This is a genomic window from Breznakibacter xylanolyticus (genome assembly GCF_003254275.1).
GTDB classification, from domain to species: Bacteria; Bacteroidota; Bacteroidia; order Bacteroidales; family Marinilabiliaceae; genus Breznakibacter; species Breznakibacter xylanolyticus.
In genome coordinates, this window is sequence record NZ_QKZK01000006.1 from 57672 (window position 1) to 115342 (window position 57671).

Consider the following 57671-nt stretch of genomic DNA (forward strand, 5'->3'; position numbering starts at 1 on the left):
TATGCCGAAGCCATCATGGGCAACAACACATCAACGAGCGATGCCAATGCACTGAAATATTACAACGAAGTGCGTAAACGTGCCGGCATGGAAACCAAAAGTACAATCACCTATGACGACTTGCGTTACGAACGCCGCATAGAGCTGGCCATGGAAGGACAATACTGGTACGACCTGGTGCGCCGCGGTTACTATCGTCAGCAAGAAGTGCTCAACTACATGAACGACACCCAGGAACGCTCCGTGGGTTATAAATGGGAAAGCAACCAATACGTAATAGGGAATAAAAACACGGCACAGCAAGTCGCTACCGCCACGGCAGCCTCCTTATTGCTTCCTTATCCGGAATCGGAAATGGTTCAAAACCCGTTGTTGAAGCAAACACCCGTTGCTTACAAATTTACGGAAGCACCCATCAATCTATTTGAATAATTACAAACCGTCGAAATCATGAAAATGAAAAAATATATATGGCTATGGCTGGTGATGGTACTGGCAGCGGTCAACTTTACAGCCTGCGAAAAGGACTCCGATGACTCAGGCAGCACCCCCATCACCGTCATAGGGATTTATCTTGAAGATGCAGATTCGGACGTCAAAGATCGTCCGGTCACCTTTGTCCGAAAAGGACAAGTGTTGCGCATTGAAGGAACCGGATTGGCCGGAATGCTAAAAGTCTATGTCAACGGACACTCGACCTATTTCAATCCGGTGTTTGTGACAGACAATTCCATGCTGATTCAAATTGACAAGAAAACACCCATCATGGATGCGGATGCATCGGTTCGGAATAAAATCAAGTTGGTAAAAAGCGGCACAGAATTAACCTATGATTTTCAAGTTCGAGATGCAGCACCATCTGTTTCAAGCATTTCACACACGATGCCTCAGGTGGGCGAACCCGTCATCATTTACGGATCAGGTCTGACCGAAATCACCAAGGTGGTATTTCCCGGCAACATCGAAGTCACCGAAGGCATCGTATCAGACCCGGACGGTGAATATGTGTTGGTCACCATGCCCGAAGGTGTTTCAGAAGAAGGTGGAGCCATCTTTATTGAAGGCTCCAACGGCGGTGCTTACACGCCGGCATATTTCAACTTTAAGAAAGGGGTTCTGCTCAACTTTGATGGTTTGGGAACACATGGTTCATGGGGATCAGCTACAAGCATGATCAAAGCCGATGATCTAGAATCGGCGGTAATTGGCATCGGCAACACATCACAAGGGAAGTATTGCGCTCATCGCCCGGCTCGCATCGCAGAATTCGGTCAAAACAAAAATCGACTGAGTGAAGTGTGGACAGCCGGCAACGATGTGGATGACTGGCGCGGTCAATTAACCCCTTATATCCCGGCAACCACCCCCGTCAGCGAAGTGGCCTTTCAGTTCGACATATATGTGCCCAAAGCATGGTCAAACACAGGGTTCCTGAAAATTTGCCTTTACAATAGTTTCAATGGCGGCGAATGGAGCGGCAATACCTACAATTATGTGCCCTGGATTGTTGAAAAAACAGTAACGCCATACCAAACTGAAGGTTGGGTAACCGTTACCATTCCCTTCAACAAGTTTTACAGCTTCTCGGCCACTGACAAGACATTTACCTTTGAAAATGTATTGGCAGCGCGTGAAGCCGCATCATGGAGAAACTTCGGTTTTTATTTTGAAAACTCCGACTTTAAGCTATCCAACATCACGGGCAGCACCACCGATGAAGGAATTGAATTCGCCTCATCGGTGACATCCATCGATGTATATACCGATAACTGGCGTGTGGTGTCATTAAATACGCCAACCTATTCGGATTTTCCTGAGACGGCCGAGTGATCAAAACAAGAAAAACAACATCCATCGCCAGATCAATTTTTCATAATTGATGCCAACGGATGGATGTTGTTATCACAAAAAAATAAAAACGTATGAAACTCAACAGAATATTACCCGCCCTGGCAATGGGCAGCTTGCTGGTCGCATCGTGCGACGAGAGCAAAATGGAGTGGGAAACCCGCGACCCGGCGTCTCAAATCACCACCGCCGAAATTCCACTGGCGATGGCCGAGAAGATATCGCGTTACAAGGCGTTGAACGAATATGCCGAGATGAAACTGGGCATCGGCATTGACCTGACGCTTTACATGGAAGATGAAGTATACGCCAACATCGTAAACGAGAACTTCGACGAAATTACCATCGGCTATCACATGAAGCACGGCCCGATGGTGACCAGCAAGGGCGACATCAACTTCAATTCAGTGGATGAAATGATCGCCAAGCTAAAAGAAAATGGGCTTGGCGTGTACGGACATACACTGGTGTGGCACCAGAATCAGAATGCGAGCTACCTGAACGGACTGATTGCCCCAACGATTATTCCCGGGCCTGCCGGCAGCAGTGCCATTGACATCAGTGGTTTGGAAGATGGGACATTTACCGGATGGGAGAGATCAAACCCCGGAGCAGGGATTACGATCGTTGATGGAGCAGGTCTAACGAGCACTTCAAAAGCAATAAAATTGATTTCGAGCGCAACTTCTTCTGCTGCTTATAATTTGCAAATCAAAACCCCATCCACAGCAGTTGTCAAAGAACACAATTACGAGTTGTCCTTTTGGATTAAATCGGAACAACCAGGCAAAGGGCGTATTTCATTTGCCGGGCTTGAAAACAATTATCCTTATAAAGATTGGTATGCGACCGGAGGTTCATGGACCGAAGCATTTGAAACCACATCGACCTGGCAACAAGTCAAAATCAGCTTAAAACCGGAAGATTTTAAAGAAGCAAATATCACCATGAACTTTGACTTGGGTTACCTGCCAGATGTCACCTATTACATCGACGTTCCAACCATTTCACTCGTCGACAAAGACGGTGCACCTATCGTCATCAACCTGATTGGTAACGGAAACTTCGAAGGAGGTAACCTCGACGGATGGGGAGGTTGGGGCAATGAATCAACGCGTGCCATCTCGGCCGAAGGAGAAGGCTACGGCAACAAAGGCTACTCAATGGTACTCACCAACCCAACTGCGGCCAATAACTACAGTGCGCAACAAGTTTACACACTGAGCGAAGCACTGACATTGGATCAAGAATACACATGTACATTTTGGGTGAAAGCAACCACCGCAGCAAAACTACAAGTACAAATACAAAACGCAGATTACAACGGAGATTACTACGGCGGTATTGACGTTGGTACTACATGGATTCAAATTGAGAAAACCATCAAACCTTCAAAAGACGATCGCACCAAGTTCATTTTCGATTTTGGAGAAACAGCTTGCACATTTTACATTGATGACATCGTATTGGCTAAAAAAGAATCAGCGGCAGCATCACCAAAGCTCAAAGCCGCCACAGCCAACACGATCATCGAGAAAACCGCCGAAGAGAAAACCCAACTCATTGGAGCCGCCATGGAGAGCTGGATCAAGGGGATGATGGAACACTACAAGGGCGACGTGAAAGCCTGGGACGTGGTGAACGAGCCCATTGGTGACAATGCAGTATTGCGCGACGGCAACGTGAGCGAACCTGCCAGCGATGAGTTCTATTGGGTGAAATATCTGGGTAAAGACTACGCGGTTACTGCGTTCAAACTGGCTCGTCAGTATGGGAATGCCGAAGATGTGTTGTTTATCAACGATTACAACCTTGAGCATAACATCGACAAGTGCAAAGCCCTGATTGAATATGTGACATACATTGAAGAAAAAGGCGCCAAAGTAGATGGCATTGGCACACAGATGCACATCAACATCAACACCAACAAGGAAAACATCAAAGAGATGTTTACCCTGCTGGCCGCTACCGGAAAACAGGTGCGCATTACCGAGCTGGATGTGCAGGTGCAAACCGATGCCCCATCGGCCGACCATTACCAAAAACAGGCCGAGATGTACCAGTTTGTGGTAGATCAGTACAAAGCGCTTGTTCCGGCAGCACAACAGTTTGGCATCACCGTGTGGGGTGTGAGCGACAACGAGAAAGAACATGAACACTGGATTCCCGATGATGCGCCCAACTTGTGGGATGCCAAGTACGAACGCAAAATGGCCTACAAGTATTTTGCCGACGGCCTGGCCGGAAAAGATGTGAGTGCCGACTTTAGTGGAGAATTAGAGTATGACGAATAAGGCATTTTTCGTCATTTGTTGACACTTATATAAGACCTGACAAGCCGATAATGGGTTTGTCGGGTCTGTGTGTTTAACAAATCAGAATCCCCGAGGGTATTAAAAGACCCTCGGGGTTTATAAAACCGACCTGACACAACAAACCCCAAACATAACAGATTATGAACAGGAACCTTTTCACCACGTTGATGTTAGCCCTGATGCTGACATTCGGATGCCAAACATCGCACCCCCCGCGATACCTCGACCCCACGCTCACGTTTGAGGAACGGGCCAAAGCGCTGGTTGCCGCGATGACCCTCGAAGAAAAAGTGAGTCAGATGGTTTACGAGTCACCGGCCATCGACCGCCTGGGCATTCCCGAATACAACTGGTGGAATGAATGCCTGCACGGCGTGGGACGCGCCGGCATTTCAACCGTGTTTCCTCAAGCCATTGGCATGGCCGCCATGTGGGACACGGCACAAATGCACGCCATTGCCACAGCCATTTCAGATGAAGCGCGAGCCAAACACCACGCCTTTATGGCACAGGGCAAACGAGGCATTTACCAAGGGCTGACGTTTTGGACGCCCAACATCAACATATTCCGCGACCCACGCTGGGGACGAGGCATGGAGACCTACGGCGAAGATCCCTATTTATCTGGCGAGCTGGCCGTTCCATTTATCCGAGGTCTGCAGGGTGACGACAGCACCCACCTCAAGCTCATTGCCACGGTGAAACATTTTGTGGTGCACAGTGGCCCCGAGTCGTCGCGGCACAGCTTTAATGCACAGGTCAACGACCGTGACTTTTACGAGACCTACACGCCCCATTTCCGCAAAACCATTCGCGAGAGCGGCGTTTATTCAGTGATGTGCGCTTACAACCGTTTTCGCGATCAGCCGTGCTGTGGCAGCACTTTTCTGGACAGTTTACTGCGTGTGCGATGGGGTTTTAACGGTTACATCGTATCGGACTGCTGGGCCATCCGTGACTTTTACGACAAAGGCGCGCACGAATTGGTTCCCACACCCGAAGAAGCAGCGGCCATGGCCGTACGCGCCGGAACCGATCTGAATTGTGGCGACACCTATCCGGCATTGGTCAAGGCAGTGAAACAAGGCCTGATCAGCGAATCCGAAATCGACATTAGCGTGACCCGATTGATGCTGGCCCGGATGAAACTGGGCATGTTTGATGACCCGGCAACCGTTAAATGGTCCAAAATTCCCTATCAAGTGGTGGACAGTCGCGAACACCAACAACTGGCCCTCGAAGCCGCTCAAAAGTCAATGGTGCTGTTGCGCAATGAGCACAACACCCTCCCCCTATCAAAAAGCATAAAAAACATAGCCGTCATAGGCCCCAATGCCGACAACACCGACGTGTTGTTGGGCAACTACCATGGCTACCCGTCAAACCCCGTGACGCCCTATGCGGGCATTCGCGCCAAACTTCCTACAGCCGAAGTGACCTACGCACAGGGATGCCGCCATGCCGACGAACTGCCCACCATGCGCATGATTCCCGAAAAAGTGCTATACACCGATGCCACGAAGCAAGAACGGGGTCTCACCGCCCAATACTTTGCCAACGACTCACTCCACGGCCAACCTGTGCACACCCAAACTGACAAAACCATCAACTTTGTCTGGTGGGACAAAGCCCCCTTCAGCGACATGAGTCCATTGTCGTATTCGGTGAAATGGACCGGGGTGATTGTCCCCGAATTTTCGGGACGTTATGCCATAGGCGGAGAAGGTTTCCCTGAGTTTACGGTCACCCTGGCCGACTCGCTGATATGCCAATTTAAGGACATCCATCACCCCAAACTGCAATACACCTATTATCAACTGGAAGCCGGCAAGGTCTATCCGGTGACTGTCACCTACCGTCAACACAAATCGGAATACGCCACCGTGAAGCTCATGTGGGATCAGCCCGGCCAGCCATTGATTGACGAAGCGATCACTGCCGCGAAAGAAGCCGATGTTGTGATCCTTTGCATGGGCCTAAGTCCTTTGCTCGAAGGTGAAGAGATGAAAGTGGCAGTCCCGGGTTTCAGTGGCGGCGACCGGATTGACATTGGACTTCCTCCGGCACAAATTCACCTCATCAATGAGCTTCGCACACTTAACAAACCCACGGTGATGGTGTTGCTTAACGGCAGCGCCATATCACTTCCCAAGGAAGCGGATAACATACCGGCCATCGTAGAGGCCTGGTATCCCGGCCAGGCAGGCGGCACCGCCCTGGCGGACATTCTGTTTGGTGACTGCAATCCCTCGGGTCGTCTACCTGTGACTTTTTACGAAGGCGTGGACCAACTGCCCGACATCAATGACTACAGCATGGAGAACCGTACCTATCGTTACTTCAAGGGCAAGCCGCTCTTTGCCTTTGGCCACGGACTCAGTTACACCACGTTTGCATATTCGAACCTGCAAATCCCATCATCCATAACAGCCGGAGATACCATGACCGTGACCGTGGATGTGACCAACAAAGGTCTGATGGATGGAGACGAAGTGGTGCAGCTCTATCTGTCGCACCCGCGTGTGGCCCGCGCTCCCATTCGCAGCCTGCGAGCATTTGCAAGAGTCACCATCCCCACAGGAGAAACCCGACAGGTAACCTTTAGACTAACGCCGGAACAGATGGCCATTGTCAACCATCAAAACCAACAGGAGGTGATGGCCGGCCAGATGAAACTGTCAGTAGGAGGCGGTCAACCATCACCGGCAGCACTGGCCAGGCAGATGGCGGTAGAAAAAAACATTGAGGTTACCGGAAGCTTTGTATGCAGGGAATAAAAAACGGACTATAAGAACAAGACGAATTAAAGCTCTGTGGTTCTCAGAGTTTCCTCCCATAATTCTCTGTGAAATAATAACACTGAGTAGGATTAAACGCTGAGGCGCGAAGGCGCTGAGTTGGTATGATTAATAGATTGCGTTTAAATATGAAAGCAGATAACTCAGCATTTAATCATCGTCCTCTACTTAACGAACTAAGAACTAACACTGAGTTGCAGTGAGATAAGATGAGAACCAGTGAGGAGAAGAAGCCTCACTGCCACTCGGTGAAAGAGTTATATAGTAGTCAGAATAAACGCAAAGGCGCGAAGGCACTGAGTTGGGTTGATTATGTAGATTGCGTTTAAATATGAAAGCAGATAACTCGGCATTTAATCATCGTCCTCTACTTAACGAACTAAGAACTAACACTGAGTTGCAGTGAGATAAGATGAGAACCAGTGAGGAGAAGAAGCCTCACTGCCACTCGGTAAAAAAAGTTATATAGTAGAGCCACGAAGATTTTTGCCTCATGCCACACGAAAGACATCAAAACAAAAACAAATATATCCCATGAGAAAATTCATGCTAATTGCCATCCTGGTCGCGACACTGGCGCCCCGGATAAATGCCGAGAACGGCTACCGATTATGGCTTCGCTACGAGCCGCTTGAAACCACACAACAAAACGCACTGAAGGAACGCATCCGTCAAGTGGTTATTCCCGAACAAAGCTCGGTGATGCAATCGGCAGCAGCAGAACTCACCAAGGCTCTGCCGGCCATGCTGCAAACCCCTATTCAACGTGCCCAATCGCTCAATGCTCCGGGCATCGTGGTCATCACAGCAACACACCCGTATGCAAAGCAACTGGGATTGCGACAAGATATGTCAACACTGGGCGAAGAAGGTTATTTGCTGCGCACGGTGAAACATCAAAATAAAATGATGGTGGTCGTGGCCGGGAAAAACGATGCCGGCGCCCTTTATGGCACCTATGCACTGTTGCGGCTGCTACAAACAGGCAACGACCTGACAAACCTCAACGTTCGTGAAGCGCCGTCCTTTGCACATCGCCTGCTGAACCACTGGGACAACCTCAACGGCACCGTCGAACGAGGCTACGCCGGGCATTCCATCTGGTGGAACGTCAATCTGAACGCCGACAGCATCATTGCCCGTCACGAGGACTACGCCCGCGCCAATGCATCCATCGGCATCAACGGCACAGTGCTCAACAACGTGAATGCCACGCCTCAGATGCTCACATCCGAGTATCTCGAAAAGGTGGCCGTGATAGCCGGACGTTTGCGCCCCTATCACATCAAAGTGTATCTCTCCATCAACTTTTCATCGCCCAAAGAGCTGGGTGGCATTGAAAACAGCGACCCACTCAACCCGCAGGTGGCACAATGGTGGAAAGAGAAAGCCACAGAGATCTACCGCCTGATTCCCGATTTTGGGGGATTTTTGGTCAAAGCCAACTCCGAAGGCTTGCCCGGCCCCCAAGACTATGGTCGCACCCACGCCGACGGCGCCAACATGCTGGCCGATGCCCTCAAGCCGCATGGTGGCTTGGTGATGTGGCGTGCTTTTGTGTACAATCCCACCCCCGAAGACCGGGCCAAGCAGGCCTACAGCGAATTCAAACCCCTTGACGGGCAGTTTCGCGACAATGTGATTGTTCAGGTTAAAAACGGCCCGATCGATTTTCAGCCACGCGAACCTTTCAGTCCCATGTTTGGCGCCATGGAAAAGACGCCGCTGATGATGGAATTTCAAATCACCCAGGAGTACCTGGGACACTCCAATCACCTGGTGTATCTCGCTCCCATGTATAAAGAAGTCCTGGATGCCGACACTTACTGCAAAGGCACCGGCAGCACCGTTGCCAAGACACTGGATGGCAGCATCTACCCCCACCAACACACGGCCATTGCCGGGGTGTCGAACATAGGCCGCGATGCCAACTGGTGCGGTCACGACATTGCCCAATCGAACTGGTATGCCTATGGGCGCCTGGCCTGGAACCACCAACTGACCTCCGAACAGATTGCCGACGAATGGGTGCGCATGACCTTCTCAAACCAGGCAGAAGTGGTGACGCCCATCTCTTCCATGATGATGGCCTCACACCAAACCTGTGTTGACTATTCGATGCCCTTGGGACTGCACCACATCATGGGGTGGGATCACCACTACGGCCCCGAACCATGGACAGAATTTCCGGGAGCCCGCGCCGACTGGTTGCCCCAATACTATCACCAGGCATCGGCCAGTGGCTTGGGCTTTGACCGCACCGACAAGGGTAGCAATGCGACGGCTCAATATGCCGAACCCCTACGTTCGCAACTCAACGATGCCACCACCTGCCCGGAAGGATACTTGCTGTGGTTTCACCACTTGCCGTGGGACTACCCCATGAAATCGGGTCGTACGCTGTGGCACGAACTCATTGAACGATACCATGTAGGCACCAACAACGTGCGCGGTTTTCAACGCACGTGGGACAGCATGGAAGGAATGGTGGATGCCGAGCGTTTTAAAGCCGTGCAATATAAGCTTAAAATTCAGGCACGAGATGCCATTTGGTGGCGCGATGCCTGTCTGCTCTATTTCCAAACCTTCTCAAAGCGACCCATCCCGCTCGAATACGAACGCCCCATTCACGATTTGAATGAGTTAAAACAGATTAAGCTTGACATGGGACACCATAATTGAGGAGAGTAGTAGAGGAAGAGAGTGGCAAAGTGAAGTAGTGCATGAGTGCAAAAGTGCCAAAGGAAATAGCAACGCACACATTGACATAACTTTACAAAAGTATCAAGATTCATCACAGGTGGATGAGGGAACAAGAAAACAAAATCCCTTCTTCCTCCATTTGTGAACAACGGGGCATATTAATAAAAGATGAGACATTCAAAACGACGAACGGCCATCATGCTCGTGCTAGGGATGATGATGCCAATGATGGCGCAAATACGGCTCCCAAAGTTGGTGAGCGACGGAATGGTGCTGCAACGCGACGCAGAGGTAAAAATCTGGGGATGGGCAACGGTTGGTGAAGCCATTGAAGTAGAACTGAACGGACAAAAGGCCACAACCACCACACTCGCATCGGGCAAGTGGCAGGTATTGTTGAAAAACCTTGAGGCGGGCGGCCCTTACACCATGACCATTCGGGGGAACGATTCCGTGACCATCAACGATGTGTTGGTCGGTGACGTATGGCTCTGTTCAGGACAATCGAACATGGAGATGCCCATGCGGCGACTCACGCCGCTTTACGGGGATGAGATGGCTCAATGCAACGAACCACACATTCGTGAGTTTAAAGTGCCGCAACGATACAATTTTAATAAAGCCGAGGAAGACTACCCATCGGGACAATGGGTGGCCGCATCCGCAGCCACCATTGGCAACATCTCGGCCGTGCCCTACTTTTTTGCCAAGGCAGTGCAGGCACGCTACGGCGTCCCGATAGGGCTCATCAATGCCAGTCTGGGAGGTTCACCTGCCGAGGCGTGGATCGGCGAACCGGCACTGAAACAGTTTCCTGCTTACGATGCCGAGTTGCAAAAATTCAAGGATCCAAAACTCATCCAACAAATAGAATCCGCCGACAACGCCCGCATTGGGCAGTGGTACCAAACCTTACAGATGCATGATGCCGGACGCAAAGATCCACAAGAGCAATGGCATGAAGACAATTACGATCATTCGCAATGGGATACCACTCACGTACCGGGCTACTGGGACTTTCAGTCACCGCTCACGGGTGCGGTGGGTGCCGTGTGGTTTCGCACAACCATAGCATTGTCGGGCGCAGCAGCCGGTCAACCGGCCAAATTGGAGATGGGGCGTATTGTGGATGCCGACTCGGTGTTTGTCAATGGCGTGTTCGTGGGCACCACCAGCTACCAATACCCGCCACGTTGGTACACCATCCCGGCCAACGTGTTGAAAGCCGGCAACAACACCATTGCCGTGAAGGTGATTGTGAACAGTGGCACGGGCGGTTTTGTGCCCGACAAAAAATACGAGTTGCGCGTGGGCAACGAAACCGTGAACCTATGCGGCACGTGGCACTATCGATTAGGCGCCAAAATGGAATCCTTGGGCAGTCAGACCTTTGTGCGCTGGAAACCGGCGGGACTGTTCAACGCCATGATATCACCCGCCATCGGTTATGGACTAAAGGGAGCAATCTGGTATCAGGGCGAATCGAACACCGACAGATCGGGCGAATACGCGCAATTATTGAAGACACTCATCAACGACTGGCGAGAACAATGGCAACAAGGCGACTTCCCGTTTATGGTGGCACAACTGCCCAACTTCATGGAACCGCGCCCCGAGCCCTCGGAAAGCAACTGGGCAGCGTTGCGCGAAGCCCAACAAGCAGCCCTCGCGCTTCCCAACACGGGCATGGCCGTGACCATCGACCTGGGAGAATGGAACGACATCCACCCGCTGGACAAAAAATCGGTGGCTGACCGTCTGGCTTTGAGTGCCTTTCATGTGGCCTATGGCGACAAAACCATAGAGCGTTCAGGTCCTATGATGAGTTCGGTGAAGATAAAAGGCTCCAAAATCATCCTCACCTTTGCCCATTGCGGCAGCGGCCTGATGGTGAAAGGGGGCGGCGACCTGCAGGAGTTTGCCATTGCCGGTGCCGATGGCCGTTTTAAATGGGCCAAAGCCATTGTCAAAGGCAACCGAGTGGAAGTGTGGCATCCCGACATTAAAAAACCGGTGGCAGTGGGCTACGCCTGGGCCGACAATCCGCATCGAGCCAATCTATACACCAAAGAGGGAATGCCGGCAGCACCGTTTAGGAGCCCCACCCGGCCGTCCCAAAAAAGTGGTGAATAAGAGTTTATTGAGACAACCAAACCTTCAAGGTTTCAAAACCTTGAAGGTTTATAGAAACCACAAACACACAAAACCATATAAAAAAATGAAACGCATCAAAATCCTGATTGCCATCGGAGTATTCACGATGGCTGGTAAAGCACAATCGTTGCCCACCGGTTATGAAATAGCCACCTGGTACGGTTTCTCGAAGGCAGCGGTGAGCTACACATTCGATGACAACACTCCCAAACAATTTACGGTAGCGTTGCCGCTGTTCGAACAGTTTGGTTACCGTACCACGCTATACCCGGTCACCAACTGGGTCACCGACTGGGAGCAGCTTAAAAAGGCCTCGGCCATGGGACACGAAATCGGTTGTCACAGCCAATCGCACCCCAACCTTGGCAGCATCGATACAGCGGCACAAGAACGCGAACTGAGCGGGTCCAAAGCCACCATCGAGTCGCAGATCGGGAGCGGAAAATGCACCACCATTGCCTATCCCTATTGCATCACCGGGCAAATGGACATCACCCAACGTCACTTTGTAGCCGGTCGTATTTGCAGTGGCCAAATCAACGCCCCAACACATGCCGAAGACTACCTTATCAGTTCCATCAGCCTGGGAGACCAGGGGCTCAACACACCAGAGGCACTCAACCAAAAGTGCGACGAAGCAGCGACGATGAATGGCTGGTGCGTGTTTCTACTGCATGGTATTGATGACGACGGCGGCTATTCGCCCATCACCTCTCCCACCCTTACGTCTCACCTTACCCGCATTCGTGAGCAGGGACACTTTTGGGTGGCTCCATTCGGGCAAGTATTTCAATACCTGAAACAACGACAAAATGCCATCATCACCGAAACATCCTCCAACAAGCAACGCATAGAGCTGACATTGACGGACGGACTTGACAATACATTGTTCAACCAGCCGCTGACCATCACCAAGGCAATTCCAAACAACTGGAAAAAGGCATCGGTAACCCAGAACGGTCAAAATGTGACATACAAAACACATGTCAACAATGGGCAACGGTATGTGGTATTTGATGCGGTGCCGGATGCGGGGGGGATTGTGATAAAAAAATAATAACGTATATCATTGAATCATGCCATGCCTTAGAGCCATGGCATGCCATGGCTCTACATAAAAAACCACCATGAAAAAAATCCTATTATTATTTCTGACTGCCACCGGGTTAACGGCACAAACGTCGGTCAATATGGCGCGTTTTGACCATTTTACGTATCAGGGTCATGACCCTGTTTACCACGAGAAACAGTTGACCGAAGGTCAATATTTCAACCCCATCCTACAGGGCTATTACCCCGATCCGAGCGTGTGCCGAAAAGGCAACGACTACTATTTGGTGAACAGCACCTTTTCGCACTATCCGGGTGTACCCATTTTTCACAGCACCGATCTGGTGAACTGGCAACAAATTGGTCATGTGCTGAACCGTCCTTCACAGCTCAACCTCGATGGTCTGCCCATGTCGTACGGCATCTTTGCCCCGGCCATTGAATACAACCCATTCAACGACACGTTTTACATGATTACCACACTGGTGGGACGTGGCGACAACTTTGTGGTGAAGGCCAAAGACCCCCGCGGCCCCTGGAGCGATCCCATTTGGCTGCCCGAAGTGCCAGGCATCGACCCGTCGCTCTTTTTTGACGACAACGGCAAAGCATACATCGTCAACAACCGCGAGCCGGCTTACCCTGCGCTTTACAGCGGTCACCGAGCCGTGTGGATTCACGAGTACGATGTGGCCACCGACCGCACCGTGGGCACGCCCAAAGTGCTCATCGACGGAGGCATAGACATCAGCACCCAGCCGCAATGGATTGAAGGTCCACACTTGTATAAAATAAAAGGCCGCTATTATCTGATGGCCGCCGAGGGAGGCACCGACATCAACCACTGCGAGGTGATATTACGAGCCGACAACCCGTGGGGGCCATTCGAAGTATGGGATCATAACCCCATCCTGACACAACGCGATCTGTCGTGGGGACGTGACTTTCCCGTGACCAACGCCGGGCATGCCGACCTGCTTGAAGACCACGAAGGCAACTGGTGGAGCGTGTTCCTGGCCTGTCGCCCATACCGTGACAACCTGTTTAACATTGGCCGCGAGACCTTTTTACTGCCGGTAACATGGGAAGATGGCTGGCCGGTGATTCTCAAACATGGACTCGAAATCCCGCAGGTGGGGGAGAAACAAGGCGTTCGCCAGGGAGCCACACCGGAGGTAATGCCCAACGGCAATTTCACGATCACCGACAACTTTGACGCAGCGAAACTTGCCATGACGTGGCTGATGATTCGCACGCCTCACACACCTTGGCACAAATTACAAAACGGCCAACTGGAGATTGCGTGCCACAACGTGAGCATCAACGAAAAGGGGAATCCGGCTTTTGTAGCACGTCGTCAACAGCATCATCACTTCACAGCCACCACGCGCATGAGCTTCAAGCCTGGCAATGAAACTGAAAATGCGGGATTGGTGTGTTTTCAAAACGAAAACCACTATTACTATCTAGGCGTGTACAAGAAAGGGAAACAACAGGTGGTGCGGCTCACGAAAGGGCTCAAGGAACAGAAAAGCGAAGTGCTGGCCGAGATTCCCATCGGGAAAGCCAGACAGATCGATTTACGAGTGACGGGCGAAGGCGCATTGATGCACTTTGCCATTGCCACGCGCCCCGGAAAATGGACAGAGGTGGCTCGAGATGTGGATGCCACGTATTTAAGCACCAGCCAGGCAGGCGGATTTGTGGGGACGGTGATTGGGATGTATGCGGCGGGGAGGTGAAAGCCCCTCCCGGCGTTCCCGAAGGGGAGAGGGAGGAAAACGATTTTCGGCACATAGAGTTTTCAATGAACACAGAGTCAGAATAAACGCAAAGGCGCGAAGGCGCTGAGCTATTTTGTTACGCCATGCGTTTAAATAACAAAGCAGATAACTCATCTTTCTCTGCGTAACTAACTAAGAACTGACAGTGAGTTGCAGTGAGATAAGATGAGAACCAGTGAGGAGAAGAAATCTAAGGGTAACTCAATAAAAAAGTGATTTGGCACCCCTCTATAACTCAGGCCATAACACATGAATAACAACAACTTACAGCATTGTCACATAAAAAACACAGGGGCACAGAGATTAGAACTCTCTGTGCCCCTACTACTAAACACATCTACCCTTCGGCAGATGTGTCACTGCTTTTTTGATAGACGGATGGGGGCATTCCGAAATGGTTTTTAAAGCACTTGCTGAAATAATTGGCATCGCTAAAGCCAACGTTCAGGCCTATTTCACTGATGGTGAGGTTGCTATTTTTAATCAGGAAAGCGGCTTTTTTCATGCGGATGAGCTGAATGAACTCGTTGGGTGAATAGCCGCTAATGAGTTTCATCTTTTTATAAAAGACGGTACGGCTCATGTTGAGTTTGTCGGCAATGAGGTCGACGCTGAAATCGTTGTTGCCGATATTTTCGTCGATGACTCGGGTCACGGTGTCTATAAATTCCTTATCGGCATTGACGCCGGGCACGTTGTCGGTGGCGAAGTCGGGCTCCTGGCCAAATACCTGCCGGAGGCGTTTGCGCTGATTGATTAGATTATCGATTCGCACCTGCAGGTGGCTGATGTTAAAGGGCTTGGTAATGTAATCGTCGGCGCCCAGCGCCATGGCTTCCAGCATCTTATCTTCACTGGCGATGGCCGTGAGCAGGATGACGGGAATGTGCGAAGTATTGAGGTCGCCCTTAAGGCGCTTGAGGGTTTCGAGACCATCCATCTCGGGCATCATGTAGTCGCACACCACCAGGTCGATGGCGTGCGCGCGCGCTTTTTCGATGGCTATTCGTCCATTTTCGGCACCCACCACATTGTATGTCTCATTGAGTTTTTCCATTAAGAACGCGAGCAGGTTCGGGTTGTCTTCCACCAGCAAGAGTGATTCTTTGCGAGCCGAAGCCTTGCGCACTTCAGGGGCAGGCACTTCCAGTTCCGGCGCATACTTCAATGCCACCTCATCGGCCGACGCACGAGCGGCAGTTGTCACCACATCGGTATCGGGCATGGACTTGGGGCGTGACACGGGCAGCATCACCATAAATTCGGTGCCATGCCCCAGTTCACTTCGCACCTCGATGGAACCCCCATGCCAGGTCACCAGTTCACGAGTGAAGAAAAGCCCCAGTCCGGTGCTCTCCTGACTTTTATAAAAACGGTCGAAAATCTTACCCAGCTCATCCGGGGCAATGCCCACGCCCTGATCCATCACCGAAATTCGTAACATCTGAGAAGAGGCATCGAGAGAAACCGACATGGCGATTGTTTTGCCCTGCGGCGTATGCTTCAGAGCATTCGACAATAGGTTGTAACACACCTTCTCCATTACCCCCACATCCACAAAACCGATGATGCCGGGGGCGGGACAGGAGACCGTGAAATTGATGCCCCGCTTTTGAGCCAATGGAAGAAACACCCCATGAATGTCGTTAAAGAAAGTCCCCAAGTCGACAGGGGCGACCTTGAGATTGGCCTTATTTTCGCGCAGACGGCGGAAATCAAGAATCTGTTCTACGAGATGGAGCAGATAACCGGCATTTTTCTTGATTTGCAGGGCGCGCTGCCGCACTTTTTCGGGCACGTCGGAACCGGTAATGATGTCATCGACCGGACTCAAAATTAATGTCAATGGCGTTTTAAACTCGTGCGAGATGTTGGTATAATATTGGAGCTTCTCCTCGTTGAGACGCTCGTTGATTTCGAGTTCCTGGCGCAGGCGCAACTGGCGCACCTTTAAACGATAATAAAACCACACCAAAAAAGCCAGCAAGGCCAGATAGATGACATAAGCCGGGAAAGAGTTCCAAAAAGGAGGATGGATGACAAAAGAATAATCAGCCACCGCCTCCATCCACATACCATTGCTATTGGTGGCACGCACTTTAAAGGTATACGAGCCGGGCGGCAGACCGCGATAAGTGACCGAGCTTTGCGACGAAGGTGCCGACCACCCTTTGTCGAAATTTTCGAGATAAAAGGCATACTTAATTTTATCGGGTGCCGCGTAGTCGAGGGCCGCAAAGTCGAACGTCAACGTATTATCGCTGTGGTCAAAACCGGCCTCATGGGGCATCATCCCCACCGGTCGGTTGCTGTTGTACACGGCCGAGATATGTACCCGATATTGTGAAGTATCGCCCATCAAGCTCAGAGGATTGAAAAGCACCAGGCCATTGGCATGCCCCATGACCACCTGCCCGGCACGAGTCATGAGCGCGGCACTCTCGGAAAAGAGGTTGCTTCCCAGCCCGTCGGCCTCACGGTAACGCTCCACCAGGCCGGTGACAGGGTCGTAATGGTTGATGCCATTGTCGGTTCCCAGCCAGAGCTTTCCTGATTTATCTTCCACAATGCTGTTGATGACGTTGCTGGAGAGGCCATCGTTACGCATCACATACCGCCAGTCAAAATGCTGATTTAGCACATCAATGTGAGAGATCACATTGAGACCTCCGCCAAAGGTTCCCAGATACACATCGCCCGAGGCATGCTGCCACATGCACAGCACATCGTTATTAGAGATGCCGGGAGCCCCGTCGCGACGAACGGAGAGACGGACAAACTGTTTATCGGCAGCCGTCAGCTGATTGGCCGGCAAAATATTGAGTCCCCCCGAGGTGGCAATCCACAGGTTGTCGTCACGATCAAACAGAAGCTGACGCACGCGGTTGTCGGAGAGCGAAGCCAGATTGTTGGCATCTGCCAAGTAGCGCGACAAGCGTGGCACTCCAAAGGGGTCGTTGAGCAGATACAAACCACCGGAATAGGTTGCAATCCAATACTGTCCGTGCTTGTCCTGATGAATGTCGAAAACATTCTGAGAGTCGTCGTTAAGATTCATGCCCAAGGTCTCACTATATCGCATGACCACCGGGTTTTGCTTAAGGCGCTCGCTGGCGCGGATCACGCAAATGCCATCGCCCTTGGTGCCAATCCACAAGTTTTTGTCGCGATCCTCGAACAAACAATAGATTCCCTTTTTGAACTTGGGAATAAAAGGGATGATGCGGTAGTTTTTGAGGTTGTCCCAATCGGGGCTTTGCTCCATGGCAAAGAGTTCACCGGCACGAGTACCCACCCAAATCCGTTCGGAAGCATCGACAAAGAGCGCCCTGACATCGTTGGAGAGGAACGATGCAGAAGCTGCCGAAGGGGTGACATGGTAAAAATCGGAAGGGGTGATGTTGATTTTGTTGATGCCCCCATTGTAGGTACCCACCCAAAGGTTTTTGCTTCGATCTTCGAAAATAGAGAGCACATAGTCGGACGAGAGCGAGTTGGCATCCTTATCGTCGTACAGATATTGTTCAAACTGAGCGGAAGCGCGATGATAACGACTCAACCCGCCGCCATAGATGCCTACCCACAAGGTGTTATTGCTGTCTTTGAAAATGAGCTGTTTATCCATGTCGCCCAAAGCATCGCGTTTATCGGCACCCAGAGGGAAATAGGTAATTTTTCCGGTATAAACATCAAATGAGCAGACGCCCCGCTGTGCGGTCACAATCCAGAATAGTCCGTTTTGATCGTAGAAAAACGACTGAATGGAGCTGGCCGGCAACCCGGAGTTACGCACCTGAAAGTGCTGCACTTCATTCTTTAGGGTGTCGAACACATATAGGCCATCGCCCCATGTTCCCACCAAAAGATATTGATTGTATTGCTCGAGACACTGAATGCGCATGGGGCCAAAACGGTTGAAAGAGGCCATCGATTTCCTGCCGATGGCGGTCGAAAACTGCAACACTCCGTTTGCCCCGGTTCCGACCCACACGTGTTGCGGGGTTATTTTGACAGAATTGGCAGACCCCTCCACATAAAGCGGCTGAATGGCAGAAGAAGAGAAATCGGCACGGTCGTCGGACAACAACAGCAGTCCGCGAGAGGAGCCCAACCACACTTCGCCATTGGGTGCAGCCTGAATGAAGTTAACCACATCGGATGGCTTAAAATGATTGTTTGAGAGATAATCGATGCGGTAGCCCCCCGGCAAATCAGGATTAGAGATTAACCGAATGCAACCCCCTTTGAGGGAATAGTACCAAAACACATCGGGGGAGCTTTGATAGACGTACGACACGGCAAAATCGCCATAGCCGCTCCCCGTGTTGGCATCCACAGGCGTAAATATTTCGCGTTGGGCATCGAACCGATGAATGTGCCCGTCGAAAGTGGAGAGGTAAAAGATGCCACGCGAATCCTGCAATATGTGCGTAAGTCGGTTATTTTGAAGCGTATTGGGATTGCCTGGCAAGTAATGATAATCCTTAAAACGGTAGCCATCGTAACGATTGAGTCCGTTGAGAGTCCCCATCCACATGTAACCGTCGTGATCCTGATAAAACAGGCGCACCGAGTTATTAGACAACCCGTGAGAGATGTTCAAATGCTCAAAACGCACGCCGGCACAGACCAGTCCGGCACAGCCCCATAACGTCACCACCATCAACAACCATCCAGCTCTTATCATCGCACACACCTCCAATTAACGGTTCGTCTTACTCGGGAACAAAAATAAGGAAAAGAAACAACGCCCCCGCGGAAAGTAAATATTCACTAACAGATCTAAATATTCGTGACTCAAAAATAACGAATCGTCGGTCATTTGGAATCAATAATAATGCGAAAAATGTTCGGCAATTCCATTATTTGATTTTATATTCGCATGTCATCACAATTCGCTTACAATGCATTACGCAGGTTCGCAATAATTGTTTTGCACTTTTTGTCACTACACATACAAGACATCCAATTCCAAAGCTGTCACTTCTGCAAGAGCAAACACACAATCAACCATTTACACCATTTAACCATTCTTAAACCGTTCTTCTACAAAAAATGAACATCCACACACAGATAATCAATATCGTTTAGTTAAGAGAAAAAGATGTCAGACAAAGAGACGGATGATAAGATGAAAACGGATGTTTAGATCCGTTCATTACCTCTCTTCAGTCTAATCATCTTCGTATCTCTACAATGAAACGCACTCATTTAAAGACATTGCATTGATAACAAAAAATAAAAACATGGAAACAAAACGACTGATTTTGAACGAGACAAGTTATTTTGGCGCAGGCGCCATTCAACAAATCACGGGCGAAATAGCCCGTCGGGGTTACAAAAAAGCACTTGTGGTGACCGACAAGGATTTGATGAAGTTTGGGGTCGCCACGCGGGTTCTCGAAGTGCTGGATAAGGCCAATGTTCCTTATGTGGTGTACGACGAGGTGAAGGCCAACCCAACGGTCAACAACGTGAAAGCCGGGGTGAAGGCGTTTAAAGAAGCGGGAGCCGACTTCCTGATCGCCATAGGCGGAGGATCGCCCATCGACACATCAAAGGCCATCGGTATCATCACCAACAACCCATCGTTTGCCGACGTGAAGTCCCTGGAGGGGGTTGCTGACACCAAGAAACGCAGTGTTCCCATCATTGCCGTTCCCACCACGGCAGGCACAGCTGCCGAGGTGACCATCAACTACGTGATTACCGACGAGGAATCGGTGAAGAAAATGGTGTGCGTGGATCCTAACGACATCCCCGAATTGTCAATTGTGGATCCCGAAATGATGGTGTCGATGCCCAAGGGTCTGACGGCCGCCACAGGGATGGATGCGCTCACGCATGCCATTGAGGGATACATCACCCGTGGGGCCTGGACGATGACAGACATGTTCGAGATCAAGGCCATTGAGCTCATCGCTCAGCACCTGGAGACCGCCGTGAACGAGCCCACCAACCTGGAGGCGCGTAACGGCATGGCGCTGGCACAGTACATCGCCGGCATGGGCTTCTCGAACGTTGGTCTGGGCATCGTGCACAGCATGGCGCACCCGCTGGGCGCCTACTACGACACTCCGCACGGCGTGGCCAATGCACTGCTGCTTCCTTACGTGATGGAATACAACGCACCTGCCACAGGCGACAAATACAAGGCCATTGCCAAAGCCATGGGAGTGGCCAACGTGGACGGCATGAGTCAGGAAGCTTATCGCACGGCAGCCGTTGACGCGGTGAAGGCGTTGTCGAAACGCATCCACATCCCCCAAAAGCTCAACGAGATAGGCGTCAAAGAAGCCGACCTGGAGAAACTGGCCGTGGCTGCGTTTAATGACGTGTGTACACCCGGCAACCCGAGAGATACGTCGGCAGAAGAGATTCTGGCGCTGTACAAAAAAGCGTTTTAAAGAAGAAAAAGGCTCTATTCTGATTCATATGGGTAATCATAAGTATGTATTCACTCAAACCTATATTTCGTGCCCTCTAGCCGGGCGGGCTCTTACTTTTTATTCGGAAAGCGTTTGTTTTCATTTGCCCTCATGATTAAGCGTCGCTGAGCTCCGCTGAATTGGCTACAGCCCCAAAAAGTAAGCAATTTTTGCATCAAGTGAGAGCAATGTGCAAACTGGTTTGCCAATGCCGAACGTTGCAAAAATCAGCTTTGCTAAAAAAGGCCGCCGCTGACGTGAAATGGCTAAAAATCATAGGCTCTTGCTAAAATCTGCGAACTCGCAAGCTCAAACAGCGCATATTTTTTTTACGCTCAGGCCTATGATTTTTTTAACGCCATTTTCATCTGAAGATTATTTGTTTTTAATTGGTCAGATGGAACTCGCCAGTAATCAACTCCTGTGTATCGAAGTGTTAGACAGGGCTCGTTTCCGAAGGCGGCTTAGTTACCTTTTGTTGATTTCGTGCTTTTATATTTTGTTTACCCACAGAATTCGACATAGAGCCAAGAAAAAGCCCCTCCCTGCCTCCCCGATGGGGAGGTGGGGAAATAGGAGGCATCAGATGAAATGATACCACAAGCCTTATCGGCACACAAAAACACACCATCATGCGAAAAATCATAGGCCTGTTGGCCATCAGCGCACTCATCACCACGGGGTTCATCTGTAAGAAGGAGAAGCAAGTGCGCATCCTCATGTCGGGCGACTCGACCATGCAGACGTACCGCGACACGCTGAACCCGCAACGGGGTTGGGGTCAGGTGCTTCCTGACTTCTTCGACGAACAAACGCATATCATCAACATGGCCATTGGCGGCCGCAGCACCAAGACGTTCCAGACGGAGGGACGCTGGCAAAAACTTCTCGACACGCTGCAGGCGGGCGACTGGGTGATCATTCAGTTTGGTCACAACGATGCCACGGTGGCCAAGCCGGAACGTTACTGCACGCCGGATGCGTACAAACAAAACCTCATAAAATTTGTGAACGATGTGCGTTCCAAAAAGGGAAACCCCATTCTGTGTACGTCTATCGTGATGCACCGCTTTCACGATAATGGCACGCTGAAAGATGGTCACGGCGAATACCCCGGCAAGATGCGCGAGGTCGCCAATGAATTAAAGGTGCCTCTCATCGACTTGCATCATAAAACCCGGCAACTGCTAGAACAGATGGGACCTGAAGCCTCTAAAAGCCTTTACATGATTTATGCAGCCGGTCAACATCCGTCACTGCCCGATGGCAAGGACGACCACACACACATCAACGAAACTGGGGCTCGCGAAGTGGCACGACTGGCCACGGAGGGGATGCGTGAACTAAAGTTGAAGGGACTAACGAAGAGGCTGAGGAGATAACAATGACGTTTCGCTAAGAGAAGAAGAAGTGAGACGACGAGACAGATGATAAGACGAGGAAAGATTTTTAGATCTGCCTTCCGGCTCTAATCTATCTCTCTGCAATCGAATAATCTACCGGGCTTTGATCAGAGTAAGAATAAATACTGAGGCGCCAATCGACGTAGTCGCTTGGCTATGCCAAGAAAGGGGCTGGGTTAAATGGTAACACCTTGCGTTAAAAAAGCAAATAACTCTAAGCATATATATCGAAGGCCATCAGCACATGAACATGGTGCGATTATGAAAAAACGAAAGCAATCGATTGTTTAAATTAAACCCTTGGGGTTTTGAAAACCCCAAGGGTTGGGGAGAGATAAAGATGAAAAAAGGGCGTCCCTGCGGGACGCCCTTTTTTACACGAACCTAACATCACTCTAACCTCTTCTTTGCATTATCCAACACAGCCTTCACAGCAGCATTATTGGGATTTTTCATCAGCACTTTTTCGAGATAAGGGATTCCATTTTTATATCCCTGACTGATGGCTGCAAGATTGCGGTTAGCCACGGCAAAATCGACACGAGTGGGGTTCTTCATCGATTCGTAACGTTTTTTTTCTTTGTCGTAAGCCACATCGGTTTTTTTGCAGTGAAGCACCCCCATCTTCTCGATGCATCGGTCGTGCCCCGGGTTGATGGCCAACAACGCCTCACCGGCAGCAAGGGCGTCATCGTAGCGGGCCAATTGTTCGTAAGCCATCACTTTGATAAACATGACATGCTCATCCTGAGGATTGTCGGCCAACACCTGATCGGCAGCCAGGAGGGCATCCTCATACTTACCACAATTGAACATTGAGGTGGCCATTTTTTTGGCAATGGCAGCCTTGGACGACGCATCCAAGTCGATGGCCTTAAGGAAATAATCTTTCGACAGGTCGCATTTTTTGAGTCCGGCATAATTCTCACCCATGCTCAGATACAATTCAGACGAGGCCATGTTTAGGGTTTCCATCTTTGAGAAAAAATCCGACGCTTTTTGATAGTTTTTAACCCGCATATAACAAATACCGGCCCGGAGCAGGCAAAGGGTGTCGTGCACCGACTGTGCCTCGTATCCCATCGCAGCAGCCTCATATAAAGCAGCAGCACCGGCATAATCACGCGAAGTCTCCAACATGATGGCCTCACTTTTTTGAACATCGGCATTTTGCCCATGGGCAAGGACAACAAAGCAAGCCAACAACCCGAAAGAAATAAATCTCTTCATACCTCAATTATTTAAAACCGTTAACACACATCCGTACAATGCCGGACACGCAATTTTTTGATTAAGAAAGAAGGTCGTCTCCCTGCACAAAAACAGGAAGACGACCAGGAATGGTTACAATCAACAAACTATTTCAAAATAACTTTTCCGACATATATGTGATCATCGGCAACCAGGCGAATGGTGTAAATGCCCTTCTCGAAGGGAGTCAGATCCACTTCAAGATCAAAACCGTCAGCAGCATCAAGCACCATCACTTCACGACCATTCATGGCCGACACAGTCACGAACGCTTTTTGCACTCCCGAAGGCATCTGCACATTGACAATTCCATTGGTCGGATTGGGATAAAATGTCAATTGCTCAACACCACGATTGAGGATGCCCGTAGCAGCCACAACCTTGACCTTCCCGGCGGTATTAAACTCACTAAAATCCCAGGCCAGACCGGCACCGGGAGATTCAGGTTCAACCGAGGTAAAACTACCGGTGATGGTAGCAGCCGACACAACAGTAAAAGATTTACCGGCGCTATAAGGCGTGATGTTGTTGGTATTTTGCATCACTAACACACCATTGGCCGCAAAGGCTCCCGTCACCTTAATTTTATCGGCCGAGCCAAAAGCAGCATTGGCCTTGACATGAAAACGGGCACCACTATTCATGGTCACACTTTGCACACTCAACGACGATCCGGTGGTGGTATGTCCGGCATAAAGGGTTCCACCGCTCTCAACCGTCACGGCCGAGGAGGAAATCCCATTTCCGGAAAGCGCAGCCCCATTTCTGATAGAGACAGAACCCGTTCCGGTTGCACTACCCGAAGTGTTGGTCAGCACCAACCTTCCTTCCCGCACAATGGTTCCTTTGGTGTAAGTATTTGCAGTGCTCAATGTCATAATGCCTGTCCCCACTTTGGTAACACTGGCATCGGTCGCAGTGATGGTTCCATTATAGGTGAAATCGGTGTTCTTAGCTCCCAGCTCCCAATTGTGGGCTCCACTTAACACACCGATCCCGGTGAGGGCTCCGATTTTAACGGCACTGCCCGAGGTTTGTTTCGCATACACATTGGCCCCTAAGTTAACAGTTGCATTGGCGTAACCGAAAGTGTTGTTAATCATGAATTCGACACCCGAAGTGGTCGAAAAACTGTTGTTAATATTAATGTCACCAGAAAAAGCCGACCAATTTCCTCTAAACTCTGTCCTCACATTGGGAATATAGACATGTAAAGTTCCGCCTCCTGTCAAAGAGCCTGTATTATAACTACGGCCGTCCATGTGAAGCCATCCGGTTTTATCGGCCGGAACTTCCACATTGAAACTCCAGGTATTGTACGAATAAACATCGTTGAAACAGTAAAAGGTTCCATTTTGGAGAGAAACGGCTGCTCCCGGATTGGCAACATCACTCAACATATAAAGAGAGCCATCGGCAATGATCGTTTTGGCATGGGTATTGGCAGCCGCAAAAATCAACTGACCTGCACCGGTTTTGGTAAGGACACCACCGGTAACCGGTTCGAACCAATAGAGTTTACCGGTGTTTTCGAGTGTTCCACCATTGGCACCGATAAAAGAAGCACGATTGGCGTAACCATCACCCAGCACACGCAACGTACCACCATTGATCTCCAAATCAGAAGCCACAGAACTGCTTTTACCCAGAGCACCAATATCCTGCGTTGTCGGCATTTTGAACACTTCCAGCACACCACCGGTAATCGACACCTTACCTGTAAAATCGTTATCATTATTGATCACCAGAGTTCCGGTGCCATTTTTGGTTAAAGTTGCAGCCCCCGAAATTTTTCCTGCACCATAAAAAGTGTAATCGGACGAACCGTTCACAACAACCGAAGCAGGCATCACCGATTCTGAGATATTCACACTGTTTTGCGAAGAAGTTGCATCAAAATTCACATGATCGCCGGTCACAAAATGATCGGCAGAAGTGCCATTGTTAAAATTTTGAAGATTGGCCAAGTCCCACACCGAACTCACAGCACCGGTCCAGGTAATATCGCCGGCAGCACGCACCGACTCTATTATTAAAGTCAAGACACCGGAAATGTTTTCAAGATGACACGGCACCCCATCAATCCCGTCAATCACCACATTTGTCAAGTCTCCGGTGATGGCACCACCAACCTGAATCAATGTGTAATTGCCAGGAACCAGATTGGCAGCATTGATACGAATTACACTGCCATCGTGAAATACCAGATTACCGGACAAGATTAAAAGGTCATTGCCCGCATCAGCAGGAGCCACCAGGTCGAACACCAAGGCAGCATTTTCTTCGAGCGTGAGTGACTCTCCAACTTCAAGAGCCGCATTCGTATTTTCGCCCCCTACATACATTTTTGAACCATAACGCAACAAAGCTCCCTTAGCCAACTTGCCCACTGCATCCATCTGAGAGAAAAAACCAAGCCAAACGGCGCTTTGCTGTAACTCTCCGGAAAAGTTCAAACGACCTCCCCAAACAGCAGTGGAGCCACTGTAATCATGCACACCATTGAGCGCCAACACCCCTTCGCCCTGTTTCACCAGTTGCATGGCACCTGAGAATTTACCGGATGATGCGTCAATGGCATAACTACCGGGAGTGTTGACAGTCAGCACTGATGGAGCCACAGTTGAGGTAAGTGACAAAGCCACATTCGAGCCTGCCGATACATCCAGCAACACATGACTTGCATCAGAATATGAAGCCGCAGCACCATTGTATTTCCACACAGCGTTGCTCACATCCCAACTATTAGATCCTGCAAACACCAATCGATTATTGGTCATCACTGGAGGAGGGGGAACGGTCAATCCTTCGGCCTCACCAAGGAAGTAACTCACATGAGGAGGCTGATTGTATCCACACATCTGCCAGGCCACCGCCTGACGGTATTGATGATCGTGCATGAGCGTATAATTGCGATAGATGGTGGGGTCGACCGTGGTATAAATGCGCACAGCAGAGTTATCCTCTTTTCGCCAAACCACCTCTTCGCGCCAGTCGCCCAGCAAATCGGCCTGCAGGCTGGGAGTTCCCTTGGTATAGTTGCACGAAGTGGCACCTGTTGCCGTAAACAAGGGGCTACCCAAACCATATTTATAGATGCATCCGGTACCATATCCGGTGGTGGTGGAAAAGCCGGTATGGTCTGTCATCTCCTCCAACAAATCGCCATCCCAATAGATACGGAAGTTTTCGGCGTTGGCGCCATTGGCCTCCTGTTTGCGGGTGGATGCCGAGAACAACTTGTTACCGCCCCACAACTCTTTCCCCTTGATGTCGTCAGAGATATTGGCCGCACAACAACGGCCACAGTCGTACCCCGTATAATGATGAATGATGATTTCGCCGGTGGCGCCATCCCACATAGAGGTTCCCCAGTTGGGCGAATCCTCGATACATTTAAACACCTCGGTGCCTTTACGATACGGATCAAGATCACCCACATGCAATGCATCACCATGACCAAAACGGGTGGAATATTTTCCTTTGCCATCATCGTCTACAACCATTGAGCCCCAGACAATTTCATCACGACCATCCATGTCAATGTCAGCCACAGAGTAATTGTGATTTCCCTGTCCGCAATATTCGCCCGTTCCTGAGTCGAACGACCAGCGAGCTTGCAACTCCAGTTGTCCGCCATTGTCTACCACATCATAAGTTTGAAATTTGGTGCGGTAATAGATGCCGCGACCGATGAAGATGCTTGGCTTCACCCCATCGAGATAAGGAGCCCCAAAAAAATACTTACTACAACGGTGAGCCAACTGAGCTTCGTTCAATCCACTGGGGCCCCACTGCGACAGTGGGGCACGAGCAATAAAATCGACTCGATCGAGCTCCTCCCCTGTGACCCCGTCATAAAGCGAGAGAAATTCGGGTCCTTCAATCATGTAAGGAGAGTTGTTGGTGCGAATTCCTGTTGAACGATAATTGGTTTTTCCGTCACCATTGGTGTCACCAATGGCATTCCCTTTACCATCGACCGTACCTTCAGACGAGCGCATCACCACTTCGGCTTTGCCGTCACCATTAAAGTCGAAGGCCATGATGTTGATCTCAACCCCATCCATCAGGTTAGGCCCCACGTCGATGCTCCAGAGATGAGTCCCATCGAGTTTATAAGCCTCGAAGAAGGAAAACTCGGTGGTGGTGGTATTGGCATAATCATTATTCAACCGCTTCACAATCAACTCATACTCCCCATCCCCATCCAAATCGGCAGTGGTGATGTCGTTGATTTGATAAGCCGATGAACGAGGCTTCAACGTGATCTCTTTGTATTGTTGTGCCCAGGGCGTCACAGCCGTTGATGCCACTTGCTCAACATTATTGACCACCGCCTTAACGGAGTAAGAAGAAGTACCGGTGCCGGATGCGTCGAGATAATTAGAAACCTCCAGAGGAGAGGCATTCACTTTAACGCCATCGCGATAGAGATTGTAAGTCACCCCGTACCACTCATCCCCGGGAATGCGCCAGCTCACAAAAACGCCTGCAGGCACCTTCACCGCCACCACTCCCCGATCGAGCGTTTCCATTTGCCGCTGTGCGTGAGCCGAAAAGCCCAACGACAAAGCTAAAATCAATGGGTAGAAAATTTTTCTCATTGAAATACTATTTGAAATATAACATTAAACATGAACAAGCCATTGAATTCTGAGAGCAGAAAACCCGTGGAGCACAGGCAGAGGATGAGATAAGAGAATGCACCAAAAAAAAATTCCATCCTGCCACAAACGCACCGAAAGCTCCTCAACCATTGAAATGATCAAAACACTTTACATCTTGCAAGCATGGCGTCACACACAAGCCACCACCGCCCCGATGCCATCAGCAGCCATTGTCATACAGAAAGCCACAACCCCCGGTATGATAACAACAAACAGAGACATTAACGGAACAAGAGAACGTGATGACGAAATCATTACAAAAAGGAAAGAATACCATGGGGACAAGCCCCATGGTATTGATTGATACATTACTTAACCTTAAAAGGTTACTTCACCACCACACGAGTGGTTTTCACATCAGCACCCGAAACCACTTTCACGGTAAAGATGCCTTTGCGGTCGATGGCCACCTCTTGGGCACCACCATTGGTAAAGTGATTTTTATAAACAATGGCGCCTTTCATGTCAATCACCTCAACAGAATATTCACCTTCGATGCCATCCACAAAGAACTGGCCTTTAGATGGGTTGGGATAAACACTTAATTGAGCAGAAGCTTTTTCCTCAACCGAAGTGATTACTTCGACCACTTTCACAACCGCTTCACTACTTTCAACAGTGGTCACCACATTATTGATTTCGACATTTGCCAGACAGATGTAAATGCGCTCACCCAAGGCTGCTGTAGAAGGCGTAAAGGTTGCAGTTGTTGAAATGGGAGCATTATAATCGACTTCCCCATTAATCTTTTCATACCATGCCACATCTTGAGCCGTTAGACCACCATTTATCGAATAAGTGAGATCAACGGGAGTCCCACTCACCAACACTTGTTGACTGGCAGGCGATAATGTTACCGCAATGACATCAAGTGCCACCACATTGTTGGTCATCACCTGCACTCCTTGCGAAGTGGTTCCGATGGCCACCACATAAACGGTACCACCCACCGGTACCGCAGGCTTATAAGTCAATTGATTATCACTACCTGCCAACTCATTCCATGGTCCGTTGAGGCTGGTGCCATAATACCATTTAATGGCCTGAATATCGTTGCTTTCGAGATTGGTGAGCGTATAAGCTGCTTCAGTTTCCGTATTTTGTGCCACAATTTGACTTGTCACATTCTCAATCGCAAAACCGGATGCCAAACGAGAATAGATGCGGGTAGAGTCTATCGACTTATCGTACACCACCGCAGGCACATAACCTGCTTTGGCACAAGCAATTTTCGCATCAGCAATGCGGGTATTGACCACGGCAGTGGAGTTACCGGGGAAATAGATGCTGGCATTGTCATCGACATACATCATGCTATATGAAGGATCTTTGGTTGAAATACGGTCGGGCACCATATTATTGTAAACCCGTGCATTGTCTGTCACATGCAGTTGTCCGCCGTTAGTAGACGCCGGGGTATCGCTATCGCCCATTTTCATATACTGCACAATGGCGATGGCATTTCCGCTCACATTCAACAAACTTCCAGCCGAATGTAAACGGGTAAAGTTACTGGAGAAATGCGCAATACCCGAAGTAATGTTCAATGTACCATGCACATAAACTTCTCCCCTGACGTTGAACACCACACCTGAATTCATCGACAAATTCATTGAAGCACCCGCAGCAACAGTTAAAGCGTTGATGGTATCATTTACCGAACCGGTAAAGGTTGCAGGCACATTGCCGGATCCATTGATGGTTAACTTATTTTTGAAGGTGGGTGAAACCGGAGCATAGTTCCCGGAATAAAAACCATCGGTTGAAAATAACCCGTTCCAGATCATATCCTTACCGGTAGTTGAAGCAGCCTCGACATAATAAACCATCACAGAACTGCGTTCAACACGACCATCATTAAATGTTGCTTCAACAAACACATCATAAGTCCCAATGGACGTAAAAGAAGGACTAACGGTCAATTGTCCGGCGGCACCATCAAACTCAAGGTATTCTTTAGTGTCACGGTTGAAGCTCTTCCAGGTATATGACACGGGTGTTTCAGTAAAGGAAGCGGTTTTGGGATGCAACACACCATTGACCCGAATGTACTGCTGGTTAAAGTAAGGACTCACCGAAATACGGGTAGAACCCACATTGATTTCAACCTCTTGCGATTGCACAACCACATCATTGGCATCCACAGCTTCGCAAATCACATAGTACACACCTGAATTTGCAAAACTTGGGGTATAAGTGGCCTCAGTGACACCAGTAGAAGTATAGGTTACAGCCCCTTCTTCACGGTATTTCCACACCAACGATTTGGCTCCGGTAACACGGGCTGTCTTCAACATTTCCAGTGCTGTGCCGGAAGCACCGGCAGTCAACAATTGGCGATCGGCATTTTTAATCAAAAACGTTGAACTGGGGAGAGCAGACAAAGTGGTATAACCAGTCGCAGCGTCATAAGTTTTTAAGATGCTGTACTCACTTCCACCATTGATACATCCATTGTCGATTTTTGACTGACAATCCCAGTTCCCACGATAAAATACTTTGCCATCGCCCTTAATGATGATCTGCCCACCTTCACGAGTTTCATTAAAACGAATAATCGGCTCAAGGGTAGAAGCAAATTTAACGGTTCCACCATTGATGGTGATTTGACCACTACCCAGTGCAGCACCGGTTTTATTGTTCCACAATACAACCTGACCATTGAAATTTACCACCCCACCATTAACGGTTAAAAGGCTGTTATTTTCATCCCAACGCCAACTACCATCCTTTCCAAAATTGACAGTTCCTTTATTGATTGTCAAACCACACATCCCATAATCAATCTTACTGGTGTTACCCCTATTGATCGATAACGACACATCATTAGAAGCCAGATCAACAACAATGGGGGTAATCAAAGTTGGATCTGCATTATAAGCATTTTCCAAAAAATAAACAGAGATGTTTTCAGAACCGGAAATAACAGGGTAGTTATTACTGGTAACAGAAGTAGTAACGGGAACCGTTAGCGAATTTCCGCCCGGAGTACCTGCCGGATTCCAGTTGGCATCATACGTAAAGTTGGTGTTGGAAGCTCCGGTCCAAGACATGGCAGTACCCTGAGCCACCACCTGAGCAGGCAGAGCCAGCAACGCGGCCACGCCTAATGTTCCCATGGTCTTGCGCACCCAGTTACGGGTTGCAGGACGATGGACGTTTAAATCGTCATAAAATTTTCTCATGATCTCAATTTTTAAATTAAACAAAAGATATTCGTTAGTTATCAAAATCAATAAAGAGGCAAGAACCAGTTTTTTTGATCCATGAGCTTGGTGCGAACGGCTTCGCCATTGAAACCGGCCTTATTGAGTTTATCGGCAACCCGATTGGCCAGCACGGCATTGTCGCCACGACGTAAAGCCACACGCACCAGGTCGCCCCACCGCTCGCCCTCAAAGGCAAGTTCAAGCGCGTTCTCATCCAGAATCTGATTCTCAATCACCAGAATAGAGTCACCCTCAACAGCATTGGGTTTAAGCGAAACACGATTTCGGATACCTGTATTTCGGTACCAGGGTTGACGCAGGTTTGCGGGAACATCGGACACCCCGGTTGATCGGGCATCAAAATTGTAAGGAAAGGCCATTCTTGTTTGTCCTCTGCCGGTCACGTCCTGATAGTTCCAGGTCTCAGTGGGATTGGCGGCCAGATAATCGGCTCCATTGAAATTGGCATTGATTCCATTATTCATTAAGGCATAAGCCACCTTGTGCTTTCCGTCGCGGTTTGCAGCCTCGCAGTAACGCAGGTGCAAGCTCCCGGCACGCCACAAAAACCATTTGCCATCCAATGCGGTCGTAGAACCCTTATAATAAACTTCGGAAATGAATTTGGTGATAATGGGGTCAGAGCCATCCATATCGTAAGATCCCGTGGGGAAAACATAATTGACGCCGGGATAATAACCGCGAAAGTCACCCACGAATCCGTTCTTTTGCACCTGAGCATTCCAGGTGTCCATGATCAGCTGTGAAGGGCGGAAAAGATAGCTGCCATTGGTTTTGGCAAATAACTCGACAAAGGGGTTTGGCGCAAACGTTTTATCAAAATAGAGAACCCAAAGCCACTCGTAATTGTAGTTGGCATCGCTGTTGTCGTACCAAAACATGAGAGGCCACATGTTACGGGAACTCAAGCGGTCGTTTTCGTAATAGCGGGCATAACCGCTATTGAAACGACAAGAAGCTTCAGCGAGCGTTGCAGAGACATCATTCGGTAATTTATACAAGTCGAATAAATCATTACCGCTTTTACCGCGCTCCATGATGTTTTTAAAATATGAAGCAGCCTTGAAATAATTACCATTCCATAAATTGAGTTCACCCAACAAATATTCCTTATCGATGTACATCAACCGGGGATAATAAGTAATGATCGTTTCGAGCAAATTGGCATCCGTGTACTTATCTTTGTAAGGCAGCGCCTCCATGGTTTCCAATAATTTTGCGACCATAGCGGGCAAATCCAGATGAGGATATTTATCCAATCTATCAGACGAAAATGCTGTAACATCGGTAAGCGGCTCGGTAATGTAAGGTATTCCGCCCTTAACCGGATCTGCAAAATGGAGCGATAGTTGTAAATAAGCCCATGAACGAACCGCGACCATGTCGGAATATCGGGGATTGAACTCCTCATCGGTCATTTTTTTGGCAGCCAGCATGGCTTCAAAATTCCGAATCACATCGTTGCAATTGTTAATGAGGCGAAAAAATGCTGATGGGTCAGCCCATTTGCTGTCGACCGGCATCTCACCATGGTGAGACAACGCCTTAAGATCGGGGGTGGCATTGGAAGTCACATCCATCAAATCGGCACGCAACTCATTGAGCACCACATACTGGGCAGCCACATCCATGAGCGAACCATACACACCCCGAATGGCCGAATTGGCATCGTCGGTACTTTGGTACATCTCATCGGGCAAAAGCACATCATCGGCATCGGCCGAGAGCAGATCGCTGCACGACATGGCAGCAGCACCCAAAAGAAGAACTGCCACACCTTTCACTATCATTAATTTAACTTTTTTCATCTTTATCGTTATTCAGATTAAACCCAAGGCTTAGAGGCCAATTTTTACACCAAAAATGAACGCACGATTTTGAGGAATCATTCCCAAATCAATACCACGGCTGAGCGCTGATCCATTGAGACTGAAATCAGGGTCAAGGCCTTTATATTTTGTCCAGGTCACCAAATTGAGCCCCGAAGCGTATACCTCGGCACGTTTAAGAAATCCCAACTTAAATGGCACCACATAGCTGATGGTAACATTTTTAAGACGAGCATAAGAACCATCTTCAATCCAACGATCACTAAAACGGGCATTCCCCATGGTGTCGCCGTAATCAGCACGGGGCGCAGAGGTAATCTGACCGTCGTACTGCCAGCGATTGAGCACCCCCTGAGTTTGATTGTCAAAGTTGCTCATTCGCTCCATGGTATAGCGCATGTAGTTAAACACATCACCACCATAAGAGAACGATAAAGAAGCATCCAGGGTTAGCTTTTTATAACGCACTTTTGTGAAGATCTCGCCGGTAAAATCGGGCGTTGCATCGCCAATCACCTGCATGTCGCTGGCATCAATCACCCCATCAACGGTCTTTTCAACAAAACGGACATCCCCCCCAAGGAAGGCCACTTTGTCACCATTGGGCATAACTGCGGACAGACCAGCTGCCGAGGCTTCGGCAGCCGAAGCATACACGCCATTGGTTTTGTAACCATAAAACTGACCGATGGGGGCACCCTTTTGAGTCAGAATGTTAGCATCGTACATGGTAGTGATGCGCGAACCATCCCACAACTCATCCATCTCGGTAGAATATTTTGAAACAATCACACCAAGATCCCAACGGAAAGGACGATTGATGATGCGTCCGTTGAGCATGAGATCGAGACCGGTGGTGGTCAATCCACCCACATTGGCCCAGTAACCATCAATGCCACTAAAAAGCGTTTGACCGGAGATATAATCAATCATGTCAGTGGTTTTGTTTTGATACACATCCACGCTCATGCTCACCCGTTCATGTGCCACAGCGACATCAAGTCCGATGTTGATTTTGGTATTTTTCTCCCACGAAAGCTCAGAGTTGCCTACATTGCCAATGACAGCCCCCTGCGAGTTGAGGAAACTTTTTTCGGTATAATAACGCAGGGCACGATAATTACCAATGTCATCGTTACCAGTCATCCCATAACCGGCACGCAGCTTCAACACATCGAGCCAGTTCAACCCAGCCATAAACGGTTCAGAGGAAATGAGCCATGCAGCACTCACAGCAGGAAAGAAACCAAACACAGTGTTAAACATCTTCAATCCCTGAGCATCTTTGCCAAAGCGAGAAGAACCGTCGAGCGACATGCTGGCAGAAAGGAAATATTTCTTTTGGAAATCGTAATTCACATTGGTGTACCAGGTCAAACTTGACCAATCGCCCATCAATCCACCTTTTTGGCGCAACAGATAATCGCCACTACCCAGTGTATAAATTTGATCGTTGGCCGAATTGTAATCTTTACCCCAATCTTGCTCCAACATATTGATGTTCAACCGAGCGCCAGCCACCCCGTTTAAATGGTGAAAAGCAGCAAAGGTGTTGTCATACACCAACCGCAAATCGTTGTTTACCGCCATGTGACGGGTCACACTCTGCATCATTTGATTGATACGCACACCATTGTACACCGAGTCTGGGGTAACCCCACTCCCGGGGATGAAAATACTTTGACGCTCTTTATCAAAAGAAATGCCAATTTGATCGGCCACCGAGAGATGCTTTCCCGAATTCACATTAAAGTTAAAGGCTCCAAAAAAACGGTAGTTCATATCTTCCTGCTTTAACCCATTGAGCAAGGCAACCGGGTTACTCACCTGCAAACTGTCGTAGCCGCAATACACTGGGGTGGTGAGCCCCAAAATGTTCCGTTCGCGCTCCTGCAGGAAAGGTGCTTTCACACGAGCCTGATGCACGGCATCGGCACTTCCCTCGATACCGGAAGCGGTAATGTTTTTTTGGATGTAATGAAACCCAATGGTTGAGTTGAGCTGAATGGCTTTTGAGATATTGATATCGGAATTGAACCGAAGGTTAAAGCGATTGTTATCACTGCCATCGACAATCCCCCCCTGAGTCATGTAACCCACATTGAGGGCATAAAGCGCCACATCGTCACCCCCCTTGATGGAAAGCCCATAATTAGATGAATAGCTGTTGGCGAAGACCTTTTTTTGCCAGTCGGTGTTGTTTCGAGCGGTGTAATAACCGGCCACGGCCGGATCATTGATAAAATATGGCATGGCATTAATGGCCGTTCCTGATTTTCCTGAAGAAAGCAACATCTCGTTGAGATAGCTTCGATAACTTTCAGCATCTAACAAGGGCAACGATTCGGGACTCAGCTCCAAGCCCCCACTCAGATGAAAGTCGATGGTGGTTGCCTGTTTTTGAGCACGAGTGGTACGAATGAGAATGACCCCGTTGGCAGCTTTGGCACCATACACCGAAGCCGCATCGCGAATCACCGAAACACTTTCGATGTCATCAACATTGATCCCACCCAGTGGATTGTTTTTGTAACCTGGAATAAGCGAAATGCCATAAGCATTAATGTCGTAAATCATGCCATCAACCACAACCAGTGGCTGATTAGAAGCATTGAGCGAGGAGTTACCACGGATGATCAAATCAGAACCAACGCCTTTGATACCGTTACGCGAGAGCGCATTTAAGCCAGCGACCCGGCCGTTGAAAGCAGCCTCGGCCGACCCCAGTATCTGTCGTTTTTTATCATCAAAACGATTGACACCCACCACCGACTGAGTCGTATACACCTGATTTACGTTAAAATATCCGGATTGAGCCGATTCAAACAAAGAGTAAGCCCCCACATCTTTAAGATAAATAAATACGGAATCCCGGTTTCCCACCACCACGTGTTTATCATGGTAGCCCATGGCCTTCACAGTGAGAACATCGGCAATGCCGGAAACATTTAATGAGAAAGAACCATCCAAATCGGTAAAGGTAGACGAGAGGGTTCCACAATTAACAGCAGCGATCTCGATGGGTTGCAGGGTTGCAGCATCAAACACCACCCCGGCCACCGTTTTGGTTTGCGCAGCCTCGGACTGGCCAATGAGAGCGCCACACGACACCAGCAAAGCCAAAGCAGTCATCAAGGTTTTATGTAAATAATTCATGTTTCTGATGTTTTATAACAAGGTTAATCTTCAAGGATCGGGATCAAACGGATGTAGTCGAGAGTCACAGCCATTTGTGCCGACAATGGCACCAAACGGAAAAACGACATTTCAGCATTCCGGTAATAATAGGAACCCAAATCCAGCTCATCGTCTAACACATTTGCCAACGGACTGTAAGAAGCAGCCTTATATGGAAAAGCAACATAATAAGAGGTTGAATAATCCACATCGGGACTATCGTCGGTCAGTTTGTTGGTGACATCAGAAATATCTTCAAATGCATAATCATTTTTAGGATAACGAATCACAGTCACCGGGCCAATCATCTGACTTAAGGCCAAGGCATTGTCAGCATAACGATAGGATTTCCCAAAATCGTTAACGGCACGAATTTTCACACGATAACGACACGAGGCCGTCATACCTCCCCGAATCACCAAACCATCAATGACGTCAGTTTTGGAGTTACTTTGATTGTCCAAAATCATATCATACCCATTGAGCGCATTGGCACGCTGGCGGTAATACAACGTAGGCATCCCTACCTTACTGGTCGTTCTGTAAAGCGTTTGCTGGTTGGCATCAATCACGATGGGCAAAATTTTATCGGCCACAGCCAAATCACATGCTTTAATCATGTGAACATGTCCATTACTGGCTTTATAAGACACAGATACCTCTGAAGGATTGAACGGAACCTGCACCCCGGCAACGGAAGTCAACAGAGCCGGTGCCTGAAGGGCTGAATGATCCCCTTTTACTGCAAAATCGCGCGCCACCATCAACCAGATGTAAGCACTATCGCGAGCGGTTGGAACGACATTGGACTCGCGGTCATCCAAGCGGTAATACTTTTGAAAACGATTAAAATGAGCTTCAAACAACTCATCAGAAGGAACCAGCAAAGTCATCATCGAATCTTCGGACGACAAATCGGCCACCTGCTGCAGGTACTTATTTCGCAAGACAAAAACGCTATCGCGATATACATTTTTTCCGTCTGCCGAAGTCCCCAGATACCCCGATGCCGCAGCATCGAAATAAAGATAATCGAGGGATTTTAAATACGTGATAAATCGAGATGAAGGAGCGGCATTCAATACCCACTCCCAAATAGAAAGACGGGGCGAAAGGCTCTGAGCAACATACTGAATGACACCATTAGTGGTCACCGTTTCCTTTTCCTTAAGCAAAGTCACCTCATCGATGAGTGAAGCAGCGGGCTGATACCAAAGCTTTTTCCCACTGAGCATCCGCAAGGAATCGGCAGACGTGGTGACATTAGCCTGGAATTTTCCGGCAATCAGATGGTTAAGCACAAACGCTTTTTTCTCCTCATCAGTATCGATGATTTGAGGGTCAACGTTGGCCATGGCCGAGTTGGTCGGCAACCAAACCGTATAAACATTTACCGAATCGAGTTTCCGATCCAGACCGGTAGCAGTTAAAAGTGCAGCAAACTGCGAACATTCGCTGTTGGAAAGGATGTATTCCGACAGCGTCAACTTCGACACACTCCCGGACACAGCCACATGATCGTCCCAGGCATCGGAACAACCGGCCAGCATCAGCAGCGCAGCGAGCAGAACAACAAATGGATTTTTATTCATATGTCTAATTTTTTTCAATGGTCAAATGGAACTCGCCAATCGTCATCCTTCTGAGAGAGCAAGGCTTGCTCATGGCTCGTTTCATAAGATTATTAATTGCTTGTTTTTATTCATCCCGGCATGGGTATGAGCCAACCACACAGATGTGCTTTACCAATGCAGCGAAGGTGTGACCTTCTCTTTTTAAAGGGGAGAACACATTGCGAGTTCTCCCGAAAAGATTTCCATTAGTTTGTTTTTGGAAAATTCCCCATCAGCAAATCCTCCTTGTACACGTAGGAAGCGTCCAGCGTGTTGATGCGCGGCCAGTTCTGATCTTCCTCGACAGGGATAAATTGAATCTGGTCGAGCCATAAATAACTGTTGGAACCTCCACTAATGGCTTCGAACTTGAGGGTTTGCGATCCGGTTTCCTCCACCACCACCGTTCCTGCATACTGGCAGGCGACGCGTCCCCAGGCATTGGAACCAAGCCAATTGAGTTTTGTGCCATTGTCAATATTGGTTTGAATCGCGGTTTCATCGGTGGTGTACCAATCGTAAGGGTTGTATTGATAAATCTTGAAATTATTCAGATTCAATTCAGCATCCGTAGGTGCTTTACCATCGGACAAGCCGGGAGCTTTGGCACAATCCATGATTCGACTGGTTGATTTATCATTGAAATAGACATAAAACTTAGGCATCCGGGAGCTGGTGGGTACGTTACGCGAAGCGATCCATATTTTATAAGAACCTTTCACGAGTGTTGGGGTTTTAAAGGTGATGCTTTTCACCACTTCGGGACGCAAGTAAATCTCAAACACATCGTCATTGACACAGTGACGGGTTCCGCTCACCGTGAAGGGAGCCACATAACCAATAGAGGCGGTGGTGGGCTCCCAGGTCACATCGGCCAATTGGCCGTGTGTGAGATTCTGATAAGCCTTTTTATAAACACCCGGCATCTTTTTAATTTCAAGCATGTCAGTGACCTCCCAGTACACCGGAAATGGGAAACGCTCTTTAACTGCAAAATTACCCTTCATCACATGCACCACTCCGTTTCCGATACAGAGGTCGGACACTTCGCGTTGAATCTCAAATCCCGGTTCATGCACCCCGGCAAATATGTCATCGTTGATGAGTACCGTGGTTCCGGAATTTTTAACGGTTAACACTTCCCCGGGAGCCATGGTTTTGGCAACTTTAGCAGTGATCAAATCGGACACAAAACTCTGTTGCCCTTTTAACACATGATAAGCCATGTATTTGTACAATCCTGTCAGACCTTTTTCATCAGGTTGGCTATCGTAGGTGGCTTTGAGCGCCTCAAACGAAGTAATGCCACTGGCGTTGTAAACGGCATCGGGAACCGAAAAAATGGTGTACCAGGTGGTATCGGCCTTGTCAGCCGAAGGAATGGTATCGAGAATTTTGTCGAAACCGGTTTCCTGCATGGCCTGCCAGAAATAAGAAAATTCGGGGTTGGCAGCCAGGTAGTCAGAGATCGATAACTCGGAGGGAGTGAGCACCTGATCGATGACATGAATGATGCCATTGGTCACGCGCAAATCTTTCTTTACAATGGCGGCCTGACGGTTCACCAAGGTCATCACTTCGCCGGAAGCTGACACCGTGGTTCCGGTAATCATGTATTGACCCTGCATAGAAGGATACTCCAAACGCCCATCGACAAACATTTCGCTGGGCACGGTATCGTTCACCACACAATAACGCACCAATTGCTTGAGTTCAAGCGGGTCGATCTCACTCACAGAGCTCACATTTTTGCTCTTCAAGTAGGCCTGTACGGCCACATTTGTGGGAGCAAAACAAGTGTAGTTACCGTAAGCTTTCAAAAAAGCGACGGTCTGCGAACGCTCTAAAATTTCGGAAAACAAAGAGAATGAATCCGGACGGGCATCAAAATACTCGCCAATGAGTACTTCGAAATTGGTTCGTTCTTCGTAGTTGGGATCTTCACATCCGCTCCACAAAAAGGTCATGCCCAACAAGCAGACAAATCCCCAAATGCAATATTTAAATTTGTTCATAATTGATACTGTTATCGGGTTGACATTATTTTTGGTAGAAAGGATTTTGAATCAGATAAGGATATCCTGCATCAATATCGGACTGAGGAATGGGCATGTAGTGATAATTCGGATCCTGCATTTTGGCTTGGATGGACAACAACCGTGTGGCAGGAGCCGACAGGGTGAGCATGTCTACCAAAATGTTTTTCTTTTTATAACCATCACGTTTGGCAATGCGAAGTAAATCGAACCAACGCTTCCCTTCAAAAGCAAACTCGCGAGCCCTTTCATTGAGAACATAATTGATCAGACCTTCTTTGGTATCGGGGGCTCCTTCAGACGTCAACACAGAAGCACGGGCACGATTGCGAATTTTATGAATCAAGGCCAACGATTCGGCAGCCAGTTCAGGTTGATCCTCAACCTGAAGAGCCAGCGCTTCGGCTTTCATCAGCAAGATATCGGCATAACGATAGACAATGAAATTGGAATAAGCGGTGGTCGCTGTTTTAGAAGCATAACGATTGACCCCAATGTACTTCCACAAAGCATAATTGAGCGCCGAGCGGTATGAACCACGATCCGCACGCACATCGGCACTGTCGGCATCGACCATCGGATCGTCGGGAAAGAAGCTTTCCACCACATCAACATTGGCTCTCAAGTAGTTATTTGTAGCAAAGAGGTTAAAATACGGATTGAGAATATCAGCCGAAAACTGCAATTCGAAAACACCCTCCAGACTGTTTCCATTATAATAGAGGGTATTGAGCCAGTTTTCGTCGCCTTTGACCAAATTAAAACGACCGGACTTTATCACGATGTCACAGGCCGCCTGCGCTTTGGCAGCGTCACCAGGCTCACTGCGCCAGAGGTAGAAATCGGCCATTAACGAAGCAATGGTGTATTTCGTTACCCGCCCTTTGTCCTCAGCCGAGGTAGTGCCATACGACTCCACAGCATATTTCTGAGCTTCGAGCAAATCGGCTTCAATTTGATTCCACAACTCTGACTGTTCAAGCACCTTTGCTCGCTGAAGGGTTTGATTGTCGGCGGTTGTTGCCTCAGTAATCAACGGCACTTCGCGGTACACTTTATTCAACAACAAGTACATCATGGCACGTATGGTCAGCGCCTCAGCACGATACTCGTTCATTCGCGCATCGGTCAAAGCCGCATCCACACGCTTCACCTCCGGTGCCTTTTCAAGAATGATGTTGCAATAATTGATGGTGCGATAAATGGAATTCCATTTAACCAAACCGTTATTTGAATTTAAGTCTCCATTATAAATCAGGTTAAAATCGTTCAATATAAGATTGCCATTGGCCACCATATCAGCCCGCACTTCGCCCCAATAAAACAGTAATTCAGCGACACTATTGCTACCCGAAGCATTATTACCCAGCATGGAAGCATAAATGCCCATCACGCCGGACTTCAGGTCGGCTTCGCTCTGCCAGTACTCTTCGGCAATGACTCCGTTTACCGGGTCGATGGTCAGCCAGTCGGTACAGGCCGACAACCCCAGTGCCACCATCAGCGTTGCTACAGATAATTTGATTTTATATATTGTTTTCATGTTCATATTTTGAAACATTAATCCATTCACTACCTGACAAATCAGAAAGTTATCGCAAGGTTAAAGGTGATGTCTTTGGTTCGTGGAGTGGCCGAATCATCATAGCCGACGGTATAGATGGTACCATCTTTCGAGTTGATGCTAATATCCGGATCCTGTCCACTATAATTTGTAAAAGTCAACATGTTGTTAAGCGTTGCCGACACACGCATCGACTCAAGCTTCAACTTGGAACAGAATTGTTGTGGAAACCGATAAGTCAGCGTCACGTACTTCATACGCATAAACGAGCCGTCTTCCACAAAGCGATCGGATCCTAAATAGTTGTATCCGGCTCCCATTAAAGCACGAGGAATATCGGTATCATCCCCTGGCTTGCGCCAGCGCTTGAGGGTCGACTTTAACTGGTTATCGTAATTAAACATGGCCTCACCGTTCATCTTAGTGCGGTTGATGATATCGTTACCAACCCGATAGTTGAAAAAGCAGTTGACCGAAAAGTTTTTGTAGGAAACCATGGTTCCGAATCCACCAAAGAACTCGGCATTGGCATTCCCCAGGTACACCACGTCACTGGCATTGATGTTGCCATCATGATTGATGTCTTCGTACATGGCATCGCCCAATTCAAAGAAGTAGCGGGCATTGTCGTAGTCATACACCATGGGTTTGGCGTTGCCGTTGGCATCGAGAATGGTGTTGCCATTGGCATCACGCGCCAGCAACTGATCGTTATTCAGATAAACACCATTGTAACGATAGCCATAGAACGAGCCTGCCGGGTTGTCAATTTGGATGATATTTTTGTACTGACCGTTTCCGATGGTTGCATTACGCTCCAAAGGAAAAGTTTCACTCACTTCGCGCAGCACGTTATAATTACGGGCAATGTTAAAGTCGAAGTTCACGCGCCAGTCCTTGGTTTTAATGGGAATGGTTCGAATTGAAACATCCCAACCCAGGTTATCCATCGTGCCGAGGTTTACATATGATATGGAAGAATATCCTGACGTGGACTGAATGGAAGTATTCCGCCCAAACATATCCTTGGTTCGGTTTTCATAATAATCCAACTCCACATTGAGTCGGCCGTCGTACATTTCGGCCGTGATGCCATAGTTCGTATTTTGAATGGACTCCCATTTAAGGTTCTTCAACTGCAGGTTGCTGACATATGTAGCACTGTTACCCAAGTAGTTCCATCCAAACGAAGCAATATTACTGTAAGTTAATCCATCGTATTTAGGCGGGTTCCCGTTTTCGCCATAACTGAAGCGGAGTCGTAAGTCATTGAGGTTTTTAACATTTTTCATGAAATTTTCGCCCGAAATGCGCCAAGCAAGGGACACACTGGGGAAGAAGGCAAACTTGTTGTTGGTATCGAATTTCGAATTCCCTTCATAACGCAAGCCTGAAGCCATAATATAACGATCCTTGAGGATGTAGTTGACCATGGCCGTGGTTCCCATGGTTCGATTGTGCCAGGGTGACGACTCCAAACTGTTGGCCGCATTATTGATCACTGAAGCGTTGGCCGCATCTTCCTGCGAAGTGGAGACCGAGTTGGAAGACCATATTTTGTAAAAATCCCCCATGGTTTCGTTGGTCGTAAAGTTTACCGTGGCATACAACTGGTGAATTTCGTTGAACGTTTTGTTGTAGTTCAACATGTTATTGGTATAGATGTAATACGAGTCATCATCCTTGTCCATGGCACGATTCACCCAGGTGTTGGTCCATGAGCGACCAGTAGCCGACTGTGGCAAAAAGCGGTTGATTTTATTGGTCACCACATCAAAAGACAAGTCGAGGGTGTAACGCAAACCGGGGATAATGTCGTAGTACAATGAATACTTGGTAGTAATCCGATCGTTGGTGGTGCGGTTGGTGGCATCGTTGGCCATGGCCACCGGGTTATAGGTAGTTGGAAACGTACCTTGAGCATTTGCCTCAGGAGAAAAGTACTCACCAGTTCTGTTGCCATAGGCATCGTACTCCCAAATGGACATGTTGGGCATTTTTTTGTAGGCGATTTGGCGCACATCGTTGCCTTTCACACTCCTCACCAGTTCATCATCGGTAAAGTTGCTATTGGTGACGGCATGAGCGATGGAGAAGTCGGCCCGCATCTTCAATTTGTCGGAGATAAAGTAGTCGAGGTTCAAACGTCCCGAGAGACGATCGAGGTCATTGCCCACCGTGGTTCCTTTGGTGTTTTGGTAGTTCACCGAGAAACGGTAAAAAGCCTTGCTCCCCCCCCCGGCAATTGAGAAGTCGTGGTTGTTGGTGAATCCATCGCGGGTGATGGCTTCCATCCAGTCGGTGTTAGCGCTGTAATTATAGTAGTAATAAGGATCATCAAGCGAATAGGAGAACTCACGACGAGTGTTGGTATTCAGGGGCACGCCATTGGCATTTTGATATCCCTCCAAAATCATGGTTGAATATTCATCGCCATTGAGCAGGGGAATATGCCCCGGGTTCATGGAGTAGGTTCCACGATAAGTATAGCTGATTTTGGGTTTTTGTGTTTTGGTACCCCGTTTGGTGGTAATCATCAGCACCCCATTGGCAGCCTTGGTTCCCCACATGGCAGTGGCAGCAGCGTCCTTGAGTACGGTGATCTCCTTGATGTCGTCTACCGGAATGTTTAACATTTGCGAATACCCCTCTTCGTTGGCCGTTCCAAAGTTAAAATCCGAAGAAACGTTTACCTCATAAGGAATGTTATCGACGACAATCATGGGGGTGATGTTGGCACTCAGGGTGCTCACCCCGCGAATCCGGATGGACATCCCGGCACCTGGATCGCCCGAATTAGAAGCGATATCGACCCCGGCCAAACGCCCCTGCAAGGCATCATCGATGGACGATGCCTGAACGTTTTCAAACTCCTCGGCCGATATTTTGGCCATGGGAATGGCCAGGTTACGGTCGGCGATGGTCATCATCCCGGTATTGGTTCGACGCTCGGCACGCACCTCAACGCCTTCGAGAGTTTTCATATCCTCAATGAGCGTGACATCAATCAGTGTGCGACCTTTAATATCGTGTATTTGCTCTTTAAAGCCGATGAACGAAAACATCAACCGATCCTGATCACTGAGCACTTCCAGAGCATACTCGCCGTCGATATTGGTGACGGTACCCACAGTAATCCGGTTGTTTTTATCTATTTCGACCACTGTTACTCCCGGGAGTCCGCCTTTATCGCTCCCCGAAATGATCTTCCCCCGAACCACGGTTCGCTTTTGCGCAGTGGCTTCGGAGAAAAGAAAGAAAGCCTGGAGTATAAGCAGTATACTGATTAGCTTATTCATTTTTTCAACGATTTATCAATAGGTTAAATAATTATCGATCATGTGCACGATGCATCGGTTCCCTAAAATATTGTAAGTAGATGATGCTCCAGTGATTACTTTAGCAGTCCTACCCTGATTGTCGGTAATGGTAATGGCGCCCGGATTGCCTTCAGTGGCATTAACGGTCAGCGTGGCATTGCTTCCGTCTTCGAGAGTCCGATAAGTGGTATAGGTGCCATTTTTCACAATATCACCCACCACAATATTTCCTTTAACAATGTGATATTTTACAAACCGCTCAATTACAGTATTATCAGAAGCTATTTTAATAGGATCGCCATTGGGTGCGAAATTGGCCAATGCAGTCAACACCCCGGCAGTCACCGCTTTTGTCATAGCAGGATCGTTAGGCAAGAAAACAGTAATCACATCCGTGTTAGCAATGCCTTTTATGACCTTGGTATCCACGTTGTAAACGGCACTGGATGAAGTCACGGTTTTTCCATTATCATCGACATAAGTCGCTTTAGCTGCTTTATTAAGATAATTCAATAAAGATTGAGCTCGATAATTGGAATTTGAATTAAAAAATGAGAGCCAATTGCCGAGGTTACCCACCGAAAACAAGATGGGTCTGTCCAATTCATAACACTTGCCATTGACTGCCGTCGAAGGCACTTCACGTAAAATTTTGGGTCGTGCGGTTGACGCATTTCCGGCAGCATAAACCACATTATTGCTTAACTTAATGTACTCCTGATTTTCATACGTCTGAATCATCCCGGTGTAGTTCACAAATGACAAACCGTTAGTTTCCATCGCCGGAGTGGTTAACACAATGTGATGATTCATGAAACGTCGCAATGCTTCATCCACTTTACTACCCAGATCCGGACGATTGACATCGGAAGTAAATTCCCACTTAGAACTTGCGGCGTTATATTTAAACCCGGCTGCTGCAAACTGATCATTCGAAATCAGAAAAAGACGATAGGTCGCGATGGGATTCTTCAGCAAATTCACCAACGGCTCCAAATCATCAAGCGCCTGATACATCATGGAGTAGTTTGGATTCAAAATCACTTCACCCAACACGGTACGAAAAGCATCAGTATTTTGCACTTTCGTCACAGAATAAAATAAACCATTGCTCGCCATCTCACCAACCTCTACATCAGCAACAGGATCAAACCGAGGTACTTCACCATAGGGATTGGTGGTGACTGCAAACTTAGATGGCCAAACGGTTTTGCGAAACAGGTGAGCATTCACAAACTCACGAATTACAAAATCCGGAACCTCGTTAAGTGACTTATACCCCTTTGTAAACAACACCTCGTCGTAAAAGAGCTTCAATGCGGTGTTATTGGGGGCAAACATGGTCCAGCCTTCGGTATAGGCATCCATCAAGCTACCTCCGCCATAACGCAAATAGTTTTCACAATTGGGGGCAAAACTCAAATAAGGATAATCTTTAATATACAATTGTTTGTACTCTCCTGATGCCTGAAAGTATTTTAACAGATAACTCTCAGACGCCAATGAATAAGAGGTGGTGTATTTTTCCAGTAAACTCCTGAAAGAAGAACAACTTTCCCGTCTAGCCAAAATCTCACTCAGATTATCGAGGGGCAACAACACTTTGTCAACAACATGAATAATCCCGTTCTCAGCCCAAATATTTTTATCGACTACACGAGCATCAGCCACATTGAAATCGGTTAAAGGGGTATTGGGAAAGAAGTAATTATAATCCTCGGCCGTTAACTTCTGTTTGGCCATAAAAGCATCTGTAAAAAACGGAATGTGTTTACGGTTGTTATCGGTTGACTCGAACACACCAGGGATGGCCAATTCAGACTCCACAGCATTCATATCGACCAACGAGGTCCAGGTTTGATTGATCGATGCTCGTCCCTCTGCATACACAGAATCCTCATAAACCCACTTATAATAATAAGTCTGTCTTTTAAAGGCAACATCCTTTACCAGTGCCGCAGCTGCAGAGGCCTTATAGTCGTCAATGCTATCTTTTGAAACAGCCGACACAGTTAAGGAATAGGTCACGATTGACTTGGCAATATCAGCGGTAATTTCGTCAATGGAGGTAAATCCATTTTCCTTAAAAAACAGATCAAACGCCGCATCATTGGGAGCAAACACAGTATAAAAACCTGCACCCTGCAACGTCTTCTCATACCCGGCTTTATCGACACAAGCCAAATAATGGGTAAAGTTGCCCCTTTCCTTGAGCTGCTGATAAATAGGGGGCTCGAGCCACGACGGGCGATCGTAATATGCCTCTTTGTCCTCGCAGGCGACCATCAGCAAAGCAGAAAGAGTGATGACCATCCATGCATTAAAAACTGCAAATTTCCTTCGCATAACAGATTGGTTTTATTTTTTTGAATGATTGACATCTCATGGTTGAAAAAAGATGAGAGCACAGCGGGAATTTTTGATGTCAAATAAATCAAACATCCACATTTGTCAACACCTTCAAACAACAATTAATTTTCATCAAAATTAACATACATCAACATCCAAACACCAATCGTCACCCTCCAAAATCGTACCGAGCAGCCATGAAAATCGTCCCAAAAGTAGGCACACAGGGCAATAGAAAAGAATTAGCCATTTTTCACCACCACAATAAAAGGGGATCCATTTGAGACTTATTCACACTCCACAACAAAACACAGACATTTCAAACATCAAACATGAAAGAGTTACCACAAATGTCATTTTATGCAAACATCACAGCGGAACAGAACGGCAAGAAACAGCGCAAAAGGAGGGTGATAAACAAAAAAAGCCATCGAAAAAGAGGATGATTGTACACTTTTTCATACTCTTTCACCAACAACTGTTTAAATATGTTTCAATAATGCGAACAAGCAACCCAAAACACATAAGTCCGCCATTCTCAGCCATGGCAGTTCACATAAAACAAAACCTGCAATTAAAGAATTGCAGAATATGGAACTTCGAGGCATGATCAAAAAAGACATGAATCACCATCCATATAAGTGACATGCGTTGCACATGAGAGAGGTTTATAGGAACAACGGAGGCTTGACAACTACTCGAAACCCCTGGTTTTCTAAACATCATGGGTTTGGGGGAAATATAAAAAAGGGCGCCCCTCACGGAACACCCTTCTCCAGAATAATCAACAAAAAATCTTAACCCATTTTGCAGCTATCCTAAAGCCAGCGCCTGTATTTCAATGAATTGTTCATTTTCGAGTTCGGATTTGTGTACTACAGATTTTCGCTTTGTAAAGGTAGCGTAATGACGCTAGCTCTCCACTAAACACGGTAATAACCGCTATAGATTCCCGTTTCGGGGTTGGTGCGCATGGATACTTTGAAATACATGCCCCAAAGTAAACATGTAAACCGCTGATATACAATACCCCCTTGTGTACTACAAATGATTTTTCGAAAATTCAGACACTGATTATCAATGTATTACAAAAGCAAATAGAGCAAAAGAGACTATTTTGAGGTGAAAAAAGGTGTTTTTTTAATGAATTTTGGATGGAAAGCTGCAAGATGGGTTAATCAGCTCTCAATAATGTCACGAAGAATATCAATACCCAAAATTGTTATCCCAGTTGTTACGAGTTTTCATTTCGGCCAAAGGAATGGGCAATAACAAATCACGCTTAGATGGAATATTCCCGTTAAAGCCCGAATGGTATTGAGTCGAGAAAGCAGTCAGAGCATCAATGGCATAGGTCTCACCCATGCGCACCAGGTCGAAGAAACGGCGACCTTCGCCAATAAACTCGCACTTACGTTCGTAAAGAATATCCTCGAGGGTGGGATCAGCAGCCAACTCACCAATGCCGGCACGCAGACGAATATTATCTACATATGATTTGGCATCAGCCGCTTTACCATTGCGCACCAACGCTTCGGCATATAATAAATACACATCGGCCACACGTAAAATGGGGAAGTTACGGGGATAGTCGTTCCAGGCTTTGATGGTCGAATTGGTTTTATCCTTTTCAAGAAACTTGGTAACGATGGTACGTTCCACCCATGTGCGTTTTGACACATCTAAACTGTTCCAATAACCGAAATCAACCGAAGCGGCCAAACGCAAATCGTTGCGAGCCTTCATGTCATCCATCAAAGTTTTATCCACACGAATATCTTGCCCCTGAAGGTTGTATGACGAATACGCCCACTCAGGATAAGGCGTCCCCGAAGAGGATGAATTGGTGATATATCCTGGCAAGCTCGAACCTAACCCGAGGTTACCTGATGCAAACTGAACGGAAAACAAATCATATTTGTTTTCGTTGGCCAAAGTAAAGATATCGCCATAGTTTGGAGCAAAACGAGTGGCCACATCACCAATGATGGAGGCAAACACCGTTTCAGCCTTGGCATAAGCCGAGTTGTCATTCAGCGGATAACCGCCCATGGTCATGTAAACTTGCCCCAACAGCGCATTGGCAGCAAGGCTTCCTACGCGTCCTGCTTCAGCCCCAGTATAAATCTTTGCAAGATTGGCAGCAGCATATTCAAGATCAGAGATAATAAAGTCATATATCTCAGACAAAGGAGCTCGAGGTAAAAGCAAAGCTTCATTTTGAAGGATAGGCGTTTTCACGATTGCCACAGGTCCAAAAGAACGCGCCAGCTCCGAATAGGCATAAGCCCTCAAAAACTTCGCTTCGGCACGGTAACGGAGATATTCATCCTTTTTGGTGTTGGCCAACAAATTATTGGCTTCCTTAATCACCATATACAAGCGTGCAAAAATGGTTTGCACCATACCGGTCTGATCGGTGGTCAGGTACTTACGCAAATCCAACTGATCGTTTTGAGCAGTAGTTCCCTGAGTCGCCAAATACAACACATCGGCACGATTTTCAGAAGCCAGCCAAAAATACTCAGTCGGAAAATCAGTATTCGTCCCATTACGCCCCAATCGGGCATAAGTTCCCATCACAGCCTGTTTAATTTCCAATTCAGAGGAGTAAAACTGAGCTGTGGTATTATTCTCCACCGGAGCAATATCGATGGCATCTTCGCTGCAAGCTCCCAAAGCCAAGGAGCCCACCATCAGGGCAGCCAGATAATATTTTGAAATTTTCATTTGTCTTATCATTTATAAATGGTAAAAACATTTCAGATGTCATCAAGGAGAAGAATTTAACCTTGATGACATCAAATGGGATTAAAAAGTCACGTTCAACCCAAAAGAGAAGGTACGAGCCAATGGGTAAGATCCCCAGTCAGATGAACCATTATCCTGAGTGGCTGCCTCGGGTGAGAAACCGGGATAGTAATTGTCCCACATGTACACGTTGTCGCACGACACATACACCCGAGCCATCTTGAGAATCTCTTTTTTGATGGGCAAGGTGTACCCCAGGGTGATATTTTTGATGCGCACATAACCGGCATCATACAACCAGTTGGTATCGTACTGAGCACCAGTTACCGTTGCATAGAATGCCGGCACGGTACCGTTGCCCGGATCTTCTTCAGACCAATAAGCATCATTCAACCACGAAGCCATGTAGTTATAGGCCGGAGCATTGGTTGGCTTGTTCCAGCTACGCGAACCGATAGAGAGCAGATCGCCCCCCACACGACCTTGTAACAAAACGGACAAATCGAAATTCTTATAGCTAAAGGTATTGGTCATCCCCCATTCAAAATCAGGCTGATAAGCACCTACGGCATCATAATCAGCAGAGGTGATCGCGCCATCTTTGGAACCCTCTGCACCACCGCGCTTGTCAACATATTTTGTATCACCAGGCTGCTGTCCGCTATAAATGGGCACTTTAGGATCAATCCATTTTTTAGTAGTGGCATTGTAGCTCCCAAAATCACTTTCGCGCAAAACGCCATTGGCTTCCAATAAATAATATGAGTTAATCACTTCACCCACGCGCTGAATGATCGTGGATCCCTGACCCGAAAGAATGTCGGCATCATCATCGCCCAAACTCAGGATTTTATTTCGGTTAATGGAAATATTGGCCGAAGTATTCCATTTGAAAGCGCCATTGAGGTTGACAGTATTAACTTCGAATTCGAACCCTTTATTTTCAACACTTCCCACATTATCCATCATATTTGAAAACCCGGTGGTCAAAGACACAGGCGCCTTCAACAACAAATCAGTGGTTTTCTTATAATAAAAATCGGCCGTCATATAAACGCGATTTCGCCACAAACCAAAGTCAACCCCGATATTGTAACTATCGGTCTTTTCCCATCCAAGCATCGGATTTGAGATGTTTCCCACCACAAAACCATTGCTCGAGGTTTGCGTATCGCCAATGGGATAATTTAGCGCATACATATTCGAAAGGTACTGTCCGGTTCCGATACGATCGTTACCTGCCTGACCCCAGCTCACTCGCAATTTGGCTGTTCCAACCCAGTCGATCTCCTGCATAAAACCTTCTTCATTCAATTTCCAGGCAGCCGACACCGATGGGAACCACCCCCAGCGATTGTCCTGTCCAAATTTTGAAGATCCATCACGACGCAGCGATGCGGCCAGCAAATAACGATTCATGTAACCATATTGCATCCGTCCGAAATAAGAAATCATCGCATTCTTGGATGCGGCCAATGTGTTATAATTCACAGTTGTTCCGGATGTCTTGGTAAACACCCAGGTTTTATCATTAGCCAACACCCCCATCCCCTGATCGGTGGTTTCCTGACGATAGGTCTCTTGTGAAACCCCCACCAAAGCATTGATAGAGTGGTTGCCAAACTCCTTATCGTAATTGATGGTACCCTGCGTCAACACCGTGTGGCTACCAAGGGTTTGATATCTCGATGAAGATTTTTCACCGGGATAAGCAGCTTTGTCCCAAGTTGAAGAAATCCATGTCGGGGTATAGGTACGATCGGAATACGAACGATAATTCCACGACACAAGACCATTGACATTCAAGCCATCTAACACATTCACAGTGGCATTCATCGACGAATTCATGCGAATGTCCTCACGCTGACGGTCGTTGTAAACGGCCATTACATAAGGACTCACGTTGTTAGCTCCGGCGCCCCACAAATCATAAAACTTATAAGGGTCTGCTCCGGCCATTTTACCGGAACCGGCCAACACCCATGGAGTCAAAGACAAAGCTTTGGACACTGCATTATCTTTCCCGTCAACACTGGCACCAATGGTTTTACCAAACGAAGGCGCCAGGCTCAAACCAATGGTAATGCGTTTGTTTAATTTGGCCTCCATGTTCCCGCGCATGGTATAGCGATCATACGAAGAACCTTCGATGATCCCGTCCTGTTGGAACACACCGCCCGAAATCGAATAATTCAAGATATCAGTAGCACCCGAAGCGCTTAACTGAATGTCATTGGACGGAGCCGTGCGAAAAATGGCATCTTGCCAATCGATGGCTTCAATGGCATCTGTATCCCAATAGGGGTCATAAATCCCATAAGTTGAACGAATGGTTCCAAGCGCATCGCGCGTGGCATAAGCCTTTTTATCAGTGGCTTCGGCATAAGCAATGCGATCGGCCTGACTCACGCTGGCCGACTGACCGGTTTTATTGACCCACTGACGGTCGTAGAACTTCTTATTAAAAGCCAACCATTCATCGGCACTCATCACATCCACTTTTTTCTCAGCAGTGGACAAAGCCGTATAAGCAGACAAAGTGATCACCGGTTTGCCGGTTTTCCCTTTTTTGGTGGTTACCAATATGACCCCGTTAGAACCACGCGAACCATAAATGGCAGCAGAGGCAGCATCTTTCAACACCTCGATAGATGAAATGTCACTTGGGTTAATGCCCGATAAGTTGTCCAGAGGTACACCGTCCACCACATATAAAGGAGTGCTTTCGCCATTGATAGAAGCCGCACCGCGCACGTTGATGGTGATGTCACTACCGGGAGCACCACTGGTGCTTCGTACGCTCACCCCGGCCATTTGACCTTGCAGGGCTTGCTCCACGCGAGCCACCGGACGATCAGCCAATGCATCTTCGTTAATTTTTGCAATGGAACCCACCACGTTGGCCTTTTTTACAGTTCCATAACCAACGGCCACCACTTCATCCAAACCAATGGAAGAGTCTTTCAACACCGTATTCACAGATGTTTTTCCGGCCACAGGTACTGATTGGTTTTCGAAACCAATAAACGAAAAAACAAGGACAGCATCCTCATTTACGTTAATGGTATAGTTCCCTTCAATGTCGGTAATGGTTCCCTGTGTGGTTCCCTGAATGAGCACACTGACCCCGGGTAACGGAAACCCGGTAGAATCGAGCACCCTTCCCGACACTTTTTTTTGCTGCCCCACCACCAGCATGGGGATCAACAACAATAAAAACAACAAACACTTTTTCATACTTCCTTTATTAGACATTAAAAAATAAAGCTTAAAAGAACCTAATATTTTGTGTCAAAAATAACAAAGGAAGCATTGCAATTCATCACTCCCACCCATCACAATCATATCAACCACCCATGAAAAACATTCTTTCATCAATGATTTTAAGGATTTCATTGATATTTTTTACAGTCTTTCACAAAACCTATTCACAATCATTGACCAAATAAAAACTAAATCGCCTGTGTCATTTTATACAAATATTAACACACCTCATCCGAAAGCAAAAAGCCCGTTCCCCGATTCTGTCACCACAGAACCCGGGAACGGGCAAAACGTCATGATCAAATCCGACACTACTTTTTTCTCAGGCGTATTTCACCCCAATACACGGGGATCAACGCCACATCCATCACATCACACGAATGACGACGAGACAAAGAAGCATACGGTTCGTCCAAAAAGAAGGGAGCACCCTCGTGCAAAGGCGTCAATTGCAATACAAAAGGAGTTTCGCTCCTGAAATGTTGCCCCAGGGAGATGAGCCAGGGGCGACCATACCAAAAGTCGTCGTTCATCAGCAAATCGTTGCAATAAAGAGCGGCAGCATCGGCCACATAACGGGTTTGCAGCAACCAGTCGTTCACATAAGTCACCGATGAGTCAATCGAGGGAACAAGCGTCCATGCCCTGGCACCCGGGAGTGGATTGAAGTGGCGGCCATACATGGCGCCGGGCGACGCACTGAGCCAGGGTAGCTGCGAACGGTCATCGACCTTAGCCGGAGTCAGCGTCAACTCCCGAGGGCCATCCAAGGGAGAGAAATGCGCCGCATGAAGCGAGTGACACAGCCAGGTAGAGTCAATGGGGTAAAAAGATGCACTCTCACCGGGACGAACCAAGAACAACATCCCTTGCACCCCTGCGTTTCCATGGGTGTTGAAAACTCTCAGGCACAGCGCATTACTTTGCGACACCAAAGCCGGCGTTAGATCAATGGTGGTGATGACACTGTTTTTACCTCCTCTCAACAATTGGTGACCATTGCACCACACCTCAGTCTCATCGTCGGGCACCAGACAGAGGTAAGCCCTCATTTGACCGGGATCCCCTACATCAAAAGAAGTCAACACCATGCAGGAATCAATGTCCCCCCGGGGCCACATGGGGCGAGTATCGGCCAGGGGATGAGGAATGCCCTCCTTCATCTGCAACCAGTTAGGGAGATCAGACAAGGGCGGACGCTGCCGTTCAGGCGCAGGATTCACCGCCACCGAACCGGTCACCGAAGGGTAACGTAATTCAATGCGCTCGAATGCACCGTCACGCACACTGACATAAGTCGCTTGTGACGAAAACTCCGCATCCGTCCCCAACGAAGGGAACACCCAGGCTTGAATGACAGGATTTCCCGTCTGCAAAAAAGTCAATTGATTGTCGCGCACCAACACATCGGCGTTCGAGAGCACCAGATGGTCGCGCCCTGCGAGAGCGACCTTGGTGGCATCCAACGCCTGTGCACGCGTGAGAACCAGTGCCCGATGCTTTTTTCCCTGAGCATCGACCCAGGAAATGACAGCATTTAAGCCGGGACGAATGTTATCGACAATGGCCAACGTATCATCATATATCGGCTTATCAACCGATTTGAGCTTACGAACCGAGCGACGGTCGAAAGCCAGCTCAGGAGTCATGCCATCCACTGCTGTAAATATCCAGGTCGTGATGTCGGGATCATCCAATCTGCACACCGGCTGCACGGTGGCATATCGAAGCCGCGATTGCCCCATCATCATATTGAGCGGCAACACCGCCAGCGTATTGGGCGCAATGGCTACCGGGCGGCGAGGAAAAGTGATGGATCCCGTGCCGCTGTTGACCTGAAACTGCACGGCCGGAATCTCCTGCATCTGCCCATAACGTTGAAAATGGCTCACGAACAAATAGCCCGATTGACCATCGGTGCGCAAGGCGCACCGGGGCGTACTCCCGTCATCAACACCCAATGGCATCTTGTCGGGGAACACAGGACGAGTGGTGGCCAGGCTGGCACCAAAGTCGTTTAAAAAAGCATGCAACAAACGCATGTGTCGATACGAAGGCTTGGTCTGTCCCGATTGACCGATGGGCGATTGAAAATCGTAATCCATCAGCGCGTAGTCATTGGGATAACGCGTCTGCTTGTTTTCTTCGAGGGTGGTGAGTTTGCCCATGGGGTTCACGCCACCTGCATACATGTAATATCCCAGGCCGTTGGCACCGCTACCGGCCATGGTGTAAGCCAGCGCCACGCAGTCGAGCGAGTCGATGAACGGACGTCGGTGCCAAGTCACCTGATTACCCCCACCCAGCTCGGCCGAGAGATAAGGCAACCGGTCGTTGGCCTCAATTTTGGAAGCGCCGGTCTGGTCGGCACCAATCGTAGGGTCGTTGGCCAGCTTACGGAACAGGTAATCGGGGCGAGGTTTCAACCGGTCGGTGCCTTTGCTCCAGGGGGCATCAGGATAAGCCCCATACATGAGCAAAAAATCGCGTTGCGCAGGGTGCGTTCCCGGCCACGATGTCACTGAATAATAAGGCACGTCCATCCCTGCATCCACAGCCATCTGCTTTAATGCCAACATATAATCGAGGCCAGCTTGCGATTTGAAATTGAACTCGTTTTCGATTTGCACCCCAATGATGCTGCCACCGTTCTTCCACAGCGAAGGCACCACTTGGCGGGCAATCTCACGATAAAAACGTTGAACCTTGTCCATAAAAACAGGATGTTTGCCACGCACCTTGGTCTGGCGTAGCAACCAATCGGGAAAACCACCATTACGTACTTCGCCGTGACACCAAGGGCCGATGCGCAACCACACATAGATGTCCAATTGCTGACATAACAACACAAAAGCTTTCAGGTCGCGAAAATCTGACCAATCGAACACCCCCTCCACCTCTTCGTGATGATTCCAAAACACGTAGGTGGCCACGGTATTGATTCCGCCACTCTTCATGCGCAACAGCGTGGACTCCCAACGCTCGCGGGGCACGCGTGAAAAGTGCATCTCCCCCATCACCGGGTACCAGGGACGACCGTCACGCGACAGGTGATGCGTATTGAGCGAAAAGACGCTCCCACCGGGCGACACCGCGGTGCCCATGGCAATGGATGCGGGCGACGGCGTGGGTTGGTCAGCTACATCAAAACGCAGGGTAACCGTTTGTGCCTGTAAAAAGGGCATCAAAAAAAAGAGAATAAAAATGGGTAGATGTTTCATGGATGGAGATAGTATGAAGATTTGAGTAGCAAGACGGAAGTCTCAAGACGCAAGACGCAAGACAATAAATTCAGACAGCGTTCTCAATACAGTGACAGCGAAGAAAGTAGAAAAAGACTTTATCGCATCAATCAATGTAGTTTAGTTAGTGCATTCACAGAAGAGACAAGAATATGATTAGACGAAAGACAGATAGATAAGACTGAAGAGACGAAAAGAACGGATCTAAACATCTGTCTTCACCTCATCATCTGTCTCTTTGTATGAGATCTTTTCTCTTAGCTAAACACATTAATATAAAAATGAGAAATCAGAGACAAATGTCGTTAAGTTAAGCCCCAAGGGGGCGCCAGCGATAGAGCAGGGCAAAACTCTGTTAAATCGCATTCATCGTTGAGCGATGCCCAACGCTACTGCTTATCGCCCTTTCAGGGCTTAACTTACGACATTGAATCAAAGCCTAATACTTATAAAATTTTCGATTCACTCCTTCTCCTCCCCATCGGGGAGGCAGGGATGGGCTCCATCAATTCTTGCCAAACGTTTTCCCCGGCCAGTCGTCGGTGCGGAAAGGCGATGCGGGCAATCCCTCCTTGTTGTAGAAATTGTGCATGGGCACATTTTCCCACCCGAACCGGACAGCGACCGGATGTTTTACGTCGGGCGACGACACCACAACCGTGTGACCATCGATAACCGCACGCGCCGGCACAAACTGTTGGTCGTCACCACAAATGGTGAAATGAGTGAGGCTGTCGCCCTTACACATCAAGCCCGAACCGGTAAAGTCGAACGAGATGCGAATCTTATCACCATCCACCTGCATCGACTTATAGAGAGGGCCGGACCAGACAGGTATTTTCTGCCCGTAAGTCTTGGCCAACGCCCACAACGACAACCGGTAGCCGGGGAT

At 48.3% G+C, this 57671-nt stretch carries 25 protein-coding genes (2 of these 25 cut by a window edge); 10 read left to right on the plus strand and 15 right to left on the minus strand.

What is annotated here, in order from left to right:
• The 8 genes from LX69_RS04925 to LX69_RS04960 all read left to right on the plus strand — a co-directional run.
• Positions 1–432, plus strand: partial view of a RagB/SusD family nutrient uptake outer membrane protein gene (locus LX69_RS04925; protein ID WP_111444716.1) — the final stretch only. It extends 1203 nt beyond the left edge of the window; the window shows 432 of its 1635 coding nt (coding positions 1204–1635); its start codon lies beyond the left edge, outside the window; it ends in the stop codon at positions 430–432.
• An 18-nt stretch (positions 433–450) separates the two neighbouring features.
• A complete protein-coding gene (locus LX69_RS04930) occupies positions 451–1830 on the plus strand; it encodes a glycan-binding surface protein (RefSeq protein ID WP_111444717.1) in 1380 nt (459 codons plus the stop codon).
• Positions 1831–1922: 92 nt separating this feature from the next.
• Positions 1923–4142: an endo-1,4-beta-xylanase gene (locus LX69_RS04935; protein WP_111444718.1), complete on the plus strand. Its 2220-nt coding sequence runs from the start codon at positions 1923–1925 to the stop codon at positions 4140–4142.
• A 161-nt stretch (positions 4143–4303) separates the two neighbouring features.
• Positions 4304–6940 (plus strand): glycoside hydrolase family 3 C-terminal domain-containing protein, encoded by a 2637-nt coding sequence (locus tag LX69_RS04940; RefSeq protein WP_111444719.1) that lies wholly within the window; start codon positions 4304–4306, stop codon positions 6938–6940.
• Positions 6941–7495: 555 nt separating this feature from the next.
• Entirely contained in the window at positions 7496–9643 is a 2148-nt protein-coding gene (locus LX69_RS04945) for an alpha-glucuronidase family glycosyl hydrolase (protein WP_111444720.1), read from the plus strand.
• A gap of 189 nt (positions 9644–9832) precedes the next feature.
• Complete coding sequence (locus tag LX69_RS04950; RefSeq protein ID WP_185741699.1) at positions 9833–11797, plus strand: sialate O-acetylesterase; 1965 nt, start codon at positions 9833–9835, stop codon at positions 11795–11797.
• 85 nt (positions 11798–11882) lie between these two features.
• Positions 11883–12875 (plus strand): polysaccharide deacetylase family protein, encoded by a 993-nt coding sequence (locus LX69_RS04955; protein WP_111444721.1) that lies wholly within the window; start codon positions 11883–11885, stop codon positions 12873–12875.
• Between the two features lie 70 nt (positions 12876–12945).
• On the plus strand, positions 12946–14610 hold the full coding sequence (locus LX69_RS04960; protein ID WP_111444722.1) for a glycoside hydrolase family 43 protein: 1665 nt from the start codon (positions 12946–12948) through the stop codon (positions 14608–14610).
• Positions 14611–14989: 379 nt separating this feature from the next.
• On the opposite strand, the gene LX69_RS04965 is transcribed toward LX69_RS04960, so the two are convergent.
• A complete protein-coding gene (locus LX69_RS04965; protein WP_111444723.1) occupies positions 14990–19339 on the minus strand; it encodes a hybrid sensor histidine kinase/response regulator transcription factor in 4350 nt (1449 codons plus the stop codon).
• A 559-nt stretch (positions 19340–19898) separates the two neighbouring features.
• On the opposite strand from LX69_RS04965, the gene fucO reads away from it, so the two are divergent.
• Together fucO and LX69_RS04980 are read left to right on the plus strand one after the other, a co-directional pair.
• Positions 19899–21059, plus strand: coding sequence for a lactaldehyde reductase (gene fucO, locus LX69_RS04970; RefSeq protein WP_111444724.1), 1161 nt, complete (start codon positions 19899–19901; stop codon positions 21057–21059).
• A 653-nt stretch (positions 21060–21712) separates the two neighbouring features.
• Positions 21713–22462, plus strand: a complete 750-nt coding sequence (locus tag LX69_RS04980) for a rhamnogalacturonan acetylesterase (RefSeq protein WP_111444726.1) — start codon at positions 21713–21715, stop codon at positions 22460–22462.
• A 411-nt stretch (positions 22463–22873) separates the two neighbouring features.
• Here LX69_RS04980 and LX69_RS04985 read toward each other — a convergent pair whose 3' ends face one another.
• The 14 genes from LX69_RS04985 to LX69_RS05055 form a co-directional block, all read right to left on the minus strand.
• Positions 22874–23713, minus strand: coding sequence for a tetratricopeptide repeat protein (locus tag LX69_RS04985; protein WP_111444727.1), 840 nt, complete (start codon positions 23711–23713; stop codon positions 22874–22876).
• 128 nt (positions 23714–23841) lie between these two features.
• Entirely contained in the window at positions 23842–28341 is a 4500-nt protein-coding gene (locus tag LX69_RS04990) for a rhamnogalacturonan lyase family protein (RefSeq protein ID WP_111444728.1), read from the minus strand.
• Between the two features lie 389 nt (positions 28342–28730).
• Positions 28731–31589 (minus strand): T9SS type A sorting domain-containing protein, encoded by a 2859-nt coding sequence (locus tag LX69_RS05000; RefSeq protein ID WP_146260640.1) that lies wholly within the window; start codon positions 31587–31589, stop codon positions 28731–28733.
• Positions 31590–31636: 47 nt separating this feature from the next.
• Positions 31637–33442: a RagB/SusD family nutrient uptake outer membrane protein gene (locus LX69_RS05005; RefSeq protein ID WP_111444731.1), complete on the minus strand. Its 1806-nt coding sequence runs from the start codon at positions 33440–33442 to the stop codon at positions 31637–31639.
• 30 nt (positions 33443–33472) lie between these two features.
• Positions 33473–36619: a SusC/RagA family TonB-linked outer membrane protein gene (locus LX69_RS05010; RefSeq protein ID WP_111444732.1), complete on the minus strand. Its 3147-nt coding sequence runs from the start codon at positions 36617–36619 to the stop codon at positions 33473–33475.
• Positions 36620–36642: 23 nt separating this feature from the next.
• Positions 36643–38232: a fasciclin domain-containing protein gene (locus tag LX69_RS05015; protein WP_111444733.1), complete on the minus strand. Its 1590-nt coding sequence runs from the start codon at positions 38230–38232 to the stop codon at positions 36643–36645.
• Positions 38233–38459: 227 nt separating this feature from the next.
• Positions 38460–40268 carry a fasciclin domain-containing protein gene (locus tag LX69_RS05020; RefSeq protein ID WP_111444734.1) on the minus strand — a complete coding sequence of 603 codons (1809 nt, stop codon included), beginning with the start codon at positions 40266–40268 and terminating at the stop codon, positions 38460–38462.
• A 25-nt stretch (positions 40269–40293) separates the two neighbouring features.
• Entirely contained in the window at positions 40294–41832 is a 1539-nt protein-coding gene (locus tag LX69_RS05025; RefSeq protein WP_170124246.1) for a RagB/SusD family nutrient uptake outer membrane protein, read from the minus strand.
• 41 nt (positions 41833–41873) lie between these two features.
• The gene (locus LX69_RS05030) at positions 41874–45152 is read right to left on the minus strand and encodes a SusC/RagA family TonB-linked outer membrane protein (RefSeq protein ID WP_111444736.1); all 3279 of its coding nucleotides are present in this window, start codon (positions 45150–45152) and stop codon (positions 41874–41876) included.
• Positions 45153–45167: 15 nt separating this feature from the next.
• Positions 45168–47519, minus strand: a complete 2352-nt coding sequence (locus tag LX69_RS05035; protein WP_111444737.1) for a fasciclin domain-containing protein — start codon at positions 47517–47519, stop codon at positions 45168–45170.
• A 1209-nt stretch (positions 47520–48728) separates the two neighbouring features.
• The gene (locus LX69_RS05040) at positions 48729–50252 is read right to left on the minus strand and encodes a RagB/SusD family nutrient uptake outer membrane protein (RefSeq protein WP_221621279.1); all 1524 of its coding nucleotides are present in this window, start codon (positions 50250–50252) and stop codon (positions 48729–48731) included.
• An 81-nt stretch (positions 50253–50333) separates the two neighbouring features.
• The gene (locus LX69_RS05045) at positions 50334–53510 is read right to left on the minus strand and encodes a SusC/RagA family TonB-linked outer membrane protein (protein WP_221621280.1); all 3177 of its coding nucleotides are present in this window, start codon (positions 53508–53510) and stop codon (positions 50334–50336) included.
• Positions 53511–53848: 338 nt separating this feature from the next.
• Entirely contained in the window at positions 53849–56758 is a 2910-nt protein-coding gene (locus LX69_RS05050) for a beta-galactosidase (protein ID WP_111444740.1), read from the minus strand.
• 526 nt (positions 56759–57284) lie between these two features.
• Positions 57285–57671: the 3' portion of a sialate O-acetylesterase gene (locus LX69_RS05055; RefSeq protein ID WP_111444741.1), read on the minus strand. The gene runs 1170 nt beyond the window's last position; only the last 387 of its 1557 coding nucleotides appear in the window; its start codon lies beyond the right edge, outside the window; it ends in the stop codon at positions 57285–57287.

Coding starts and splice junctions, on each gene's coding strand:
- LX69_RS05010 (WP_111444732.1), bottom strand. CDS start 36,619: ATGAATTATTTACATAAAACCTTGATGACTGCTTTGGCTTTGCTGGTG.
- LX69_RS04985 (WP_111444727.1), bottom strand. CDS start 23,713: ATGAAGAGATTTATTTCTTTCGGGTTGTTGGCTTGCTTTGTTGTCCTT.
- LX69_RS05050 (WP_111444740.1), bottom strand. CDS start 56,758: ATGAAACATCTACCCATTTTTATTCTCTTTTTTTTGATGCCCTTTTTA.
- LX69_RS04955 (WP_111444721.1), top strand. CDS start 11,883: ATGAAACGCATCAAAATCCTGATTGCCATCGGAGTATTCACGATGGCT.
- LX69_RS04930 (WP_111444717.1), top strand. CDS start 451: ATGAAAATGAAAAAATATATATGGCTATGGCTGGTGATGGTACTGGCA.
- LX69_RS04950 (WP_185741699.1), top strand. CDS start 9,833: ATGAGACATTCAAAACGACGAACGGCCATCATGCTCGTGCTAGGGATG.
- LX69_RS05015 (WP_111444733.1), bottom strand. CDS start 38,232: ATGAATAAAAATCCATTTGTTGTTCTGCTCGCTGCGCTGCTGATGCTG.
- LX69_RS04945 (WP_111444720.1), top strand. CDS start 7,496: ATGAGAAAATTCATGCTAATTGCCATCCTGGTCGCGACACTGGCGCCC.
- LX69_RS05030 (WP_111444736.1), bottom strand. CDS start 45,152: ATGAATAAGCTAATCAGTATACTGCTTATACTCCAGGCTTTCTTTCTT.
- LX69_RS04960 (WP_111444722.1), top strand. CDS start 12,946: ATGAAAAAAATCCTATTATTATTTCTGACTGCCACCGGGTTAACGGCA.
- fucO (WP_111444724.1), top strand. CDS start 19,899: ATGGAAACAAAACGACTGATTTTGAACGAGACAAGTTATTTTGGCGCA.
- LX69_RS04990 (WP_111444728.1), bottom strand. CDS start 28,341: ATGAGAAAAATTTTCTACCCATTGATTTTAGCTTTGTCGTTGGGCTTT.
- LX69_RS04940 (WP_111444719.1), top strand. CDS start 4,304: ATGAACAGGAACCTTTTCACCACGTTGATGTTAGCCCTGATGCTGACA.
- LX69_RS05020 (WP_111444734.1), bottom strand. CDS start 40,268: ATGAACAAATTTAAATATTGCATTTGGGGATTTGTCTGCTTGTTGGGC.
- LX69_RS05045 (WP_221621280.1), bottom strand. CDS start 53,510: ATGAAAAAGTGTTTGTTGTTTTTATTGTTGTTGATCCCCATGCTGGTG.
- LX69_RS05005 (WP_111444731.1), bottom strand. CDS start 33,442: ATGAAAAAAGTTAAATTAATGATAGTGAAAGGTGTGGCAGTTCTTCTT.
- LX69_RS04935 (WP_111444718.1), top strand. CDS start 1,923: ATGAAACTCAACAGAATATTACCCGCCCTGGCAATGGGCAGCTTGCTG.
- LX69_RS04980 (WP_111444726.1), top strand. CDS start 21,713: ATGCGAAAAATCATAGGCCTGTTGGCCATCAGCGCACTCATCACCACG.
- LX69_RS04965 (WP_111444723.1), bottom strand. CDS start 19,339: ATGATAAGAGCTGGATGGTTGTTGATGGTGGTGACGTTATGGGGCTGT.
- LX69_RS05035 (WP_111444737.1), bottom strand. CDS start 47,519: ATGCGAAGGAAATTTGCAGTTTTTAATGCATGGATGGTCATCACTCTT.
- LX69_RS05025 (WP_170124246.1), bottom strand. CDS start 41,832: ATGAAAACAATATATAAAATCAAATTATCTGTAGCAACGCTGATGGTG.
- LX69_RS05040 (WP_221621279.1), bottom strand. CDS start 50,252: ATGAAAATTTCAAAATATTATCTGGCTGCCCTGATGGTGGGCTCCTTG.
- LX69_RS05000 (WP_146260640.1), bottom strand. CDS start 31,589: ATGAGAAAATTTTATGACGATTTAAACGTCCATCGTCCTGCAACCCGT.